Source organism: Chelatococcus sp. HY11 (assembly GCF_018398335.1).
In the GTDB taxonomy this organism is placed as follows: Bacteria; Pseudomonadota; Alphaproteobacteria; order Rhizobiales; family Beijerinckiaceae; genus Chelatococcus.
The window spans coordinates 4,469,769-4,527,439 of record NZ_JAHBRX010000001.1; the positions used below are offsets into that span (position 1 = coordinate 4,469,769).

Sequence of the window (57,671 nt, forward strand, 5' to 3'; positions counted from 1 at the left end):
GCACGCAGCAGGTTGTCCGCGACCAGCACCTCCTCGGTATCGCCCCAGGCGACGGGTTCGCGCGCCAGCAGGAGCGTCTCCGGAAAGGCGCGGCGCACGAGGTCAAGATCATGCAGAACCGCCACGACCGTACGCTCCTCCCGGTGCCAATGATGCACGAGATCGATGAGGTCGAGCGTGGTCTTCGCGTCGATGGCGGTGAAAGGCTCATCGAGCAGGATGACCTCGGCGTCCTGGAGCAGCAGGCGCGCGAACAGGGCGCGCTGCATCTGTCCGCCTGAGAGCGTGCCGATCGTGCGCCGCTCGAAGCCCGTGAGGCCGACCGCGGCGACCGCCTCCTCGATGGCCCGGCGACGGGCGCCACCGATGCCACCGAACAGCCCGGTCTGCCGCCACAGGCCCATGGCCACGAGGTCATAGACCGTGATCGGGAAGCTGCGATCAATGTCCATCGCTTGCGGGAGATAGGCGATGTTGGCGCGCTGGCAGCTGACCCGGATGCCGCCGTCGAGCGGCCGCAAGGCGCCCATTATGCCCTTGAGAAGCGTGGATTTGCCGGCTCCGTTCGGCCCCACGATCGCCGTGAGGCTGCCCGGGGCTATCCCGCCGTCGAGGTGGTGGACGGCCGGATGCCGATCATAACCCAGCGTGACATTGTCGAATCCGATGACCGAGTTGGTGATCGATCCGGCTGCCGGCCTGGCGACAGTCGACGGGGGCGACACTGAGGGCGAGGCGGTCATCCCATCACCAATAGGACAGCTGCCCATAGCGCTGCTATCAACACCGCGCTCATCGCAAGGCGCTGCCACGCGGACAGTCGCAGGAGCGAGGCCGTTGGCGCGAAAGGGACGGGATGATGGTGATGATGCGGGGCCATGACGTCAGCGAAAGAAATGTTCTAACATAACAAAACTCACCACGGCATGCGGCCGGAGTCAATCTCATCCTGTGCATGGCTGGGCATTTTCGCTCGCCTGCGCCTGCGCGCCATAGACCATCCATGCATGGGTTTCCGCCACTCCCCTTATAGGCGGGACTTTGGATGACGGGGCGCCAGCTCCACCTCTCCCCGGCGGGGAGAGGTCGGCACGCAGTGCCGGGTGAGGGGGCAAGACGCTCATTTTGGGAGGACACTGACGGTTTGCCCTCACCCTGTCCCTCTCACAGGCCAAGTCGGCTGTTGCCGGCTTGGCATTCTTGTAGAGCCCAACACGGCAACTGCCGGGCTGGGTGGAGAGGGGACGCCACTCAGCAGCGGCCTTGTTCCGGCCATCGCTTTACTGTCGATCGACCCTAGAACGGATGGTACTGGTAAAGCCAGGTTTCACTGAGAATGGTGTCGCCCGATCGCAGGAACAGGCGCATGTCGACCGGCCCCTTGCCATCGACGGCGAGATCGAACTGGGCGCGCCAGCGCGCTGGATTGTCGCCCGGCACGCGCTGGGTGAAAGCGCGGCTGAACTCTCCCCGCGATGCCCAGAGAACCGGCTCGGGCGCGACGTTCGGCGGAAGCGTGGCAAGCGGCTCGCCTGAGAATTCCACCATGAAGCGGCGGACACCATCCGGGCGCTGCTGTCCGGGCGTATTCGCACCACTCAGCCGCGTGGCGACGCAGCGCGCGAGCGGGGACGGGGTGGGCTCGTCGGCCAGCCAGTGCAGGCTATAGGCGAATTCAAGCTCGTCGCCCGCCTTGGTGGGCTTCGCCGGGTTCCAGTACGCGACAATATTGTCGTGGATCTCGTCGTCGGTCGGCAGCTCGATCAGCTGCACGGAACCCTTGCCCCACTTGCCCTTGGGTTCGACCCAGGCGGAAGGCCTGAGCTGATAGCGCACGCCGTCCTGGTAATTGTCGAAGTCGCGATCGCGCTGCATCAGGCCAAAGCCGCGCGGGGAGTCATCGAGGAAACTGGAGGTCATGATGGAGGACGGGTTGTTGAGCGGCCGCCATATGCGTTCGCCGGAGCCCGTCCAGATCGCGAGGCCATCGGAATCGTGCACCTCCGGGCGCCAGTCCACGCCTGCCGCTTTCGCCGTCTCCGAGAACCAGTACATGGAGGTCAAAGGCGCGATGCCGATCCGCGTGATGGGCTGTCGGAGGAAAAGCCGCGCGTCGATATCCATCACGACACCACGGGTACGGTGCATCACGAAGCGATAGGCACCGGTGAGGCTCGGCCCGTCGAGCAGGGCGTAGACCGTCACGGAATCGCTGTCGGCGGGCGAGGGTACGAACCAGAATGCCGTGAAATCGGGAAACTCCTCAGGCACGCCGGCGCCGGGGGTGACCGCGATGCCGCGGGCCGACAGCCCGACCTGGCCGAGTTCACCCACGCCGCGGAAATAGGAAGCGCCGAGGAATGTCGCCCAAGGTTCCTTGTCAGCCCAGTCCTTGCCGGGCTCGCGCACCCAGAAGCCGGCGAAGGCGGAGGGCTGCGCGGCGAGCTTCTGGGCGATGTGGTCCGTGCCCATGGTGAAATAATCGGGCTGGTAGAGAATCTCCCGCGCCTTGCCGCTCGCGACCGCGAACATCTGCACGGTCTTGGGGAAGAACTGTCCCACATGCATGAAGGTGATGGGGAAGGGCGACTTGCCGTCGGCAAACAGCGCGAAGTCAGTCTTGTATTTGAGCTTGCCGTGGGCGTCGTAGTCGATCTTGGAGACGATCGCGGGGTCAGGTCGCGGAGGCGACTGGTAGGGCTTGGCGGCTAGCTCGGCTGCGTGCTTGCGCAGCCAGTCGTAGGAAAAGGCGCGGGATCGGCCGAATTTCAGCCCGCCAGCCTGCTGCGCCATGGCAGCAGTGCTCAGGCCGCCTGTTCCAAGGGCCTGGGCCGCGAAACCCGCGACCATGATCTGGCCAAGCATACGTCGGTTGAGTAGGGGCACGATACTTACTCTCGGCGAATGCGCCCGAAGGAACGCGTGTCGAAATCAGACATTACCGAAGGGATTGTACTGGTAAAGCCAAGTTTCCGTCAGAACCTTGTCCCCGGCTTTCAGGAACAGGCGTATATCGACGGGATCGCTGCCTTCGACCGTGAGGTCGAACTGCGCACGCCAGTGGCCAGGCACGTCATCGGGCACGGCTTCGGTGAAGATGTAGGAGAACGTGCCCCGCGAGGCCGACAGCACGGCTTCCGGCTTGACGCCAAAGGGGAGATTGGCGAGCGGCCCGCCGATGAACTCCACCATGAATTTGCGCACACCCTTCGGGCGAGGCTGGCCAGGCTGGCCGCCGTTGCCGAGCCGCGTCGCGATGCTGCGTCCGAGCGGGGTGGGGAAAGGCTCATCGGCCAGCCAATGCAGGCGATAATTGTATTGGTAGTTGGCACCCGCCTTGGCGTCGCCGGCGGGAACCCACATGGCGACGATATTGTCGTGGATCTCATCGTCGGTAGGGATCTCGACGAGCTCGATCGCGCCCTTGCCCCACTGGCCGAGCGGCTCGACCCAGAGGCTCGGGCGGCGCTCGTAGTGAACGCCGTCCAGATAGTGTTCGAAGGCACGGTCGCGCTGGAGGAGCCCGAAGCCGCGCGGGTTGTCATCGCCGAAGGCGGAGACGCTGGTGCGGCCTGGATTGTTCAACGGGCGCCAGATGCGCTCGCCAGTGGCTGTCCAGAGCGCGAGGCCGTCCGAATCGTGCACCTCGGGACGCCAGTCGACAGCGGTTGGCTTCTTGGTTTCCGAGTACCAGAACATCGACGTCAGCGGCGCGATGCCGAGGCGCGCCACGTCCTTGCGCAGGAAGACCTGAGTATCGATGTCCATGACGACACCCGCCTTGCGGCTCATCACGAAGCGATAGGCTCCGGAGACGCTTGGACCATTGAGCAGCGCATAGACGGTGACCGTATCGCCGTTCTCGGCGGGCGTGTCGAAATAGAAATGCGTGAAGTCGGGGAATTCCTCAGGCTTGCCGGCGACCGCCACATCGATCGCGATGCCGCGGGCCGACAGGCCGTACTGGAACAGTTCGCCGATGGCACGGAAATAAGAGGCGCCGAGGAAAGCAACCCAGTCGTTGCGGCGCCAGTCGAGCTTGTCATCAAGGCGGCTTTCCTGGAACCGGAAGCCCGAGAAGCCGCTGCCGGCGGGCAGGGAATGCGCCGGGCTGTCCGGCGGCATGTTGAAATAGGAATCGTCGTAGATGATTTCCCGGGCTTCGTCCTTCGCCACGACATGCATGGCGACAGGGCTCTGGAAGAACTTGCCGAGGTGGAAGAAGGTAACGGGGTAGCGGCCTGGCCCATCCCCGAAGAGGGCGTGATCCGTGTTGAAATGGATCTTGCCATGCTCCTCGTAGGTCAGCTTGTCCAGGATTTCCGCTGGCGGACGCCTGGGGGCGACATACGGCTTCGCGGCCATGTCCTTGGCCCGCGCAATCAGCGCGTCATAGGAGAAAGGCTCGGCGGTGCCGAGTTTCAAGCCGTCCGCTGCGAGGGCGCGCGAGGAGAAACCGGTTGCTGCCAGGACGGCAGCGCCCGTGGCCGAGGCAAGGAAGGTGCGGCGGTCGAGAATCGCTTTGCTTGGGTCCATGGAGCCATTTCGACGGGGCTGGGGAACAACGTGGGGTTCTTATAGCCCTTTTGCCTGCAATCGTGGCGCGAGCATGGTCGCACGGTGCTGGAGCCGTGACAGGGGCCTATTATTAGTGGGAATCCGGCCCAAAGACCGGCTCGACCTTCAGGGCGCTGCGCGAGAAGGCAACAATCCCCCATAGGGCGAGCAGGGTAAAAATGCCCATGAAGGCGTATTCGACTGTTGTGCCGAGCTGGAACAGCCCGGCGAGCGCCCATCCGCCCGCGAGCGCGACGCACAAGAGCTCAACCGCGACGAGAACGATCGCGCTTCCCACAGTGAGGAGGCTTTTCGGGTTGAGACGGTTGTTGTTCGGCACGGATGTTCCCTCTCGGCGGACGATCGATCGACGGATTGAGCTTGACGAAAGCCGTCTCTCCACTACCGCAAAGGGACAGCAGCGGCAACATGTCCGGATGCAGGATGGTGACATCGTGATGTCGTGCTCTACCGCCAGTGCTCTGCGGGGACGGCGGGGACGGCGCGCGCCACAACACCTCACGCCTAGTCAGATTTGCGCGGCTTTGCGCGTCTTATGGTTGAGATTAATTCGAAGTATATATATTTGATTGCAGATGGGGCGAGGTTGTCGGTCTGCCTCCCACCCTAAGCCTTTCCGCACCTGATCGGTCGCGGCTTATCGCGGACGTGTCCCTTCAACCATGGCGGGATGCGGCCAGTTCTGCTTCTATCGGACGCAATCGCTCGCTGAAGAGGACAAAACGATGCCTGTTGCCGACGATACGCTGCGCGCCTTCATGCCCTATCCTGACACGCCCGTTGCCTCCGCGGCGACGGGGACATTGGCCGGGCAGCGTCTGGCGGTGAAGGACCTCTTCGATGTGGCCGGCTATCCGACCAGCATGGGAAGCCCGGTCTTCCTCGCCGCGACGGGGGTCCGCACGACGACCGCATTTCTGGTGCGGCAGCTTCTGGAGGCGGGTGCGCAATTCGTCGGCAAGACGATTTGCGATGAATTCGCCTATTCGATGATCGGCAAGAACGCCCATTTTGGCATGCCGGTGAACGCCGCCGCGCCGGATCGCGTGCCCGGCGGTTCCTCATCCGGTTCGGCATCGGCCGTGGCGGGAGGGCTCGCCGATATCGGGCTCGGCAGCGACACCGGCGGATCGACGCGCTTTCCGGGCAGTTTTTGCGGGCTTTTCTCCATTCGTCCAACCCATGGCCGGCTATCCCTCGAAGGTGCCGCGCCGATGGCGCCGAGCTTCGATACCGCGGGATGGTTTACCCGTGATGCCCTGCTCTTCGAAACTGTCGCGGATGTGCTGCTCGGAGAAGACACATCGCCGCTCGGTGACGAGCCGGAGCTGCATCTCGCGAACGATCTGTTCGCCTTCGCGGACCCTGTCGCGGCCGCCGCACTCAAGGCCGCGATCCAGCGCGCGACGCTGCGGATCGGTGATATCCGGGGACAGGACCTCGATGTTCCGGATGTCGGGGAACTGGTCACCGCCTTTCGCCGCTTGCAAGGCCGGGAGGCCTGGACCAGCTTGGGACCGCTGGTCGAACGCTACCGTCCGCCGCTTGGACCAGGTGTCGCGGAGCGCTTTGCGTTCGCGCGGGCGGTCACCGACGCGGAGGTAGAGAGCGCGGCCATCGTGCGGGACGAATTCCGTGCCCGTTTGCGGCGTATCCTGGGTTCGGACCGCGTGCTCCTTCTGCCTTCGGCTCCGGACATCGCGCCGCTCGCGAGCGACGGGGATGTCGAGCTCGATGATTTCCGCAGCCGGGCGCAGCGGCTTGCCGTGTTCGGCTCCCTGACCGGCTTCCCGCAGGTCACCATTCCGGTCGCCGAGAAGGATGGTGCGCCGATCGGCCTCTCCCTGCTCGGACCCGCCGGCTCCGACCGAGCTCTCGTGGCGCTGGGGCGCCGCTTCCACCGCGCGGCAGCGCTGCGCCTCGCCTGACAGGAACTCTCCCGACGTGACACCACCTGATCGCTATGCCGTCTATGTCGCTCCCGCGGCCGACAGCGCCCTTTGGCGCTTCGGCTCGGCCGTTCTCGGCTATGACGCCGAGAACGGAGAGGATGTGAGCCAACTCGTTCCGGCCGGAACGAACCGCGAGCGCTTCCGCGAACTGACGGCAGACCCCCGCGTCTACGGTTTCCACGCGACGATCAAGGCGCCCTTCCGTCTGGCGCCCGGTGAGTGCGAGGAGCGCTTGAAGGTGGCGTTCGATCGTTTCGCGGCGAGCCGGCGGCCATTCGCGTTGCCTCGACTCGTGCCGAGGGCCATCGGCGGCCGCTCAGGCCAGGGAGCCTTCATCGCGCTCGTCGAGCCGCAGCCGGCCGCGCCTCTGGCGGCGCTTGAACGGGCGACCGTGGAGGCCTTCGAGCCCTTTCGCGCCAGCCTCTCGCCGGCCGACTATGCCCGCCGGCAGCCCCAAAGACTGACCAGCCAGCAGCGCGGTTATCTCGATCGCTACGGCTATCCTTATGTGTTCGAGGAATTCCGCTTCCACATGACACTGACCAACCGGGTGCCGGAGGGCGAAGTGGAGGAGGTCCTGGCGGGGCTCTCGAAACTCTATGAGGAGATGGTGCCCGCGGGCCCGATGGCGATCGATCAGCTGGCGCTCTGCCGTCAGCCGCCGCGCAAGGCGGATGGGGAGGAGACGCCGCGTTTCCGCATCATTGCACGACGCGTCTTCGCGCAGCCCTGATCAGCCTCCGCTCGAGGCCCAGACACCGGAGAGCAGGGCGACGCCCGTCAACGCGACGAAAGCCGCCGCGAGCACTTCCAGCGCGGCGATGACCACCGGGCCGCGTCCGCGTCCGCCCGCGACCCGCAGGGCGAGCCCCTTCATGAATACCGCAAGCGCCGCGAGCGCGCCCGTGGTGATCGCGGTTCCGACCGCCATGGCAAGCGTCGCGGCGACGCCGGCCGCGAAGAGACCCTGGCCGAGCGCGAAGACGAGGATGATGATGGCCCCCGCGCAGGGGCGGATTCCCGCGGCGACGACGACACCGGCCCTGTCGCGCCAGTCGCCGAGGCGGTCGAGTTCGGCCGGCGGCGGGATATGCACGTGACCGCAATCCTGGGCGAAGTCCCGCGCCGGCCCGCCGAGCCCGGCGATCGCGAGGAAAGAGCCGGCCTTGCGCCAGAGGACGGCGAGGCCAAGCAGCATGACCGCACCAAAGCTCGCGAGCTCGATGGCATTGGCGGTGGCGCTCACCGTCGCCGCGGTCGCGCGGATCACCAGCGCCAGGACGGAAACGATCGCGATCGCCACGACGGCTTGCAGGAGGGCGGCCGCGCCGCTGAGCGACAGTCCACGACGGAGCGATTGGCGGCTGGCGACGATATAGCCGGCTATCACGCTTTTGCCATGGCCGGGGCCGGCGGCATGAAAGACGCCGTAAGTGAAGCCGATGGCCATCAGCGACCAGAAGGCCGAGCCATCCTCCTTCATCTCGCGCATGGCCCGGATCAGGAGCTGGTAGAACTCGCCCTGCACCGCGAGGATAAATCCGCCGATGCCGGTCGCGGCGGGAGCGGCTTCCCTGAGCCCGGTGCCGAAGGGGTTGCGTGGAGCCGGCGGAGGGGCGAGCCATGCCTCCAGCGCCATCCCCAGAGCGAGCAGAACGGCCCCCACAAGGACGAGCCCGGCGAGGGCCACACCCAGCCTCACCAGAAACCCGTAACCACCGTATGCTTTCGCTCCCGAATTCGCGCGCTGGTTCAGGGCTTCACCATCGCTCACGGGCAGGCGACCAGAATGCGATTGGAAAACTGCGCGCCAAAATTGGAATTGGCGGTCAATGCCTCAAAAAAGGCCTCCGATAGCTGTTGCTGCTGCGCCTCGTCCGGCTTTTTCGGGCGTATGATTTGCGTTGCGCAGCCCTTCGGCGCGCCGCTGGTCGTGGCCGCCTCATCGCCGTCCGCCAGGGCAAAGGCGACGAAATAGGTGTTGTCGTAGATCTCGAGCGTCAACATGCGACTGGCGGGCATCGGCGTTTTCGCTGGCAGCGTGAAATTGAGTGTCAGACGCCCGTCCTGGAAATTGAGGCTGTACTCGATCGGATTGGCGAAAGCGACGCTCTTGCCATTCGCCTTGCCTTTCGTGAAATAATTGAATTCACTTAATGAATCGACGTTGACCTTGGCGAGATCCGCGAGCTCCGCTGCCGAGAGCTTGCCGTCGCCGTCCGTATCCAGGCCTTGGGTGGCATAGCTCGAATAGGCTTCATCGAAAGTCCAGCTATGCCGGACAGCCGTGATATCGGCCTCGTCGTTGTAAACAAGCTCGCTCTTGGCGGTCACCCAAACGTGAGGATGCGCGCTCGCAGCGGTCGACCATAGCGCCGCGGCTCCCAAAAGAGGGAGCACATGTAAAAAACGGGGCATCAGCTGTCCTGTATGGCCGATTGCGAGGTGCAGAAAGGCTTTGCCTTTCAGTGCGGCAAAAGCAAGACCAGATTGCCGAAAGCCGCCATGACCTTGTTTCACCACCATTTACCCCTCATGTGTATGATTGACGGCTCGGGGATTTTATGTCAGCGTCACTGACATAATCCGACGCAAGATCGGAACCAATCCGGCACCGTCGGCGTCTCGTGAAGACGCAGGAGGGACCACATGACGCATGATTTCATGTCTCATGGTACCGGGTCGCAGAGGGGGGGTGAACAAGCCCATGATCCTGCGAATGGCCCGGCCGCGCGCCTTAAGGATGTCAATCTCGACGACAAGTATGACCTGACCAAGGACCGCGTGTTCATCACCGGGACGCAGGCCATCGTGCGCCTCATGCTGATGCAGAAGGAGCGCGACCGGCGGGCGGGGCTGAACACGGCCGGTTTCGTGTCCGGCTATCGCGGCTCGCCCCTCGGCGGGCTCGATTTGCAATTCGCGCGCGCGGGGCGGCAGCTGAAGGCCGCGGACGTTGTCTTCCAGCCGGGTCTCAATGAGGATCTCGCGGCCACCGCCTGCTGGGGAACACAGCAGGCCGAGATGCGCGGCGACGGCAAGTTCGATGGCGTGTTCACGCTCTGGTATGGCAAGGGGCCGGGTGTCGACCGCTCCGGCGACGTGTTCCGCCATGCCAATATGGCCGGTACGTCGCGGAACGGGGGCGCGATCGCGCTGATGGGCGACGACCATACGGCCGAGAGCTCGACCGTGGCGCACCAGACCGAGTTCCTCTTCGTCGATACCATGATCCCGATCCTGAATCCGGCCGGCGTGCAGGAAATTCTCGACTACGGGCTCTACGGCTTCGCCATGAGCCGCTTCGCGGGCAGCTGGGTCGCGCTGAAGGGCGTGAAGGACACGGTGGAATCGACCGCGGTGGTGGATGCCTCGCTCGAGCGGCTCGGCATCGTGATCCCGCAGGATTTCGCCATGCCGCCGGGTGGACTGAATATCCGCCCCTTCGACAAGATTCTCGAGCAGGAAGCGCGCCTGCATGAGTTCAAGCGGGACGCGGCACTCGCGTTCCTTCGGGCCAATGGCCTCAACCGTATGATCACATCCGGTGGGCGTCATCCCAAGATCGGCATCGTCACGGTCGGCAAAAGCTATCTCGACGTGCGCCAGGCATTCGATGATCTCGGCATCGACGAGGTGCGCGCCAACGACCTCGGCATCCGTCTTTACAAGATCGCCTGCCCCTGGCCGATCGGCCGCCAGGAACTCGTCGATTTCGCCCGGGGGCTCGATCTCATCATCGTCGTCGAGGAGAAGCGCTCCCTCATCGAAGTACAGGTACGGGAAGAGCTTTACGGCTCCGCCAACCAGCCAATCTGCGTCGGCAAGAAGGACGAGGAGGGCCGGTGGCTGTTCCCGGTGAAGGGCGCTCTTGATCCCAACGACATCGCCATCGCGATCGGCGAACGTGTGCTGCGTTACCACCCCAGCGAAGAACTTGCCGCGCGTGTCGCACACATCCGCGACGCCCAGCGCATTCTCGCCGAGACGGCGGATGCCGGCACACGCACGCCGCATTTTTGCTCAGGCTGCCCGCATAACTCCTCCACCGTCGTGCCGGAGGGCATGCGCGCCTATGCCGGCATCGGCTGCCATTACATGGTGCAGTGGATGGACCGTTCCACGGACGGCGTCACCCAGATGGGCGGTGAGGGCGCCAACTGGGTCGGCGAGGCGCCGTTCTCCAAGCGCAAGCACGTCTTCCAGAATCTCGGCGACGGCACCTACCAGCATTCGGGCATCCTGGCGCTGCGTTTCGCCCTCGCGACCAAGACCAACGTGACTTATAAGATTCTCTTCAACGACGCGGTCGCCATGACCGGCGGCCAGCATGTGGAAGGCGACCTGACCGTCGACAGGGTGGCGGCGGAGGTGCGCGCCGAGGGGGTGAGCCGGATCGCCCTGGTTTCGGACGAACCCGACAAGTATCCCCCCTCGATGCATTGGCCGGTCGGCATGACCCGCCACCATCGCGACGATCTCGATGCGGTACAGCGGGAATTGGCCGAGGTGCCCGGCGTCTCGGTGCTGATCTACGACCAGACCTGCGCTGCCGAGAAGCGTCGGCGCCGCAAGAAGGGCACTTATCCCGATCCCGATCGGCGCGTCATCATCAACGAACTCGTCTGCGAGGGCTGTGGAGACTGCAGCGTCACCTCGAACTGCGTCTCGGTGCAGCCGCAGATGACGGAGTTCGGGCGCAAGCGGGTGATCGACCAGTCCACCTGCAACAAGGATTTTTCCTGCGTGAAGGGCTTCTGCCCGTCCTTCGTCTCGGTGCACGGGGCGACGCTCCGCAAGGCCGATTTGCCCTCGGCTGTCGCCCGAGACGATCTGGACGACGGCTGGGAAGCGCGTCTGCCGGAGCCCAACCGCCCGGCACTTGGTCATAAGCCCTACAATATCATCGTCACGGGTGTCGGTGGCTCCGGTGTCGTCACGATCGGTGCCCTGCTCGGCATGGCGGCGCATCTCGAGGGGCGCGGCTGCGGGATGATCGACATGGCGGGCCTCGCCCAGAAGGGTGGGGCGGTCTACAGCCATGTCAGGCTCGCGGCGGCGCCGGAGGATATCCACGCCATCCGCGTCTTCGCGGGCGAGGCGGACCTTGTCCTCGGTTGCGATCTCGTCGTGACGGGTTCGAAGAAGGTGTTGGCCGCCGTCGCGAAGGGCGAGACCGCCCTGATGGTGAACACCGCCGAGGTGCATCCAGGCGATTTCACCCGCAACGCCGACTATGTCCTGCCGGTTGAGCGCATCAGGCGCGCCATCGCCGAGGCGACGGGCGGGCGCGGGGCTTATTTCGTGGACGCCAATGCCATCGCGGTCGCCGTCCTCGGCAACTCTATCGCCGCGAACATGTTCATGCTGGGCTTCGCCTATCAGCATGGCAAGATACCAGTGTCGGCCGAGGCCGTTGAGAAGGCGATCACGCTCAACGGCGAGGCGGTAGCGATGAACCTCGCCGCCTTCCGCTGGGGCCGCCGGGCCGTTTGCGAGCCAGAATTCGTCGGCGCGCTGGTCGACAAGGCCCATGAGCCGACGCCTGTCCGCCATCTGTCACACACGCTGGACGAGATCATCGACCGGAGGATCGTCTTTCTCATCGGCTACCAGAACAATGCCTATGCGGCACGCTACGGGCGGTTAGTCGAACGGGTGAGGGTGCGGGAGGCCGAGGTCACGTCCTCCAAGACCCTCACGGAGGCGGTGGCCCGCTATCTCTTCAAGCTCATGGCCTATAAGGACGAGTATGAGGTGGCGCGTCTCTATAGCGATGGCAATTTCGCCCGACAGCTTGCCTCCACCTTCTCCGGCGACAAGATCCGGCTGGAATTCCATCTTGCGCCGCCGCTGCTCGCGCCGAAGGATGCGCATGGCCGTCCGCGCAAAATGACCTTCGGGGCATGGATGCTGCCGCTGTTCAAGGCGCTCGCCGCCTGCAAGGGTCTGCGCGGCACAGCCTTCGACCCCTTTGGCCGGACGGAGGAGCGGCGTATGGAACGCCAGCTCATCACCGACTACGAGACGCTTCTCGACGAAGTGCTCGAGAAGCTTGATGCCGGCAATCATGCGCTTGCCGTGGCGCTGGCATCCATCCCGGAGAAGATCCGTGGCTTCGGGCATATCAAGCAGAGGCATCTCGAAGCGGCAAAGCGGGAGGAGGCGGAATTGCTGGAGCGATTCCGTAAAGGGTTCCCGCCACTTGCCGTGGCAGCGGAATAGCCATTGGTGTGGTTGCCGTGATGCCTGGAGAATTCGTCAGATAAGTGTATTTTACAAGCATATATATGAAATTCTACTGCGTGAAATATATCAATATTATTGCCATATGTACTTATGGAATTAACATAAACTGCATTGCTTATTTGATGTGAATTCGTGATGTTTTTGCATGAATACGCGTCGAGGTGAGTCATGCAGGGTGGATTTGGATTCGTTTCATTTGACTTCGACCTTACTGTGACGAAGCAGCACACATGGATCGCATGCGGCATCCACACGCCGTTGTCGGAGGGTGATTCTCGGCTTGGTCTGATCAGGTTTCAGGACGGTTCGCTGCTTATCCGGTTGATCAATGCGCTTTGCAGCAAGGGGGTCGCCGTCTGCATAAACTCGCGCCAGTACGGATCGACGATTTTCTTCAGCCTCAAAACGCTTCGGGGCGGGCACAAATTGATCGCCGATTTCCACGGCTCGCGCTTTTTTATCTTCGGGCGGGAGAGTTTGCAGGTCTCCAAGGCGCAAGCCCTCACCGATGCGTTCGGTGCCGATGTCGGCGGTCTGCATTTTGATGACGATTCCGGGGAGAGCGGGGGCTTTGCCGGAAACCATCACTTCTGCCAGATGGAGGAGGGCACTGGTTTCTCGCTGGAGAGCTCAAGTAGCCTTATGCGTGGGCTCTCTGAAATTCCACTTCATTTCTCGGAATTGCTGACTATCGACGTTGCGCCCAGCCACGCGTCGCTGCGTCCACCGCCGGTCAAATATCCCAGTCTGGGTTCTGGCGCGGCGCGTTGGAAGACAAACCCGGTCGCTTCGCTATCGGCCTTCGTCAACGAACTCCGCACGTCGTTGATGCTGTCAGAGGAAGATCCGGCGGCCAAGCGTCGGGACATCGTATTCTAGCGACAGTCGCGCGCTCATCGGGGGCAACTTTGAGAAAAGAAACTGATATCGCAATGGTGCTGTGGCAGTTTGTCCAGTTGTCCGGCCTGCTCATTCGTCCGACGTGATCAGTGGCCATCGGAGTGTGTTGCTCCGATGGGCGACGCTTTTTTTGACGTCCCTGATGCGATCGAGTTAGTTGCGCTGGCGCCTGTGCAACCAAATCTTTGGTCCCGGGAGAAGCTATCGTGATTGACGGAGGATCGTTTGGACAAACCGGTTGCCACGGCATCACCCCGCCCCCTGGATCATCCGGCGATCAATCCGCGTCGCATTGGTGTGCTTATCGCCAATCTCGGTACGCCGGAGGCGACCGACTACTGGTCGATGCGCCGTTACCTCAAGGAATTCCTCTCGGACCGCCGTGTCATCGAGACGCCGCGTCTTTTGTGGTGGTTCATCCTGAACGGCATCGTCCTGACGACCCGTCCGGGCCGCAAGGGCAAGGACTACGAGACGATCTGGAACAAGGCGCTTAACGAGTCCCCGCTCAAGACAATCACGCGCTCGCAGGCCACGAAGCTGCAGGCGACGCTGTCGCAGCTCGATGATCGCATCGTGGTGGAATGGGGGATGCGCTACGGGCATCCCTCGATGAAGGCCGCACTGACGTCCCTCCAGGAGCAGGGCTGTGACCGGATTCTTCTGGTGCCCCTCTACCCGCAATATGCGGCGGCGACGACGGCGACCGCATGCGACAAGGCGTTCGAGGCCCTCATGCAGATGCGTTGGCAACCGAGCCTGCGCGTCGCGCCGCCCTACTACGACGATCCGGTCTACATCGAGGCTGCCGTTGCCGGACTGAGGCAGAGCATCGCGGCGCTGGATTTCGAGCCGGAGGTCATTCTCGCCTCCTTCCATGGCATTCCGAAAGAATACATGATGAAGGGCGATCCCTATCACTGCCAGTGCGTGAAGACCTGGCGGCTGATGCGGGAAGCCATGGGCCTCTCCGCTGACGCGTTCATGATGAGTTTCCAGTCGCGCTTCGGCCGCGCCGAGTGGCTGCAGCCCTATACCGATGCAACGGTGCAGGCGCTCGCCGAGCGCGGCGTCAAGCGGCTGGCCGTCGTCATGCCTGGTTTCTCCGTCGATTGCCTCGAGACCCTCGAGGAGATCGCGGGTGAGAATGGCGAGATCTTCCACCACCATGGCGGCGAGAAATTCGCGGCCATTCCTTGTCTCAATGACTCGCCCGAGGGCATGAAGGTCATCAGCCACGTCGCGATCCGGGAGCTGCAGGGCTGGATCGGGCCCTCCGCCGGCTAGGGCCGGTTAGAAAAGGTGCGCTCGGCGTAGAGCGTCATCAGCGCCGGTGTCGGCTGGCGATGATCGTCGGGGAAACAAGGTGTTCTCCGAAACCCTTTGCTCAGCATGAGCGGTGATGACTACTTCCGCGTGCATATCATCGCTTGTGCGCGGAAAACGTTTGGCCGACACTCCTTCGGGATAGTCTCGAAGGGGATCACCATGCCGTTGCTCGGCTCCGATATTCTTGTCATTGCCTTGATTGCTTTGCTCATCCTCACCGTCGTGCTGGGCGTGAGGACGGTACCGCAGGGTTACAACTATACCGTCGTGCGTTTCGGCCGTTATTCACGGTCTCTGGGGCCGGGCCTTGGCCTCATCATCCCCTACGCCGAATCCATCGGTCACCGCGTGAACATGATGGAGCAGGTGCTGGATATTCCGAGCCAGGAAGGTATCACGCGCGACAACGCAGCCGTGACCGTCGACGCGGTCGCGTTCTATCAGGTGCTGGATGCGGCACGTGCTTCCTACGCAGTCTCCAACCTCTCGCAGGCGATCCTCACCTTGACGATGACCAACATCCGCACGGTTGTCGGTTCGTTGGACCTCGACGGGCTCCTGTCCCATCGCGACCAGATCAACGAGAGGCTGCTCAAGGTGGTCGACGCGGCTGCCTCGCCCTGGGGGGTCAAGGTCACGCGCGTCGAGATCAAGGATATCGAGCCGCCCGTTGATCTGGCCGACGCCATGGCGCGGCAGATGAAGGCGGAGCGCGAGAAGCGGGCCGCCGTGCTGGAAGCCGAAGGGCAGCGGCAGGCCGAGATCCTGCGCGCCGAGGGCCAGAAGCAGGCTCAGGTGCTGGCTGCGGAGGGCCGGCGCGACGCCGCGTTCCGGGAAGCGGAGGGCCGCGAGCGGCAGGCGGAGGCGGAGGCGCGGGCCACAACGATGATCAGCGACGCGATCAGCCGCGGGGATCTGGCCGCCGCCAATTTTCTCGTCGCCGAGAAATATATCGACGTGCTGAAGGCACTCGCGTCCGCGCCCAATCAGAAGGTGATGGTCCTGCCGATCGAGGCGGCAGGGCTGCTCGGCACTTTGGGTGGTCTCTCGGAGATCACCAAGAGCGTGTTCACCGAAGAAGCTCCCGCTCCGATGCGGCGCAGGATCGGCGAGGTGCCGATGTAGAGTGGTGGACAATGTGGAACAGGCGGGGCGACCCGACGCTATTCCGTGTTCTCCTGGAAGGAGGCCGCCGGGCCCGCCGCTCAGCGGACCGGGCCTCAGGCCTTGATGACGGTTTTGGCCGGCGGATATTGAGATGGATCAGGCGCAAGCTGCATCCCTGCCGCCCATGCCCGCTTACCAAATGTTAACCCTAACGACCTAGCCTTCCATTAACCATGCGAAGGCGGCGCAGGCATTTGTTGTCTTCGTCTTTTGTCGGCTCGCGCGCATGTCCCGTCTCATGCAGCGACGAGCGCTTGATCTTGGTGTGTGATTGGCTCCGATTTCTTCGAGTGACCACGATCGCACAGCCTCTGATCGCGACGACCATTGCTCTCGCCGGTCTGCCGACCACGGGGTGGGCGCAGGGTATTGATGCCAGCGACGCGCCTTTCCAGCTCCTGCGCGGCAGCTCCGGACCGTTCGTGCTGCCGCCACCCTCGTCGGAACAGATCGCGCCGTTCCTCGACCCTTCGCCCATGTTGATGAACAACCGCGATCTCGGCTCCGGCCCATTGCAGGCGTCGAGCTTCACCAACACGCGCCGCCCAACGACGCTAACCAACCCCTCGGTCCATGAGCGTGTCTATGCGGATCTCAACGCATCGGCCGCAGGATCCACGCCCACACCCAGACGAAGGCGCTCGCAGGCGATAGACCCTTATGAGCAACTCGGCCTGATGCTCGGCGGGCTCAAGTTGCTGCCGGCGGTCGAGGCCGATGTCGGTTATGACAGCAATCCGCGGCGTATCGCCACCGGGGTGAAGGGCTCCACCCTGGTGCGCACCATGGCGGAACTTAAGCTCCAGTCGGAATGGGTGCGCCATTCGCTGACCGGCACGCTGCGCGGTTCCTATGATGCGTTTCCCGGCATGACCGATGTGAACAGGCCGGCGGGGGAGGGGCGCGTCAACCTGCGCGTCGATGTGCTGCGCGGAACGCAGATCGAGAGTGAAGGACGCTATTCCGTCACCACGCAGCAGCCCGGCAACCCCAACCTGCCGAATGGGGTCGTCAACCAGCCGATCACATCTAGCTTCGGCGGCACGCTCGGGCTCGTGCACACCTTCAACCGCGTTACGGTCGGGCTTTATGGCGACGTGGATCGCAGCACCTATGGCAATGCGAAACTCGCCGATGGAACGTCACTGAGCCAGGATGACCGCAACTACACGCAATATGCCGTCCGTCTGCGGACGGGATATGAGCTCAGCGCCTTCTTCACGCCTTTTATCGAGGGACGGCTCGACAAGCGTCGCTATGACGAGCATTTCGACAGCTCGGGCTATGCGCGCAACTCGAACGGAATTGGCGCGCGCATCGGCACGGCCATCAATATCTCGGGTTCGCTCACCGGTGAGGTCGCCGCCGGGCTGGAACATCGAGTCTATGACGATCCGCGCCTGGCCGATCTCAACGGCCCCATTGGTGAGGCCTCGCTCGTCTGGACGGCGACCCCCCTGACCAAGCTGCGCCTCAGGGCGAGCAGCACCATCGGGGAGACGTCCGTCGTCGGATCGAGCGGCGTGATCGTGACCCAGGCCGGGGCGGAGGTGGAGCACGCGCTCAGGCGCAACCTCACGGTGACTGGCGCGCTCGCCTTCTCCAACAACAATTACCAGGATGTCTATCTGCGTGAAAACGGGATGACGGGTTCGGTCCGGCTCGACTGGAAGTTGACCCGCACTCTGGCGTTCCGTGCGAGCTTCACGCACGAGAGGCTGGACAGCACTTCGCCCGGCTCTGACTACACCGCGAATATTTTCCTCGTGGGGCTGCGTCTCCAACGCTGATGGCGCGGCGGCGGATCGCCAACAAATCGTCCGATGTCAACGGAATCGAAAGGATCTCAGGCGACCACTGGAGGTGAGTGGAACGAGAGTTGGTTCACCATCCCAGTTGGAGCATCGTAATGGCGTTTCGTGCAGGTCGGGACCGACGTTTGACGGGGCGCGTCGTTGCTTGGCCGGGCCTGCATGTCGCGGTCGTTGTTCTCGGCGGCCTCGCCCAGGTATCCTGCTCCTCGGATAGCTATTTGACGACATCATCGATTAGCCCGGCCGCCAGCGCGCCGACCACCGCGACCCGCCTTTCGCGACCGACCGTGACCACGCAGGAGGCGACCGCGGTGCCATCCGCGTCTTTCGGTTCATTCTCCAACGATGTTTGGGAGAGCGCGAAGGCACGCGGTGTTTCCCGGCGCACCTTCGATCGCGCCTTTGCGGGCCTGACGCCCGATCCCAAGGTGATCGCGCTCACGAAGAAGCAATCCGAATTCGTGAAGCCGGTGTGGGAGTATCTTGGCTCCGCCGTGTCCGAGCAGCGTCTGGAGCGTGGCGGACGCGCCGTGACTGAGTCCGCCGCCACCCTCACCAAGGTCGAAGCCGCCTATGGCGTCGATCGCCGTGTGGTCGCTGGCGTGTGGGGCATGGAAACCAACTTCGGATCCTATATGGGGTCCAACGACGTCATCCGCTCGCTGGCGACGCTGGCGCACGCGAACTATCGCGGCGATTTCTTCCGTGGCGAGCTGGTCACGGCGCTGGTTATCCTCGAGCAGGGCCATATCGATCGTGACGGAATGGTTGGCTCCTGGGCCGGGGCCATGGGCCAGACCCAGTTCATGCCGTCGAGCTTCATGACCTACGCCGTGGACTTCACGGGCGATGGTCGGCGCGATATCTGGACGTCGACCCCGGACGCGCTCGCGTCAACCGCCAACTATCTCAAGAAGCACGGCTGGGAAACCGGCTTGCCCTGGGGCTTCGAGGTCAAGGTGCCGAAGGGTTTGACCTATGGCGCAGGCAACCAGAGTTTCGCGGCCTGGTCGCAGGCGGGCGTGCGGCGCATGGACGGGCGGGCGATGCCCGCCCAAGGCGAGGCGCGCATCCTCATGCCGGCGGGCGCACGCGGGCCTGCCTTCCTCGTCACGAAGAATTTCAACGTCATCAAGCGTTACAACAATTCCGACTCGTACGCGCTCGGTGTGGCCCATCTCGGCGATCGCCTTTATGGCGGCGCGCCGATCCAGGCACCCTGGCCGACTGACGACCTTCCGCTCGATCGGATGCAGAGCGTCGAGCTGCAAAAGCACTTGGCGGCGCATGGCTATGATGTCGGTGAGCCCGACGGCAAGCTCGGCTCGCAGACACGGGCCGCCATCGCCTCCTATCAGGAGCGGATGGGCCTGCCCGCCGATGGTTATCCCAGCGTCACGCTTCTCGAGCGCCTGCGTCGGGGTGGCAACGGCCGCGCGACTTGAACCAGGCAACCGAGGCCTTGCGCAAAATGTGATCGTGCGATGCGCGGGTATCGAGCGTAAGCTCTGTCTGTCAGGTATGTGTCCCAGCATCGGCGAGCCGTTGCGGTATCGGGCGGTGTCATCTTCATCACCCGCCCGCTGCGGATTGCTTGCTACTGATCAACCAGAAGGATCCTGAGAGTACCTTCGCTAAGGGAAGAGCTGCGCGATGCATCTCAAGCTGCGACGTCGAGTGATCCTGGGGGCCTCTTTCGTCCTCGTCGCTGTGTTCGGGGTCTCGCTGCTGGCATCCGCGCTGGCTGTGCTGTCGACACCGGCTGTGGCGCAGGCCGACCCGCTGACGCGCTTCCTCGATGGTATCTTCAAGCAGCAGCGTCCGCAGCCTCAGCAGGTTGCACCGCGCCGGCAGCCACAACGGGCGCCGGCCCGGGCAGCCCGGCCACGCCGCGCTCCCGCGCCCGCGCCCGTCGTCGTGCGTGACCAACCGCAGGAGGCGAAGCCGGCTGCCGACACCTTCATCCTCGTAATGGGTGATTTCTTCGCCGAATCCCTGGCGGATGGCTTGAAGGATGCCTTTGCGGAGATGCCGACGATCGAAGTCTCGCGCAACGTCCGTCCCAACTCCGGTCTGGTCCGCGATGATCATTTCGATTGGCCAAAAGCCGCGCGTGAGCGTCTCGCGGATGGAGCGCCCCTGACGATCGGGGTGATCATGATCGGTGCGAATGACAGGCAGGATATCCGTGACGGTGGCGCCTCAGTGGAATTCGGGACGGATCGCTGGCGGGAGCTTTACGGCACGCGCATCGATGCTGTGGAAGCCGCCTTCGCCGCGAAGCAGATCCCCTTGATCTGGGTTGGCATGCCGCCGATGCAGGCCGCGCGCTACGCGGCGGATGTCTTGAGCCTCAACGCACTGATACGCGAGCGTGCCATCAAGGCCGACAGCCACTATGTTGATCTGTGGGAAGGCTTTTCCAACGATGACAACCGTTTTACGGCCTCCGGCCCCGATATCAACGGGCAGCAGGTTCGGTTGCGCAACGCGAATGGCATCAATTTCACCGATGCCGGCGCCCGCAAGGCAGCGCATTTCGTGGAACTCGAGATCCGCCGGCTTCTGACTGAACGCAACAGCGCGACGGTTCTGGCCCTGCCGCCCAGCGGCGCGCCGACCGACGCAGCGCCCGACCAGCCGCCCGTGAAGAGCGGCGATGCGCTGGCATCTGCCTTCCCGGCGCTGCCCGAGCAGCCGGGGGGGCTCGTCCTGCAGCCGCCACGCCCCATCGCCGGTCCCATCCTGCCGTTGACCCGGCGGGAAATGGCGGCGGGTGGCCAGCTCGCGCGGGCACGTCCGGCCCTATCGGGCTATTCGGGACAACTGATTGAACGCGTCTATGGTATGGGCCGCGTGCCGGAACCGCGCGTCGGGCGCGCGGACGATTTTCACTGGCCTGAGGCTGAGGCCGACAGCCCGTAGGCCAAGGCACTCCATTCCACCAGCAGGGAAGGCCGCCTCGCAGAGAAGCGGCTCATCCAAGGCGGATGGGCTCCAAGGCGGATGAGCTTCATGCCGCTCAGCGCGGCAGGATGCTCGTGCCCATCAGGAACTCGTCGATCGCCCGCGCGGCCTGGCGGCCTTCGCGAATGGCCCAGACCACCAGGGACTGGCCGCGGCGCATGTCGCCGGCCGCGAAGACCTTGTCCCGTGATGTGCGATAGGCTTCCGTATCGGCCTGCACATTGCCGCGCCTGTCCACCGACACGCCGGACTGCTCCACGAGGCCGGCCGAGAGTGGACCGGCAAAGCCGATGGCGATGAAGACGAGATCCGCCTTCAGGATGAATTCTGCCCCGGCGATGGGCTGCCGGCGTTCATCAACGCGCACGCAAGCAACACCCGTGAGCTTGCCCTTCTTGCCGACGAGCCCAAGGGTCGCGGCCTGGAACTCCCGCTCGGCGCCCTCCGCCTGGCTCGACGACGTGCGAAGCTTGGTGGGCCAGTAGGGCCAGATGGCGAGCTTGTCCTCGATCAGCGGAGGCTTCGGGCGGATGTCGAGCTGGGTGACCGACAAGGCGCCCTGACGGAAGGCCGTGCCCACACAGTCGGAAGCGGTGTCGCCGCCGCCGATGACGACGACATGCTTGCCCGCCGCCAGGATCGGCTCGTCATGGACGATCTCCTGTCCGTTGCGACGGTTCTGCTGCACGAGATAAGGCATGGCGTAGTGCACGCCCTCGAGCTCCTGGCCCGGCAGCTTCGGATCACGCGGCGCTTCCGCGCCTCCGGACATCAACACGGCGTCGAACTCCTGTTCGAGTTCGGCGAAACCCTTGTCGACGCCGATGTTGACGCCGTAGTGGAAGACGACACCCTCGGCTTCCATCTGCACCACGCGGCGGTCGATATGGTGCTTCTCCATCTTGAAGTCGGGGATGCCGTAGCGCAGCAGGCCGCCCGCCTTGGGCTCGCGCTCGAAGACATGGACGGCATGGCCGACACGGGCGAGTTGTTGGGCCGCCGCGAGACCGGCCGGACCCGAGCCGATGACGGCTATACGGCGACCTGTGGCGATGCCCGCGATCTCCGGCTTTATCCAGCCGTTTTCCCAGGCCTTGTCGGCGATGGTTTGCTCGACGTTCTTGATGGTGACCGGCACGTTTTCCAGGTTCAGCGTGCAGGCTTCCTCGCAGGGCGCGGGGCAGATCCTGCCGGTGAATTCCGGAAAATTGTTGGTCGAATGCAGGTTGCGCGCGGCTTCTTCCCAGTCCCCGGCGAAGACCAGATCGTTCCAGTCGGGGATCTGGTTGTGCACCGGGCAGCCTGTCGGCCCGTGGCAGAAGGGGATGCCGCAGTCCATGCAGCGCGCCGCCTGCCGCGTGACATCCTTGTCGTCGAGCGGCAGCGTGAACTCTCTGAAGTGGCGAATGCGATCGCCGGCAAGCTGATACTTCGGCTCCTGCCGGTCGAATTCTAGGAAACCCGTGACCTTACCCATCGTCCTGTCCAGCTTCTGCCCCGTCATGGCCGGGCTTGACCCGGCCATCTCGATCGGAAGGCGCAATTCTCGTGTCGGGATCCCCGGGACAAGCCCGGGGATGACGTCGTGGAGAAGAAAACGACTACTCCGCAGCCTGCAGAGTGCGAGCCCGCTCCATCTCGCGGATGGCGCGCCGGTATTCGACCGGCATCACCTTCACGAAGCGGGTGCGGTAGTCAGCCCAGTTGTCGAGGATCGTCTGCGCCCGTGTGGAGCCGGTGTAGTCACGGTGGTTGACGATGAGCTGCATCAGCCGCTCTTCATCATGCCGCGACAGATCGCCCAGATCGATCCGTCCCTTGGTCTCGAGATCGCCACCATGATGATGGAGGCGCTCAAGCAGGTCTTCCTCTTCCTCAACCGGTTCGAGATCGACCATCGAGAGATTGCAGCGCTTGGCGAAGGACCCGTCCTCGTCGAGCACATAGGCGATGCCGCCGGACATGCCGGCCGCGAAGTTGCGGCCGGTCTGGCCGATGACCGCGACCACGCCGCCGGTCATGTATTCGCAGCCGTGGTCGCCGGTGCCCTCGACGACGGCGACCGCGCCGGAGTTGCGGACGGCGAAACGCTCGCCGGCCACGCCGCGGAAGTAGCACTCGCCGGCGGTCGCGCCATACAGCACCGTGTTGCCGACGATGATCGAACGCTCCGCGACGATCTTTGTTTCCGCCGGCGGGTGGATGATCAGCTTGCCGCCGGACAGGCCCTTGCCGACGTAGTCGTTGGCTTCGCCTTCGAGCTTCAGCGTCACGCCCGGCGCCAGGAAGGCGCCGAAGCTCTGGCCGGCCGTGCCCTTTAGATTGACCGTGATGGTGTCGTCAGGGAGGCCGTCATGGCCGTGGCGCTTGGCGATCTCACCAGAAAGCATGGCACCGGTCGTCCGGTCCACGTTTCTTATGGTATGCGACAGCGTCACTGTCTCTCCGGAGGCAAGCGCGGGCTCCGCTTCTCGGATCAGCTTGAGATCGAGGATATCGTCGATCGGGTGCTTCTGGCGCTCGGCATGCCGGGTCGCGATCTCAGGCCCGACCGCGGGCTGGTGGAACAGCCTGCTGAAGTCGAGGCCCTTCGACTTCCAGTGGCTCAACGCCTCCGTCTTGTCGAGGATTTCGGTGCGGCCCACGAGCTCTTCGATCCGGCGCACGCCGATCTCGGCCATGCGCTCGCGCACGTCCTCCGCGACGAAGAAGAAGTAGTTGATCACGTGCTCCGGCAGGCCCTTGAAACGCTTGCGCAGCACCGGGTCCTGCGTCGCCACCCCGACGGGGCAGGTGTTGAGATGGCATTTGCGCATCATGATGCAGCCTGCCGCGATCAGCGGGGCTGTCGAGAAGCCGAACTCGTCGGCGCCGAGGAGGGCGCCGACGACGACGTCCCGACCGGTACGGAGACCGCCGTCGACCTGCAGCACCACGCGCCCACGCAGATTTGAAAGCACGAGGGTCTGCTGGGTCTCGGCGAGGCCGATTTCCCAGGGCGAGCCAGCGTGCTTCAGCGAGGTGAGGGGGCTCGCGCCCGTCCCGCCGTCGTAGCCGGAGATCGTGATATGGTCGGCGCGCGCCTTGGCGACGCCGGCGGCGACGGTGCCGACGCCGACTTCTGACACGAGCTTGACCGAGACATCCGCGGCCGGATTGACGTTCTTCAGGTCGAAGATCAGCTGGGCGAGATCCTCGATCGAATAGATGTCATGGTGCGGGGGCGGGGAGATCAGGCCGACGCCCGGCGTGGAGTGGCGCACCTTGGCGATGATCGCGTCGACCTTGTGGCCGGGCAGCTGTCCGCCCTCGCCGGGCTTGGCACCCTGCGCCACCTTGATCTGCATCACGTCCGAATTGACGAGATAATGCGCGGTGACGCCGAAACGCCCCGATGCAACCTGCTTGATGGCGGATCGCCGCGAGCGGCCGTCCGGCATCGGCAGGAAGCGCTCCGGTTCCTCGCCGCCTTCGCCGGTGTTCGACTTGCCGCCGAAGGAGTTCATGGCGATTGCCAGCGTCTCGTGTGCCTCGCGCGAGATCGATCCGAAGGACATCGCCCCGGTCGTAAAGCGCTTGACGATCTCGGACGCGGGTTCGACCTCGTCGAGCGGAACCGGCTCATTCCCCAGTTCACGCGCGGTCTTTATGCGAAAGAGGCCGCGAATGCTGGTGGCGTGATTGCCCTGTTCGTCGATGAGCTTGGCGAATTCCTGGTAGCGCTCGCGGGCATTGTGGCGCACGGCATGCTGCAGCGTCGCCACCGTGTCTGGCGTCCAGACATGCGCCTCGCCGCGCAGGCGATAGGCATATTCGCCGCCCACGTCGAGGGCCGTGCGGTAGATCGGAGCATCGCCGAAGGCATCGCGATGCCGCAGCACTGTTTCCTCGGCGATTTCGCTGAGCCCGACGCCCTCGATGCTGGTCGCGGTACCGAAGAAATACTGCTCGATGAAGTCGCTCTTCAATCCAACGGCGTCGAAGATCTGCGCACCGCAATAGGATTGATAGGTCGATATTCCCATCTTCGACATAACCTTGAGAAGGCCCTTGTCGATCGACTTGATGTAGCGCTTGACGATTTCGTAGGCATCGACCTCTTCGGGGAAGTCGAGGGCTTCGTGCATCGACAAGAGCGTCTCGAAGGCGAGATAGGGATTGATCGCTTCCGCGCCATAGCCTGCAAGGCAGGCGAAGTGGTGCACCTCGCGCGGCTCACCGGTTTCCAGCACAAGACCGACCGAGGTCCTGAGCCCCTTGCGGATGAGGTGGTGATGCACCGCCGCTGTCGCGAGGAGAACCGGAATGGCGATCCGGTCCGGCCCGATCATGCGGTCGGACAGGATGATGATGTTGTAGCCGCCGTGAACAGCCGCCTCGGCGCGCTCGCACAGCCGCCCGAGCGCACCTTCGAGGCCGGCCGCGCCCTGCAGGGCCGGGAAAGTGATGTCCAGCGTCTTGGTGTCGAACCTGTCCTCGTAGTGGCCGATGCAGCGGATCTTCTCGAGGTCTTCATTCGTGAGGATCGGCTGGCGCACTTCGAGCCGCTTGCGGCGCGAGGTGCCCTCCAGGTCGAGAATGTTCGGCCGTGGCCCGATGAAGGACACGAGCGACATCACGAGCTCCTCGCGGATCGGATCGATCGGCGGGTTCGTCACCTGGGCGAAATTCTGCTTGAAATAAGTGTACAGCAGCTTGGACTTCGCCGACAGCGCCGAGATCGGCGTGTCGGTGCCCATGGAGCCCACCGCTTCCTGGCCGGTGACGGCCATGGGCGGCAGCAGAAGCTTGATGTCTTCCTGCGTGTAGCCGAAGGCCTGCTGGCGATCGATCAGGCTGACATCCGTGCGGGATTCGCGCGCCTGCACGGGCGGCAGCTCCTCGAGCACGATCTGTGTGCGCTCCAGCCACTCGCCGTAGGGATGGCGGGTGCTCAGCTCCTGCTTGATCTCCTCGTCGGAGATGATGCGGCCCTTTTCGAGGTCGATGAGCAGCATGCGGCCCGGCTGCAGGCGCCACTTCTCGACGATCTTCTCTTCCGGGATGGGAAGAACGCCCATTTCGGACGCGCCGACCACCAGATCTTCGTCGGTCACGAAATAGCGGGCCGGCCTCAGGCCGTTGCGGTCGAGGGTTGCGCCGAGCTGACGACCGTCGGTGAAGCAGATGGCGGCAGGGCCATCCCACGGCTCCATCAGGGCCGCGTGATACTCATAGAAATGCCGCCGCTCCTCGCTCATGAGCGGGTTGCCGGCCCAGGCCTCGGGCACGAGCATCATCATGGCGTGGGTGAGCGAATAGCCGCCCTGCACCAGGAACTCGAGCGCGTTGTCGAAACAGGCGGTGTCGGACTGGCCCTCGTAGGAGATTGGCCAGAGCTTGGCGATGTCGTTGCCGAACAGCTCCGAGTCGACCGAAGCCTGCCGCGCCGCCATCCAATTGACGTTGCCGCGCACCGTGTTGATCTCGCCGTTATGCGCCACCATGCGGTAGGGGTGGGCGAGCGACCAGGTCGGGAAGGTGTTCGTCGCGAAGCGCTGGTGCACCAGGGCGATCGCCGACTGGAAGCGCGGGTCATTCAGGTCGGCGTAGTAGTCACCGAGCTGGGTAGCGAGCAGCATGCCCTTATAGACGAGGGTGCGCGACGACAGGCTGACCACGTAGTAGCCGGCCGTGCTCGCGTCCTTCATGTCGTAAATGGCGTTGGAAATCACCTTGCGGGCGATGAACAGCCGCCGCTCGAACTCGTCCTGGTCCGCGATGTCGGCGCCGTGGCCGACGATGATCTGGCGATGCAGCGGCTCGGTCGGCTTGACGGTCTCGCCAAGGCCGGAGTTGTCAACGGGCACGTTGCGCCAGCCGAGGAACGAGAGGCCTTCCTCGGTGATCAGACGCTCGACGATTTCCGTGACAAGGCGGAAGCCTTCCGTGTCACGCGGCATGAAGAGATGGCCGACGGCGTATTCGCCGGGCTCCGGCAACGTGATGCCGAGCCGCGCACATTCTTCCTGAAAGAACAGATGGGGGATCTGAACCAGCATGCCGCAGCCGTCGCCGGCCTTCGGGTCAGCGCCGACGGCGCCGCGGTGGTCAAGATTCCTGAGGATCGACAGGCCGTGCTGTACGATCGCGTGGCTCTTGCGGTTCTTCATGTCCACTGCGAACCCGACGCCGCACGCATCGTGTTCGTTGCGCGGATCATAAAGGCCCTGCGCTGCCGGCATGCCGTGATCGGCGGCCGACCGCGCTTGGTTCAGTGGCCACTTGGGAGTATCGCCCCCACGAAGTCTGTATTCGTTTACCATCGAGACTTCCTCCCTCGACACTGCGTTCACGCGCAGGACGACTTGAAACCCACTATAAGCCACATCTGGCCCAGGGGGACTCAAGCCATCGACTTTCGGGAGGTCCGGTCGCGCTGCGCGCCGCGTCCGCACCTCGGCGGGCGGCGACGAAACGTCGAGAGCCCGCTAGCCGCGCGCGATGCGCGTAGCCGCTTTCTGGTCTCGTTTCGTTTTTACCGACCGTGCCATCGTCAAACCATCAACCGTTGCGTTTCGCCCCCAGAGATAGGGCGCAATGGGACAGTATCGCTGTCCTAACTCAGCGGAACATGCCAGATTTTTTTTCGCCGCACAAGCGCCCAATTGCGCCCGCTCGCATACAAAGTTCTCCTATCGGCCCCAGGAACGAAATTTTGTGACCCTTGGCGTGCGTGTCGCGGAATGATCATTCGTTGGCGTTCATTCCAAACTAGGTTTGCTGCGACCGCCTTCGGGGTGCTTTTGGCCATCGGCTCCGCGTTGCTATGGTGCGAAGGCAGGGCGTTCAGGAGAGAAGAATCGTGAATTTTGGCAGTGACAACGTAGCGGGGGCGAGCCGCCGTGTTCTTGAAGCGCTGGTCGAAGCCAACCAAGGCGCAGCAAGCGGTTATGGCACGGATGCCTTGACCGCCCGGGTCACCGCCCGGCTGTCCGCGATCTTTGAACGGGATGTTGAGGTCTTTCTGGTGACCACTGGAACAGCCGCCAACGCGCTCAGTCTTGCCGCGATGACTGACCCGTGGGGCGCGGTGCTGTGCCATGCCGAGGCCCATGTCGCGACGGATGAATGCGGAGCGCCCGAGTTCTTCACCGGCGGGGCGAAGCTCATCGGTCTTCCGGGTCTCTGCGGCAAGATGACGCCGACGACCGTCGAGGCCGCCCTGAACGGCGGGCATGCCCCACCGCCTCACGCCGTCGTGCCCCAGGCGCTGTCGCTGACGCAGGCGACCGAGGTGGGGACCGCGTACACGGCCGGAGAGATCGCCGAGATCGCCGGGATCGCCCATGCCCATGGCCTTGGCGTGCATATGGACGGTGCGCGCTTCGCCAATGCCTTGCTGCGTCTCGACGGGACTGCGGCTGAGATCACCTGGAAGGCCGGTATCGACATTATGTCCTTTGGCGCCACAAAGAATGGCTGCATTGGTGTCGAGGCCATCATCGTCTTCGACCGCGCCAGGGCAAGCCATCTCGCGGAGCGTCGCAAGCGCTCCGGCCATCTCCTGTCCAAAGGGCGCTTCCTGGCCGCGCAGCTCGATGCCTATCTCTCCGATGACCATTGGCTCGATCTCGCACGTCAGGCCAACGCGATGGCGGACCGGCTGGCGGATGGTCTTGCGGCGCGCGGTGCGCGAATCGCCTTGCCTGTGCAGGGCAACGAGGTTTTTGCGGTTCTTCCGCGACCGATGCACGACGCGCTGCGGGCCAAGGGAGCGATCTACTATCGCTGGGCGGGAACAAGCGTACCGCCGGATCAGGCGCCGCAAGGCGATGAAGTGCTCGTGCGGCTGGTGACGTCTTTCGCCACCACCGCCGACGAAGTCGACCTGTTCCTCGCGGCGGCCGATCATCGTGAATAAACTATAAAGGCGCCGTACAGGTGCCTTAATCAATTCTAGAATCTGGGCGGATTGTCAGTATCGAGCGAGGCTAAATATGCCGGGCCAGAGCACTGCCCAGCCGACCCTCCCTTCCGCGCAGCCCGCGGCCTTTTCTGTGTGGCCATTGCGCGCGCACCCAATTTGCATCAAGCAATTTGGCAAGCGGCGATTAGACAAGATGATCGCCTTTCTGGCCCCGACGGCCATTGTGACCGGTCTGTCGCTGGCAGCCGGCATCCTGCCTGCCTCCGCCCAGTATTACTACGACAGGCCACCCGGCTATGACGTGCCCATTCCTCCCGCGCCGGTGCCTGAAGCGCCCTGGGCGCGCCGCCCGTGGGCTCCCCCGCCTGGCGCCTATGCGGACGACGGCATACCCCGCCGCGCCGTCGAGGCCATGATTGCGCGGCAGGGATATTCCCTTGAATCGCCTCTGCGACGCCGTGGTGACGTCTATGTCGCCGATGTCATGGACCGTCGGGGCACTATTTTGCGCCTCACGGTCGACGCCTATGACGGAGGCATCGTCAGCCGTCGGGTCATCGCCGAGGTCGTGCCGGACTGGGATGAGCGACCGAGGCCACAGACGCGCTGGAGTGAGCCGGGGTGGGATGATGGAGACGGAGGACGCGGCTACGACAGCCGGGACAGCGGCGATCGTTACGCGACGCGCGAACCGGAGCCGCGGGTCATCCCGGCGCCTCCGATGCCGAAGGGAATAGCGCCCAGGGCCGCCGCGCCGAAGATCCCTGTTCCGCCGGCGCGGCCCTCGGAACTGCAGTCGGACGCCCGGGGGGGTAGGGGTGAAGAACCGGCCGCCGTGCCGCCCGTTGCTCAGGCCAACCCCACGCCGACAGCCTCCGCTCCCGTGACGAGGTCCGAGCCGGCTCCGCCGGAGCCTGTCGATATTGATCCGCCCGATCTGCCGGACGTAGGGCCGCCGTCATTCTGATCGGCCGTTCTGATTCGCATGGCGCGGCTGCCCGGCCACGGGCTGTTGGGCCAAGCAAAAAAGGCGCCTCTGTGAGGCGCCTTGCAGTTTGGAGGTCCATGTAGTTGGAGGTCCCAACAGGCGGAAGGAGAAAAGCCATCTGCCTGTCTGGCGTCGGACGCGCGGTCCGACGCCGATAAGAATTACGCGGCCCCCAAAATTACGCGGCGACTTTAGGCTGCTCGATCACCTTGGGCTCGACGGATTTGGCCGTCTGCGAGGAGATCGGGATGAAGCGCGGCTTCTTGGCTTCCGGAATCTCGCGTACGAGATCGACGTGAAGGAGTCCGTGCTCAAGGATCGCGCCCTTGACGAGGACATGGTCGGCGAGCTGGAAGCGGCGCTCGAAGGAGCGAGCGGCAATGCCCTGATAGAGGACATCTGGCTTCTGTTCACCGTCCGCAACCTTCTTCTCGCCACGGATGGAGAGGGTGTTCTCCTTCACCTCGATGCTGAGGTCTTCATCCGTGAAGCCCGCGACAGCGACCGAGACGCGATAGTCGTTCTCGCCGGTCCGCTCGATGTTATAGGGCGGATAGGTCGACGCGCTGTCGACGCCCGACGCCTGGTCGAGCAACGAGAAAAGCCGGTCAAAGCCGACGGTGGAACGATAGAGGGGGGCAAAATCAAACTGACGCATAGCATATCCTCCTAAGAAGCGACATGCGGAGCACCCGCCGATATGGCCGGGTGTCGCTGGTAATGCAGCCGTTATCGGCCTGCATGACAAGGATTTGGGAAGGACGTTCTGGCATTTCAAGGGCTCTTTCGAGCTCTATCGTGGCCAGGTTCGCAAGCGCGCGGTAAAATAGCGATATCAGTAGGATACGGCTTGGTCTTGGTTGTTGAGAGGGTCGCCGTGGAGCTTTTTGCTACACCCGATAATGCTGTTCCGACCGGCGCTGTCGTCACGACCGTGCCGACGATGGACGGCGTGAACTTGCGCGTGGCGCGCTGGGCGCCGCGCGGACGCAAGCGGCCACGCGGCACCGTCCTCATTCTGCAGGGGCGGGCTGAATTTATCGAGAAATACTTCGAGACGGTCGCGGATCTGACACGGCGCGGCTTTGTCGTCGTGGCGTTCGACTGGCGCGGGCAGGGGGGATCCGACCATCAACTCGCGAACCATCGCAAGGGCCATATCTCCTCGTTCAAGCGATACCGGCGCGATCTGGACGCCGTGATCCACGAGATGCTCCTCGTCCACTGCCCGGCGCCCTATTTCGCCCTCGCACATTCGATGGGGGCCGCGATCCTCTTCGAGGCGCTGAGTTCCGGCGAGAATCGTTTTGAACGGACAGTGGCGCTTGCGCCCATGCTGGCGATTGCGCGCATCAAGCATCCGGGCGTGGTGCGCACCCTCGCGGAGTGGCTTGGGGGCTTAGGGCTTTCCCGCTGGTTCATCCCCGGTGGCGGCGCGACACCGCTTGGAACGAAACCCTTTCTCGACAATCGCCTGACGTCCGATCCCGTCCGCTACGCGCGGAACGCGGGTGTGGTCGCGGCCGTGCCTGAACTCGGGCTCGGTGATCCCACGATCGGCTGGGTACGCGCCGCATTCCGCTTCATGGCGGGCCTGAATACGCGCAAGAAGGCCGAGGCGATCACCGCCCAGGTGCTCGTGATCGCCGGCGGCGCCGACCCCGTGGTTTCAACGGCGGCGATCGAACGGTTCAGCCTTTATCTCAAATCAGGCCATGCGATCGTGCTGCCCGGGGCCCGCCATGAGCTTCTCATGGAACGGGACGATATTCGCGAGACCGTTTGGGCCGCGTTTGATGCTTTCGTCCCCGGCTCCGAGGGAACCGGGCCATTGAGCTCTCAGGCCGACAATAGCGACAGCGCCGCCGCGTGAACGCGCGCGTCGCCGGCGACGACGACACTGCCGCCGGCGGTGACGGGACCGCCCTGCCAGTCCGTGACGATGCCGCCGGCACCCGTGATGATGGGAATGAGGGGGATGATATCGCAGGGTTTCAGGCCGGCCTCGATGACCAGATCGATATGGCCGGCGGCGACCATGCAATAGGCATAGCAGTCGTAGCCATAGCGGTTCAGCCGGCAGGCCTCTTCCACACGCTTGTAGGCCGCCAGCGTCTCGCCCTTGAACATATGGGGCGAGGTGGTGGAGATCGTCGCCTCGGCGAGGCTTGCACAGGCGCGCGTCTTGAGCGCGCGGTCGCCCGCCGGTCCGTGATAGCGGGCGCCTTGCCCGTCGCCGACGAAGCGCTCTCCCGTGAAAGGCTGGTGCATGAGCCCATAAACCGGTTGGCCCTTGTGCTTCAGCCCGATCAGCGTTCCCCATAGCGGCAGGCCTGAGATGAAGGCTTTGGTTCCGTCTATTGGGTCGAGCACCCAGACATAGTGGGCATCGGCCGCTTCCTCGCCGAATTCCTCGCCGGAAATGCCGTGGGCGGGAAAGGTGGACTTGATCATCTGCCGCATGACAGCCTCCGCGGCACGGTCTGCTTCCGTCACGGGGTCGAAGTCGCGCCCGTCGGACTTGTCGTCCGCGCGAATCGCGGAGCGGAAGAACGGCATGATCACTTGGCCCGAGCGGCTGGCGAGATCATCGGTAAAGCGGGCTATGTCGACGACGGTCATTCCTGCGCCTCTGTCGGCTGGATCTTGAGGGCTCACTATCGCCGGTGCGAGACCGGGATGTTAGTCAGACGTTGAATTTCTAGCCGTTTTTGGGGGGAGAAAGCTCGCAACAGACGGATACGACCCGGCGTTTAACAAGCTAAGCCTAAGTCAGTGAATTCTTTTTTTAAGGATGTGCGCAAAAGTTTCAACAAGGCACTTGTTTTTTGTGCGGTGCGGTGGCATGTTGTTGCAGTGCGGTACGGCAGCTGAGGTTGCTGTCCCGCTGCCCTCCTTGGGCGTTTCCTCCCTAGACTTGGGCCGCGCACGCAAGTGGGCGGCCTTTTTTCTTGCCCACCAGTATCTCGCGCAAAGTGTCTTGCGCATATCTCTCGTTCGCAAGTGCCGTGCGTGAAGCGGCAGGAGCTTCGGAAGCGGGCTTCTATTCGGCCGCGATGGCGCGGGGCGCGAGATCGTCCGGCAGCGCCGCCAACACCTTGATCAAGACCTGCTTCAAGTCCGTGGCGACCCTCTCGAAATCGCTGGAGCGCTCCAAGGTCCGCTCGTTCATGTAGAGCGCCCGGTTCGTCTCGATCTGGAGGGCATGGCGCCCGGCATTGGGCTCGCCGTAGTGCTCGGTGATGAACCCGCCCGCATAGGGCTTGTTGCGCACGACGCGATAGCCGCGTGTGCGCAGTTCCTGCTCGACACGTTGCGTGACGCCGCTCGCGCAGCTCGTGCCGTAACGGTCTCCGAGGACGAAATCAGCCCGCAACGGCTCCTCGCGCGAGGCGCCAACCGAAGGCATGGAGTGGCAATCCACGAGGAGCACGCTGCCAAACTGCCGCATGGTCCGCGCCATCAGCTGCCGCAGGGTGCGATGGTAGGGCTTGTAGAGCCACTCGATGCGCCGCAGGGCCTCACTGACGGCAAGTTTCTCCCGATAGATCTCCTGGCCGTCGCCCACGATGCGGGGCACAGTGCCGAGGCCGCCGGCGACGCGCAGCGAACGCGTGTTGGCGAACGGGGGCAGCCGTCCCTCGAACATGCGCGGGTCGAGTTCGTAGGGCTCGCGATTCACATCCAGATAGGCTCGCGGAAAGCTGGCGGTCAGCAGCGGCGCGCCGAGGTCGACCGCGGCGCCGAAGAGAGCATCGACGTGCGTGTCCTCGGAGCGGCGCAGGCTGAACGGATCAAGGCGCGCCGTCGCAAGAAAGGCTTTGGGATAGACGCGGCCGGAATGAGGGGCGTTGAAGACCGCAGACACGGTCTGCGCCTTCGGCTCCATGACCTGAAAGGGCGATTCGAATTCCGGCTCGACAGGGTAAGACATGCCAACAATCAATTGTTAGGTCAGAAGAGCATCGCGACGTCACCAATTTGGCTTTTTTGGGCCTGCATGTCCATTGAAGCCCATGTCCTTCACCGCCTGTTTACGTCAGCGCGGCTTTATGGGGGAAACGTGGTTCGAGGTAATGCGTATTGAACGCCATGAACAAAATTCTTCTCGCTGAAGATGACAACGATATGCGGCGCTTTCTGGTGAAGGCCCTCCAGAACGCCGGATATGACGTCGCTTCCTTCGACAACGGCCTTTCAGCCTATCACAGGTTGAGAGAGGAGCCTTTCGAGCTTCTCCTGACCGATATCGTCATGCCGGAGATGGATGGCATCGAGCTGGCGCGCCGTGCGACGGAACTCGATCCGGATATCAAGGTGATGTTCATCACCGGTTTCGCGGCGGTCGCCCTCAATGCCGACTCGCAGGCTCCGAAGGAAGCCAAGGTGCTTTCGAAGCCCTTCCACCTGCGCGAACTCGTCAATGAGGTGGAGAAGCTCCTGGCCGCCTGAAGGGATGTTCCACAGGCCCGCCATAAAAGCTTCATCAGGAGCGTTTGGGTGGCTTGCGCTTCCGATCATGTCGAGCTATATCGGCGGCCTCGGATGTGACCCGTACACATCTTCCGGCAAGCGGGCCGGGCCTCCCAGCCCAACCGTTTCCGGTTTTGCCGATGTTTCCCCTCTTGCGCGCCTCTCAGGCGCCGCATAAAAGGGGCCAACAGATGGCGAACCAGTCACTTGTCTGCTTAGGTCGGCCAATCGGCTGATTTTTTGCTGGCATAGGGCGCGTAGCTCAGCGGGAGAGCACTACGTTGACATCGTAGGGGTCACAGGTTCGATCCCTGTCGCGCCCACCATCACCTTTATTGGCCATGTCGCGGAAGCTTCGCTTCCAAAGATGGCTTGTCGGAGACCACGGACATGAAGATCCGCAACTCGCTCAAATCGGTCCGCGGCCGTCATCGCGACAACCAGCTCGTGCGCCGCAAGGGCCGCATCTACGTCATCAACAAGACCCAGAAGCGGTACAAGGCTCGTCAGGGCTAATCGTTTTCAGCTTGTCGCCATGCTTGAGGTGCCCGACCATCTGGTCGGGCTTTTTGCGTTTGCGGCTCGTTCACACATTCGTGCGGGATGGGGGACGGACGTGGTTTTGACCCGGCCAGCCTTCAGGCCTACATTGAAGCCATGCGCAACGCGTCCTTTCATCTCGCGACGGCTTTTGGTGCGTCCCTTTTTCTCGCGGCCTTGGCGCCGGTGGGCGGCTTCGCCCAATCGAGCCCCGGCCAACCTGCGAACCCTGGCCAGCCTGGTGGCGCCGCGACGGTGCCGCGGCCCCCGGAGGCCTCCACGGATGCTCCTCCGACCGATTCCCGGCGGGCGATGCTCGACGAGCTTTTCGCGCGTCTCGCGGCCTCGCAGGATGAGGATGAGACCAAGGGAATTACACGCCTGATCGAACGGCGGTGGTTGCAATCCGGCAGTGATACGGCTGACCTGCTCATGAGCCGCGCCATCGCGGCCGCCAGCGCAGACAAGGATGAGCTGGCGATCGAGCTGCTCGACCGTGTGGTCGTTCTCCAGCCGAACTGGGCAGAAGCTTGGAACAAGCGGGCGGTGGTCTTCACGTCCCTGGGCGATGACGATCGGGCGATCCTGGATCTGCGCCGGGCTGTCGCGCAGGAGCCAAGGCATTTCACCGCCTGGACAGGCCTAGGCGTCCTGTTCCGAAAGACCGGTGACAAGAAGAGCGCTCTGGCGGCCTTCAAGCAGGCTCTGGCGATCGCGCCGCACCTGCCTGATGTCGAGAAGGTGGCCGCGCAACTCGAGATCGAGGTCAACGGCCGCGATATCTGAGTATCCTTGGTCGCCGCCTGTCTCTCAAAGCTATCGTACATTCATGGCCGGGCGTAATGGCACGTCGCACGCGTTTTCGTGTCACGTGTTGCCGGCTGGCGGAGACAGACCCAGCCCGCCGAGCGGTCTCGACGCTCCCAATGGGATCGGGGCGTTCTCAGGCGCTGCCGTCAGGGCCGATGAAGGCGATGCGGAGCGTGTTTGTCGCGCCCGGGTGGCCGAAGGGAATGCCCGCCGTGACGATCACGCGCTGACCGTTCTCCGCGAAGCCCTCCTCGCGGGCGAGGTGGCAGGCCCTGTCCGTCATGTCGTCAAGGTTGCGCGCATCCTCGGTCACGAGCGCATGCACGCCCCAGGCGATGGACAGCCTGCGGGCGGCGTTGATGTTGGGTGTCAGCGCGAGCACGCTGGTCGCGGGCCGCTCACGCGAAATGCGCAGGCCCGTGGCTCCGGACGACGTCCAGGCAATGATGGCCTTGAGCCCGAGGGTTTCGGCGATGCTGCGCGTCGCATTGGCGATGGCGTCGGCCGCGGTCGCCTCCGGCTCCGTGCGCTGGTTGTGGATGATGGTGCTGTAGTTCGGGTCGGATTCAACCTCTTCCGCGATGCGGTCCATGGTGGCGACGGCCTCTAAGGGATAGTCGCCCGAGGCGCTCTCGGCGGACAGCATGACAGCGTCAGCGCCCTCGAAGACAGCCGTCGCGACATCGGAGACCTCCGCGCGGGTGGGCACGGGCGTGGTGATCATCGATTCCAGCATCTGCGTGGCGACGACGACCGGCTTGCCCTGGGCGCGTGCCGAGCGCGTGATCAGCTTCTGGATGCCGGGCACTTTCTCGAGCGGCATCTCGACGCCCAGGTCGCCGCGCGCGACCATGAGGCCGTCCGAGGCCTCGATGATCTCGGCGAGACGGGCGACGGCTTGCGGCTTTTCGATCTTGGCCATCACCAGGGCGCGGCCGCGCGTCACCTTGCGGACCTCCGCGATGTCCTCCGGCCGCTGGACGAAGGACAGGGCGATCCAGTCGACCCCCACATTGACGGCCGCCTCGAGATCCGACTGATCCTTCGGCGTCATCGCTGACACCGGGATCGTCGTGTCGGGAAGGCTGACCCCCTTGCGGTTGGAAATCTTGCCGGCGACGACGACGCGCGTGGTCGCCTTGCCCTTCGTGACACCCTCGACGACCAGTCTGATCTTGCCATCGTCGATCAGCAGCGTGTGACCGGGTTCCAGCGCCGCCAGGATTTCCGGATGGGGCAGGTGGACGCGCTTGGCGTTGCCGGGCTTCTCGTTGCCATCCAGCACGAAGGTGTCACCCTGCTTCAGGATCTCCGAGCCCTTCTCGAAGGTGCCGATGCGGAGCTTCGGGCCCTGGAGATCGACGAGAACGCCGACCGGCCGACCGAATTTCTGCTCCACGGAGCGTATGTCGGCTACGCGCTTCGGCAGGTCCTCCCGGGCGGTGTGGCTCATGTTGATACGGAAGATATCGGCGCCTGCCTCGAAGAGGCGGGCGATCATCGCCGGATCGTTGGACGCAGGCCCGAGTGTCGCGAGGATCTTTACGCGGCGCATGCGTCTCATTGCGGTCTGCTCCCAGGTCTGTTCGCGTCGGTGAGTTGTACTGTCCAGCTCTTCTGTTGGCCGGTGTCGACTTCAAAGAAGCCGTTGCGATCGAAGCCGCGCGCCAGACAATCTTCCGTGCCGCGCACGCTGAATTCCCGTTCGCGTGTGCACAGAAAAGACTGGCCGGTCCATTCGCCACCCCGGTCATAGTCGACGGCGTAAACGTAGTAGAAGCGCGCCGCGAGCGGGCCGCGCAGGAGAGTCTGGCAACTGCGCACGCCGAGATTCCACCATCCCTCGCTCACCCAGCCCTGGCTGTCGCGATAGCCGAGCGCCACTCCGACCCGGCTCGACGTCATGTTGCACAGGCGCAGATCCGCCTTCGCTGGGCTCGCCAGCGCGATCGCTGCCGTGCCCAGGCACAGCGGCACCAGGAGGCCCCGAACAATGGACAGATAGGGAAGTTTCATGGCGAAGCAGTGACTTTCTGATACCGTCCCATGTGCCTGCTTTCGCGCGGCTATGTCAACGCAGGTGCAGCATGGTTGCGAGGGCTGTGTGGAGCCGGGTTGAGCGCTTCTGCGGCATAGAAAAGCATTCCGGCGGCGTTATGGCACTCGATGCCTCCGGGCGCCTGTGGCACTGTGTCGGTCACGCTGCCAACCTTTCAGTGACATTGATCGTGAATTTACCTTTCATGCCGGACGCGGATGTCGCCGGCGAACATCCCATCGAACGCATCGCGGGTGTTGTCGAGAGCGGCGTCCTGATCCTCTGCGATCACGCCACCAACGCCATCCCGCCCGAGTATGACAATCTCGGGATGCCGTCTCAGGAACTCGCGCGGCATATCGGCTATGACATCGGCGCGGCCATGGTGGCGCGCAGGCTGGCTGCCCGTCTTGACGCACCGGCGCTGCTCACGGATTTCTCGCGGCTTCTGATCGATCCCAATCGCGGTCTCGATGATCCGACCCTGGTGATGCGGCTGTCGGACGGGGCCATCGTGCCGGGAAACGCCCGTATCGACGCGGATGAGATCGCGCGACGCATCGCGCGTTTCTATCGTCCCTATGACGTTGCTATCGCGGCGGCGATCGATGCTTCGCTGGCGCGCGGCATCGCGCCCGTCATCGTGTCTATCCACAGCTTCACGCCGGTCTGGCGTGGACGGCCTCGTCCGTGGGAGGTCGCCGTGCTCTGGGATGCCGATCCGCGGCTGCCGTTGCCCTTGATCGCGGCCCTGCGGGCGGCTGGGGACCTGACAGTCGGCGACAACGAGCCCTATGACGGTGCGCTGGCGGGCGATGTGATTGCCCGGCATGCGACGGCCCGCGGCCTTGCCAATGCGCTGATCGAGGTGCGGCAGGATCTCATCGCCGACGAGGCAGGCGCCGATCTCTGGGGCGACAGGCTCGCGGACGTGATCGCGCCGCTCGTTCCGGCCCTGTCGGCGGCAGGCATCGCGCATCACCCGAGCCGGGCCCTGACGCGCGATCTGCCGCTGCGGCAGGGCTGACTCTGTTCCAGCGGCCGATCACGGTTGGGAAATCGTCAACCATTATTCGCCCATGGTTCTGGTGTTTTCCAACTGCCGGTAAACCGGGTAATCGTTCCAGCCACAGCGTGGCGTGCCTAGCGGCGAGCTGCGCCCCTCTCTTATTGACCAAGGATATGGTGACACGAACATGGTGACAGATGTTGCGGACTCAGGCGTTGCCGCTGAGGAACTGAAGCAGTTCATCGAGCGGATCGAGCGCCTCGAGGAAGAAAAGGCGGCGATCGCGGGCGACATCAAGGAAGTCTATGGTGAGCTGAAGGGCAGGGGCTTCGACGCCAAGGCCGTGCGCAAACTGGTGATGCTGCGCAAGAAGCCGCCGGAGGAGCGTGCCGAGGAGGACGCTATCCTCGAACTTTATATGCAGGCTCTGGGCATGCAGGGCTAGGCTGAAGCGACAGCCGGACTTTTAGATGGCCGGGCTCAGTCCCGGCCATTCCGCGTTATCGTCGGACAGATGGGCTGTTCAGCGCGTCGAGAACTGAACGGTGTTGAGCGGCTTGACTGCCGGTCCGCTGAAACGCGTGATGCTGAGGTCGTCGCCGGATTTCTGCGCGAAGGAATTAGCAACAACCTGCGCCGGCTTCTGCGCGACGGGCCTGTCGGCCACCGCGACGAGCTTTGGCTGCGCAACGACGACCGTCGGCTTGCTGGCCAGGCGCGTGTGCGTGATTTCAGCCCGGAACAGTGGCTGCAGCGGATTCGCGGGCTCGGCCGGCTGGCGTGCCTGGCTGGTCGCGGCCGTAACCTGCGGGCTGGATGTCTCGCTTTCGATCTGCGCTGTCCGTACCGGCTGAGGCGCGGCGGGACGCGTGGGCGGGGCGGGATGCGAGACCGGGGCGAAGGACATGACCATGGGGGCCGCCGCGGTGGGCGCCGCCTCCGCCGTGGCTGGCGCGATGGCGGCAAGGGCGATCTGCGCTTCGGAAGGCTTCTGTGGCGCTGATGAATTGGCGTCGGCTGCCGCGTTCATGATCGGGCGTACCGGCGGCAACGGCAAGTCCACCAAGGTCGGCGCGGCCGCAACCGGGGCGGCCGCCTGGGCGACCGTTTGAACAGCCGCATTCGCCTCGTTCGGCCGCTGCGGCGGCAGTGGAATATTGGCGAAGGACGGCGTGGGTGGAGGCGCCAGAGACGCGACGGCCTGGCCTGACGTGGGCGGTGTCAGATCATCGGGCCGCGCGACAGGAAGCTGGGTCGGAATGGTCGGCGCGGCGGTTCTCGGGTTGGAGAGCGCGTTGAGCTCAAGCGGCTGCTGCAACATCGCCGGCTGTGTCACGCGCGGCGGCGTTGGCACCGCCGCCGCGACCTGTACAGGAGCCGGTTGTGGGGCGGGAGCAGGCTGTGGTGCCGGCGCGGACTGCGGACGCGGAGCCGCCGCCGTGGCCTGCGGACGATTGGCCGATTGCAGGAAGAAACTCGTCGTGTTGGCATTGTCGCTGCTGGCGTAGGCCACCTGCTGCTGGGCGGCGGGCTGCGGCGCCGGCACTGGCTGGCGTGCGGCCACAACGGTGCGGCGCGGGGCACGCGACGGTGCCACGACCTCCTCGTCTTCCTCCTCATCGCCGCCGAACAAGGCGGCCCACAGGCTGCGACGGCGTCCCGGAGAAGCGCTCGCGTCGGCATAGGCGACGCCGGCGACGCGGTCGCCACGCGCCGCGATATCGGCCACAGCCAGATCATAGCCGGCCATGGGCTTGCCATCGGCGGGAATGTGGACGGTGCGCCCGTCCGGGAAGAGCTGGGCGAGCTGGACGCGCGGCATGCGCGGCCAGGAGCGTACGCTGCCGGTGTCGAGATGCACGAACGGGGTGTTCGGGTAATAGCCGACACCGCCGCGCTGCAGACGCATGCCGATCGCCCGAACCTTGGCCATGCTCACGTCCGTCAGGTTGAAGTCGATCGCCTTGCCTTCCATGTGCTGGCTGTTCTTGGCGACGGCGCTGGAGCGGCGGCGCAGCATGGCGTTCGTATCCGGCGACCGATAGGCCGAGAAAACCTGGATCGCGCTGCCGGAGCCTACCTCGCGGTGGACGGACCACAGGATGTCGAAGAGCTTCGGATCCATGGACGTGGAGTCCTGGTTACGCCAGTCGCGCAGCAGATGGTTGAGCTGCCGCAGCGCGTCACGATCGTAGGAGCCGTTACGACGGAAGGTGACGGTCAATGATTCGCCGGAATGGGCGTGAACCAGGGAGATGGTGCGTGTGTCGCCGTTGGCCACGGCGTTTTGCAGACCAGACGTGCCGGCAATCAGAGCGCTGCCCGCGACGACCAAGCCGCAGATAAGACGAGACAGTCGGCGCCACCGGGGGGCCTGTTCTGCGTGAGTAAGTCGCAAAAGTGAACTCGTCTGTTGCGAAGCCACGATCTCCGCGCCGCTGGCGGCGCAGATGAGAACTGTGGCGGCTGAACAATAGGCGGAGACTCTTGCCGAGAAGACTTAACGGCAGGTTAACTGCAGCTTGCCGATTGGGCAAGCTGCCACTTCGCCGGGCAACAAACGTTGGAAAAAAGCCTTTTTCAGGGCCGGCGTTTCTCGTCACCGCTGGATGGACGAATCACTGCGCAGGAGGCGCAGGGTGATTCGCCCCTTTTCAAAAGCAGGCGGCAGTCTGCAACCGTTGGGTCACGAGGAACGCATGCCCTTTTCCACAAGGCTGAGGGCCGGTGCCTCGACTTAACCGTCTAGGCTGCGTGGATAGTTGGTCGCGTCAGCCTTGCCGAAGGTCGTCGCGGTCATTCCGGGGCTTCGCGTCAGCGAAGAGCCCGGAAACCATGAACACGGCGTCGGGCCAGAAGACATGTCGGATGCGGCACTCTATCTGTCTGGCGTTGTGTTCATGGGTTCCGGCTCGAGCCTGCGGCCCGCCCCGGAATGACGACGGGGTTCCGGTGGCTTCACCGTGGCAACTGTCCACGCGTCCACGCCAGCATGCGTCAATCCTCGCCAGCGATTTGTTCTGGCTCTCTCGATGAGCATCGGCTTCATTCAACAGGCTACGGACATGTTTCTCGGGTCCGGGGCATCTGATCTTGGCCCTCGGCCCAAAGTCGTGACCGAGCGCGGCGCTAAGGGAGGAACGATGAAAATCCGCTTTGGCCGCTACACCGCATTTGTCCTCTGCGTGTTGGGTTTTCTCGCGGCCCTGTTGCTTGGGCCAGGCGGCCTTTGGGGGCTGATCCTTCTCGCCGTGTTCGCCGGACTGTCGCTTCTGGGCGTTTGGGATCTTGTCCAGACGCAGCATTCGGTGCTGCGCAACTATCCCGTCATCGGCCATGTGCGTTGGCTGGTCGAGATGATACGGCCGGAGATCCGTCAGTATCTTTTGGAAAACGAGACCGAGGCGGCCCCCTTTTCGCGCGCGCAGCGCTCGCTCGTTTATCGCCGCGCGAAGGAGGCGCCGTCCGACCATCCCTTCGGCACGCTCATGGACGTCTATGCCAACGATTATGAGTTCATCCAGCAATCTTTGACGCCGGTTGAAACGCCCGATCCCAACAAGTTTCGCATCACCATCGGCAATGACCAGTGCGGTCAGCCCTATTCGGCGAGCATCTTCAACATCTCGGCCATGAGTTTCGGCGCCCTGTCCGCCAATGCCATCCGCGCGCTGAACAGGGGCGCGGCACTCGGTGGCTTCTATCATGACACCGGTGAAGGCAGCATCAGCCCCTACCATCGCGAAAACGGTGGCGACATAGTCTGGCAGGTCGCCAGCGGCTATTTCGGTTGCCGCGACAGCGATGGCCGGTTCGATCCGGAGCGTTTCGCCGCGCAGGCCAGGTCGCAGCAGGTCAAGATGATCGAGCTGAAGCTCAGCCAGGGCGCGAAGCCGGGCCATGGCGGGGTTCTGCCCGGCGCCAAGGTCACCCCCGAAATCGCCGCCACGCGCGGCGTGCCGATCGGCGTCGATTGCGTTTCGCCCGCGCGGCACTCGGCCTTCAACACGCCGCTGGAGATGATGGCCTTCCTGCAGACGCTGCGTGAACTCTCCGGCGGCAAGCCGGTGGGCTTCAAGCTTTGCATCGGCTTGCCCTGGGAATTCATGGCCATCGTGAAGGCCATGCGGGCGTCGGGGATCGTTCCCGACTTCATCGTCATCGACGGCGGCGAAGGCGGCACTGGCGCGGCGCCTGTCGAATTCAGCGACCACATCGGCGTGCCCATGCGCGAAGGCCTGCTCTTCGTGCACAACACCCTGGTTGGCGCCGGGCTGCGCGATAAAGTGCGGATTGGCGTTGCCGGAAAGCTGGTCAGCGCCTTCGACGTCGCCGCGGTCCTCGCAATTGGCGCCGACTGGGTCAATTCGGCCCGGGGCTTCATGTTCGCCCTGGGCTGCATCCAGTCCCTGAGCTGCCATACCAATCGCTGCCCGGTGGGAGTCGCAACCCAGGATCTGAAGCGCAGCCGCGCACTTGTCGTGCCGGATAAGGCCGAGCGGGTCAGGAGCTATCACCAGCGGACGGTGCAGGCGCTGGCTGACATGCTGGGCGCCGCCGGGCTGAGCCATCCCGATGACCTGCGCCCGCATCATCTGGTGCACCGGATCAGTTCCACCGAGCTCCGGCAGTTCGATCGCATGCACTATTTCGCGGAACCGAACGACCTCATCGAACGGCGGGCAGCGGCGACCTTCTACCAGGACAACTGGGACTTGGCGCAGGCGGGGAGCTTCGCGCGGGCCTGACGGAGCGGGCTATAGAAACGGCTGTTTTTGGATGCAATCCCGCCGTCATTCCGGGGCGCCGCCTCAGCGAGGAGCCCGGAATCCATAAACACGAGGTCTGACAAGAAGACGCGTCGAACTGTGCCCGCTACCGATTGACGGTCGCGTTCATGGGTTCCGGGCTCGGACCTTTCGGCCCGCCCCGGAATGACGCGGTGGTTGTGGACGCGGACACGCCCGCATCTCGGAGTTTAAGGCCGGGAGCCTTATCCGGCGATATCGAGGGCCTGCTTCATGCGGCGATCGAAGCCGTAGATGTCATTGCGCGTGGTCACGCGGCCGCCGTTGTCCACCGAGAGGGTGAAATAAACGAGGTGGATCGGCAGAGGCTCCTGCAGCTTGATCAGGCGCTCGCCCTTGCCGATGAGCTTGCGCATCCGCTCTTCCGTCCAGTCCTTGCCCAGCACGAGCTCCGCCAGCCGAAACGGCTGCTCCACGCGCACGCAGCCATGGCTGTAGGCGCGACGCTCGGTATTGAAGAGGCTGCGGTTCGGCGTGTCATGCAGATAGACCGCGTGGTCGTTCGGGAACATGAACTTGATAAAGCCGAGCGCGTTGCGCTCACCCGGCGGCTGCCGGACCGAGATGGAGTTGCCGCGTCGGATGACTTCGTAGCCCCGGCGGCGTGCATAGTCCGGGTCCTTTGCCAGCGCCGGCAGGAATTCCTTGCGCAGGATCGATGGCGGCACGTTCCAATACGGATTGACGATGACGTGCTGCATCACGTGGGAGAAGACCGGCGTCGGCGATTCCGGCTTGCCGACGATCACACGGGTCGTTTGCTCCACTTCGCCTCCTTTCATGAGATCCATGCTGTAGGCAGGGATATTCACGATCAGGTAGCGATCGGAAAACGTCGGGGGCAACCACCGCCACCGTTCCATGTTGACGAGAATGTCGGCCTCGTTGAGCCGCTGCGTCGAAGGCGGGGACATCGCCGCGACCGTCTGGCGGTTCAGCACGCCGTTCGCGGGCAGGCCATTTTCCTTTTGGAAGGTGGCGACCGCCGCCGCGACCCGCTCGTCATAGGTGATCGCGTCGTTGCTTTCCAGGCCGAAACGCGCGCGGACCAGCGCCACGCGCGGGTCACGCATGCCGACTTTCAGCGCGGGCCCCTGGGGAACGCGGACCATCGGTGTCGTGGGATGCGCCGCGCGGACCTCCGCGAGCTTGGCCTTGAGGGCCTGATAGCCCGGTTGCGGCGGGTTGTAGTCAGCAAGCACCTCGCCCGTGTCGCCTGCATCCGCCAGGCGCCGCAACACCTCATCCGCCGCGGGCAGATCGAGCGTCGGTGTCATCAGGGCTGAAATGCGGCGCGGATTGAGACGCCCGCCGCGCGCGTCGCGGGCATAGGTCACCGCAAGCGCGGACAGCTTCAGGTCCGCTTCCGCGAGTGCTTCCGCGCGATCGGTCTTCGGCAGGACATTGATGATCGGGATCGGATAGTCGGCCGCGTCCAGCCCTTCCTCGCCAGCCTTTTCGAGCGTCGCGATCAAGGCGCGGGCGCCGGCTGTCCATGTGTCGCCGTTCAGCCAGAGCGGCATGAAGGCGCGCTCGGCATAATAGGCACCGATGGCCTCACGTTCCGCCTTGCCGAGCCGCGCCGGACCCGGGACTGGCTGCGTGTCGAGATAGCTGGCGATCGGGCCCTTGCTCTCCGCAGGAATGGAGACGACCACGTCTGGAACGGCGATCTCCGGGAAGACCACGGTGGCGTTATCCGTGGGCGTGGCGAGGGAACCGGTGGAAATTCCGTCGCTCTGGCTCGCGGGCGCACTTCCCGGCTTATCCCGCGATACCTCGGGCTCAACCATCGCCGCGGTCGAGGCAGATTGCGGGGCGGAACCCTCATTGCCGATCGCGGCGGGCTGTTCGTTTGCCGGCTTCAGTTCGATCACGGATGAAGCCGAAGGCGGCGCGAGCGTCGCGGCATTGTCGGTGATTGCCGGCGGCGCATCCTGGGCGAAGGCCATGGGTGTCATGGCGGGGGCTATGGACAGACCGAGGCCGAGGCTTCCGAGACCGAGTATCAAAGTCCCGGTGCAAACAATCCGCATCGCAATATCCCTATCAGCGCGACCATCACGATCGACGCGACTGAGAAAAGTTTCATGGCGGTATCCAGAGGATGTGACAACCCGCTGGAGCCCGGTGGGCGAGGTTTGGTGCAAACTGCCGACGCGCCGTGTCCCGGGGGACACATCCCCTAGCCGGGGTCAGCGGCTGGCTCGCCCCCGTCCACGTTGTCCAATAACCCCATATCCTTGAGTTTTCGGTAAAGCGTGGACCGACCAATCCCGAGTTTCCGCGAAACTTCGGACATGTGGCCGCGGTAGTGGCGGAGGGCGAAGCGGATAGCTTCTGCTTCGACCTCCTCGAGCGGCCTGAGCTCGCCCTGTCCATCGAGCAGCGTAATCGCGCTGGGGTCGCGGACCTCCACGCGCACCACTTCCTGCGGCGGGGGCGCGGCTGGCACCGCCTCGGCGGGCGGGGCGGGAGGCACGCGCACCTCGAAGCCTTCCATCTGGGCGGCGATCTGGGGGAACTCCGCCATCGTCAGTTCATCCCCATCGGCGAGGACGACGGCGCGGAACAGGACGTTCTCCAACTGGCGCACATTGCCGGGCCAGGTGTAGCGGGCGAGCATGTCCAGCGCGTCCTGGGACAGGCCACGTACGCGCTTGCCTTCCTCCGCCGCGAAACGCGCGAGGAACGTCATGGCGAGGCCGGGGATGTCCTCCGGTCGCGACCGGAGCGGCGGCAGCGTCATGGGAAAGACGTTGAGGCGATAGTAGAGATCCTCGCGGAACTGACCGCGCTTCACGAGATCGAGCAGGCTCTTGTTGGTTGCCGAGATGAGGCGGATATCGACCTTGATCGACTTGCGCCCACCGACGGGATCGACCTCGCCTTCCTGAATGGCGCGCAGCAGTTTTACCTGCGCATCCAAGGGCAACTCGCCGATTTCATCAAGGAAGAGCGTGCCGCCGCTCGCCTCGACGAATTTGCCGACGTGCTTGTCGGTGGCGCCGGTGAAGGCTCCCTTTTCGTGGCCGAAGAGGATGGACTCGACGAGATTCTCAGGGATGGCGCCGCAGTTCACAGTGACGAACGGCTTGCCACGACGCTCTCCCGATCCCTGGATGGCACGCGCCATGACTTCCTTGCCGACGCCCGATTCTCCCTCGATCAGGACCGGAATCATCGAGCGCGCGGCACGCTCGGCGAGCCTGAGCGCACGCCCCATGTCCGCGCTGCGGGTCGTGATGTCCTTGATCGACAGCGCGCCGGCGGCGCGCCGCGACATGCGCCGGATTTCGCTTTCGAGCGCTCCGGTGCGCAGTGCATTCTTGATGGAGAACTGGAGACGCTCGGCGCCGACTGGCTTCACGACGAAGTCGGCTGCACCGGCGCGCATGGCCGAGACCACCGTTTCGATGGAGCCATGGGCCGTCTGTACGATGACCGGCACGTCGATCCCGCGTTCGCGCATCGCGCTCAGAACGCCCATGCCGTCGAGATCCGGCATCACGAGGTCGAGCACGACGAGATCGAAGGGAGACGCCGTTTGTTCGCTCAGTCTATCGAGCGCGGCCTGTCCCGTTTCGGCGATCGCCGCCTCATAGCCGAAGCGGCGGACCATCGCTTCGAGAAGGCGGCGCTGTACAGGGTCGTCATCGACGATGAGGATGCTCGTCATGCAGGCCGTTGTTGGTTAGAGGGAAGGGCGAGATAGACGCGTCGCCCATGGCGATACCCATGGGCGAAGCAATCCCTGCTGTGAAGTTGGCTGTCGAGGACAGAGTCTTGCGCGCAAGCCCGCCCACGCAAGCATCTTTCCCCGGGCCGACATTGCTGCCGAATCGTGCTGTGTCGTTTCGGGCCAATGCTCCACATCAAATGTAAAGCTCTTGTTAATGACGCGTACGAAAACCTTGGCTGATCAATCGCAGCATCGCGGGCATTGATCAAAAGGCTCTTGCGACCCAATTAATAGGACGTGTTCTGGCCCCTTGCACGCCGATGGCACGAATGGCGGCCCGACCCCGAATACCTCTAGGAAAGAGAGACGATGTCGACTGTGAATGCCGCGGACCAGCTGCCGGAATGGGATCTGACGCAACTTTATCCGGGTATGGATTCGCAGGCGTTCGCTGCGGATCTCGCCAGGGCGGAAGCCGAGAGCAAGTCATTCGCCGAGACGTATCGCGGCAAGCTTGAGGCGCTGGCCCGCGGCGCCGACGCGAGCGCGGCGCTCGCCGAGCCGCTGAAGGCCTATGAAGCGCTGGAGGATCTCCTCGGGCGCATCATGGCCTATGCCTCGCTCGTTTATGCCGGCGATACCACCGATCCGGTCCGCGCCAAATTCTATGGGGACACCCAGGACCGGTTGACGACGGCGAGTTCCGATCTCCTGTTCTTCACGCTGGAGCTCAACCGCATCGACGAGGCGCTGTTGAGCCTGGCCACGAAGGATGGTCCGCTCGCTCATTGGCGCCCATGGATCGAGGACATCGCCAAGGACAAGCCTTACCAGCTCGACGACAAGCTGGAGCAGTTGTTCCATGAGAAGTCTGTGACCGGGCGCGGCGCATGGAACCGACTGTTCGATGAGACCATGTCGTCGCTGCGCTTCAAGCTCGATGGGCAGGAGCTGACCCTTGAGCCGACATTGAACCGCCTGCAGGATCCGGACGGCGCGGTGCGCAAGCGCGCCGCGGATGCGCTGGCCGAGGTGTTCAAGGCGAATCTGCGGACCTTCGCGCTGATCACCAACACCCTTGCCAAGGACAAGGAGATTTCGGATCGCTGGCGTGGCTTTTCCGGCGTGGCCGACTCGCGCCATCTTGCCAATCGCGTGGAGCCCGAGGTCGTCGAGGCGCTAGTGACCGCGGTGCGCGAAGCCTATCCGCGCCTCTCCCACCGCTACTACGCGCTGAAGGCGCGCTGGTTCGGCATGGACGCGCTGAACCACTGGGATCGCAACGCGCCGCTGCCGAAGCTCGACCTGCCCGCTATCCCATGGTCGCAGGCGCGCGATACCGTCCTCGGCGCTTACGGCGATTTCTCGCCGCGCATGGCCAATATCGCCAAGCGCTTCTTCGATGAACGCTGGATCGATGCCCCTGTGCGGCCGGGCAAGGCGCCAGGCGCCTTCGCGCATCCCACCGTCCCCTCGGCGCATCCCTATGTGCTGCTCAACTATCAGGGCAAGCCGCGTGATGTGATGACGCTCGCCCATGAACTCGGCCATGGCGTCCACCAGGTGCTTGCCGCACCGAACGGCGCGCTGATGGCGCCGACGCCATTGACGCTCGCGGAGACGGCTTCCGTCTTCGGTGAGATGCTGACGTTCCGGAAGCTTCTCGCCGAGACCACCGCGCCGAGCCAGCGCAAGGCGATGCTGGCGGCGAAGGTCGAGGACATGATCAATACGGTCGTGCGCCAGATCGCCTTCTACAGCTTCGAGTTCAAGGTTCATACGGAGCGCCGGCAAGGCGAACTGACCTCGGCTCGCCTTGGCGAAATGTGGCTCGAGGTGCAGCGCGAGAGCCTGGGGCCGGCTATCCGTCTCGGTGAAGGCTACGAGACGTTCTGGACCTATATCCCGCATTTCATCCACTCGCCGTTCTATGTCTACGCCTATGCATTCGGCGATTGTCTCGTGAACTCGCTCTATGGGGTCTATCAGCGCACGCCCGATGGCTTCGTCGAGCGGTATTTCGACATGCTCTCGGCGGGCGGCACCAAGCATCATACGGAGCTCCTGGCGCCGTTCGGGCTCGATGCGCGCGATCCAGCCTTCTGGCAGATAGGCCTGTCGATGATCGCGGGTCTCATCGATGAGCTGGAGGCGATGGACGACTGACGGTGAGGGGCCCTGTTTGTTTCAAGGGCGATAAACGCCGCCGCCGTGGGCGCCGGAGCATCGTTTCCGGCCTCATACCGGCGTCGCACCCCACCCGACCTCGCTGACGCGAGGCCACCCTCCCCTGAAGGGGAGGGATCGGCGCGGGTCCTTACGGGGGACATGCTAGTCAATCACCGCGGTTCCTGACCCCGATTGACCTGCATAGGCGGAGATCTTGAACGCTCCGCGCCAGCCACCGCGATCCCTCCCCTCAAGGGGAGGGTGGCCTCGCGTCAGCGAGGTCGGGTGGGGTTTCCACCGACGGCCGCGGCACTTCCAGAATCTCACCATTGCCTGAGCGATCGGCATGTTCGAGTGATTGCCTAATTTTTAGGCTTCGGCTGGCTCTGCCCAATTTACGGGATCCTTGCGCCTCAAAGCGATGCCTGCGATGCGACTGTTGGCACGCGCATTGCAAAACCCTATCGTGGGGGCAAGCCAATCGGCTGCCATAAAACGGAGGGCGATCCCAAATGACGGCCTTCGACGAGATGCATGGTTTCACCACGCACACCGGGGAAACGAATGTTCGCGTCGCCTATGAGCGATTGAGGACCTGGCTCGAGGATACCCCGGCCGATCTCCTCGCGACTCGCCGCAGTCAGGCGGAGCTGTTTTTTCGGCGCATAGGTATAACTTTCGCCGTCTATGGCGAGGCGGAAATGAGCGAGCGGCTCATTCCATTCGACATCATCCCGCGTGTTCTCATGAAAAAGGAGTGGGAGGGGGTCGAGAAAGGCCTTCGCCAGCGCGTCAACGCTCTCAACGCCTTTCTGGGCGATGTCTACGGCCCGCGTGAGAGCATCAAGGCGGGTGTGGTACCTGCCGATCTCGTCTACCGCAATCCCTACTACCGGCTGGAGATGGTGGGCCGGCCAGTGCCGCATGGCATCTATGTCCATATGGCGGGCATTGACCTCGTGCGTGTCGATGAAGGCACGTTCTACGTGCTCGAGGACAATGTGCGCACGCCGTCCGGTGTCTCCTACATGCTGGAGAACCGGGAAGTGATGATGCGGCTGTTTCCGAATCTCTTCACCGCGCATCGGGTCGCGCCGGTCGAGACCTATCCCGACGCGCTTTTGGCCAGCATGCGCTCGGTCGCGCCGAGCAGCGCGGGGCGGGACCCGACGGTGGTGTTGCTCACGCCGGGCCAGTTCAATTCGGCCTTCTATGAGCATTCCTTCCTCGCGGACAAGCTGGGGGTGGAACTCGTCGAGGGATCCGACCTCTTCGTCACCGACGATATCGTCTACATGCGCACGACCGATGGGCCGAAGCGCGTCGATGTCATCTATCGCCGCATCGATGATGATTTTCTCGATCCGCTCGTGTTCCGGCCGGATTCGATCCTCGGCGTCCCGGGGCTCATGAGCGCTTACGAGGCCGGCAATGTCACGCTCGCCAATGCGGTCGGCACCGGCGTCGCGGACGACAAGGCGATCTACAGCTACATGCCGGAGATCATCCGCTTTTTCCTCGGCGAGGAACCCATCCTGGGCAACGTGCCCACTTGGCGCTGCCGGGAGAAGGACGCCTTGTCCTACGTGCTCGACCATCTCGGCGAGCTCGTGGTGAAGGAGGTCAACGGCTCGGGTGGCTACGGCATGCTCGTCGGCCCGCATGCGTCGGTGAAGGAGCTCGACCTCTTCCGCCGCAAGCTGAAACATGCGCCCGACAACTTCATCGCGCAGCCGACGCTCGCCCTGTCCACCTGCCCGACCTTCGTGGCCTCCGGCGTCGCCCCGCGCCACATCGATCTCCGGCCCTTCGTGCTCACCGGCACGGACGGGGTCCGCATCGTGCCGGGGGGATTGACCCGCGTCGCGCTGAAGGAAGGATCGCTCGTCGTCAATTCCAGCCAGGGCGGCGGAACCAAAGACACATGGGTGCTCGATGCATGATTCCGATACCTCCTCGGTGAGGCAGCTCGCGAGCGACCCTGCCGTCGCCAGGCCGATGGCCTACCTGCGGGCCCAGCGCAACAAGGTTCCGCCCATGTTGTCTCGGACCGCCGACAACCTGTTCTGGACGGCTCGCTATATCGAGCGCGCCGATTTCCTCGCCCGGATCCTCGACGCCACGATGCGGCTGACCTCCGTGCCGGTCAGCTATGGCGCGACCGGTACGGAGTGGGACAGCGCGCTGGCGACGGCGGGCGCGGCGCAGGCCTTCCGCATGCGCTACGACGTCGCCAACGAATACACGGTGCGGGAGTTCCTCGCATTCAGTCCCGATAACCCATCCTCCATCCGCTCCTGTCTTGCGGTGGCACGCGCCAACGCGCGCGCCGTGCGCACCGCGCTGACCGTGGAGATGTGGGAGGCCATCAACGACGCCTGGCACGAGCTGCAGAAGTTCGACAGCAAATCCATGGCGCCGGATGACTTTGCCCGCTTCCTCGACTGGGTGAAGGGGGTCGCCCTCGCGTTCGACGGCTCGGCCTATCGCACCATGCTGCGCAGTGATGCCTATTGGTTCCTGCGCGTCGGTTCGGCGCTGGAGCGCGCCGACAATACGGCACGTATCCTCGACGTGAAGTACCATGTGCTTCTGCCGGAAAGCGAACAGGTCGGCGGCAGCCTCGACTATTTTCAATGGACGACCATCCTGCGCGAGGTGTCCGCGCTCACCTCCTATCGCTGGGTCTATCGGGAGAGCGTGAAGCCGTGGCTCGTCGCGGATCTCCTCATCCTCAACCGTCAGATGCCGCGCTCGCTCATCTACTGCTACGACGCGGTTTCACGCCACGTTGACCTGATGGCGGATTCCTACGGCCGGCGCGGCGCCAGCCAGCGCTTGGCGGGAAGCATGCTGACCAAGCTCAGCAATATGCGGATCGAGGATATCTTCCAGTCCGGCCTGCACGAGTTCATCACGAACTTCCTGGCTGAAAACAACAAGCTCGGCGCGGCGATCGCCGACCAGTACCTGTCGTAACAGATATCTCTGTCGCGACAGAATGGCCTTGGGACGCGGGAGTGTTCCGGAAGGAACGACAGGGGCGGGAGAGTGAGCCGGCAGGTCCTCGACGGCGCGTCGTCCTGTCGTGCCCGCCGGCCTTCACAATGAGGCGCTTCCCATTCTACACTAACGGTGTACGTCTCTCCGCCGCCCGTGACGAAGATCGGCCGAACCGATGCGCATCTCCATCGCTCACGATACGACCTATGCCTATGCCATTCCCGCGCGCGCGGTGGTCCAGATCCTGCGACTGACGCCTCGATCCCATGAAGGCATGCGTGTCATGCGCTGGCGGGTGGAGGTCGATGTCGACGGCCGGCTGCGCCTGGGCGAGGATTCGCTCGGCAATATCACGCATACGCTGTCGCTTGCGGGGCCACTCGCGGGCGTGACGGTGTCCGTGAGCGGCGAGGTCGAGACAGTCGATACCCAGGGCGTCATTCGCGGCACGGTCGAACGGTTCCCGGATGCCGTCTATCTCAGGACAACACCGTTGACGGAGGCCGACGGCGCTATCCGCGACTTTGCCGATGGGCTCCTGGCGGACCACGGACCTGATAGTCTGGCGCTGCTGCACGGGCTGCTGAACGGCATTCATCGCGATATCGCTTTTGACCCGCATCCGACAGAGGTTACCACCACGGCGGCCGAGGCTTTCGCGCTCCGGCGCGGCGTTTGCCAGGACCTGAGCCATGTCTTCATCGCGGCGGCGCGCCATCTCGGTATTCCAGCCCGCTATGTCTCCGGACATTTCATGCGGAATGATGGGGTGACGGTGCAGGACGCCGCCCATGCCTGGGTGGAAGCCAAGATCCCGGATTTGGGCTGGGTCGGCTTCGATCCCGCCAACGGTATCAGCCCGACCGATGCTCATGTGCGCGTCGCGATCGGTCTCGACTATCTTGGCGCCGCCCCCGTGCGTGGCAGCCGCTATGGCGGCGGCGAGGAACGCATGGATGTCAAACTCACTGTGCAGAAGGCCGCCCAATGGCAGGTTCAGGCTTGAAGTGCCTGTCTGATCCAACAAATAAAAAAAGACGGCCTTTGCGGAGTGGATACGCCTGATGACCTATTGCGCTGGTATCCTGGTCCAGGATGGTCTCGTTTTAATCGCCGACACCCGGACGAATGCCGGGTTCGACAACATATCGACATTTCGCAAGCTGCATGTGATCGAGGTTCCTGGCGAGCGGGTGCTTGGCATCGCGACCGCCGGCAATCTCTCCATCTCGCAATCCGTGCTCGGCCTTTTGCGAGAGGGCGTCAACGTCCCCGGCGCCGAGGTCCGCGAGAAGCTGGTCGATGCGCCGACCATGTTCCATGCCGCCCAACTTGTCGGCCATGCCGTTCGGCAGGTGCGTCACGAGATCGGCGAGGCGTTGGGGGAGGCCCAGCTTTCATTCGACGCCGCCTTCCTCTTCGGGGGGCAGATCAAGGATGGGCCTATGACGCTCTACATGGTCTATTCCGCCGGCAATTTTATCGAATGCGGCGTTGATGCACCCTTCCTGCAGATCGGTGAGCACAAATACGGCAAGCCGATCCTTGATCGAGCCATCACTTTCGAAACCGATATCTATGACGCCCTCAAGATCGGACTGATCTCGATGGATTCCACCATGCGCTCGAATCTCGCGGTGGGGCTGCCGATCGATCTTCTGATGATACGCCGGGATGCCCATGTCATTGGCCTGTCGCACCGGATCGAGGCTGGAGAGCCTTATTTCACCGACCTGAGCCAACGCTGGTCCGATGCCCTGAAGGCCGCGCATATGGCGATCCCGCGACCGCCTTATTGAAAAGCCGCCGAGGCTCACATCTGCGCGGAAACCGTACGCCGCAGCGTGAAGTGAGCGAGGACTGCCGCGCCTACGCCGCATATGGCGAAGGCGATGACCAGCGGTCGCGCGGTTCCGTCGAAGAATAGAGAGACGGCTCCGCCTGCGATGGTCGCGAGACCGAACTGAATGCCGCCAAGCATCGACGAGGCGGCACCCGCGCGAGCACCATGGGGTTCCAGCGCGAACACGGCTGACGTCGGATTGAGGCAGCCAAGCCCTCCGAACAGGACCATGGTGATGCCCCAGAACACCGGCAGCGGGGCATTGCCCAACAAGACAAGGGCCGCCAACGCCACGGTGCAGATACACACGGCCAAGGTCGCGGCGCGGATCAGTCGCGGCAACCCGATGCGGCCTACGAGTGTCGCGTTCATCTGGGCGCTGCCCACGAGAGCGCACGCGTTCACAGCAAAGACCACGCTGTAGCCAACCGGCGAAACGCCGTAAACTTCGATGAATGCGAAGGAGGAGCCGGTGAGGTAGGACACCATGATGCCCTGTCCGCAGCCGCAGATCAGGGCTGTGCCGAGAAAGCGCCGGTCCCGCAGCAGGATCCGGTAGGAACCAAGTGCCGCCCGCAGACCCCCGTGTGTGCGGCGCTCTGGGGGGCGCGTCTCGGGAAGCTGCCACCACATGAGCCACAGGCAGATGACACCGCTGGCGGCGATGACGAGGAAAATTCCACGCCAGGATACGAATTGAGTGAGCAAGCTTCCGCCGAGCGGCGCGAGCATCGGCGACACGGATAGCACGAGCATGGTCAGCGAGATCAGCCTGACCGCCTCACGCCCTGTATGGATGTCACGGATGATGGCACGGGCGAGGACCATGCCGGCGCAAGCGCCGATACCCTGGATGAAGCGCAGCGCGATCAGCATCTCGACGGTCTGGGCGAGGGCGCAACCGATCGAAGCGATCACGAACAGCACAAGCCCGGCGTAGATCGGCCTTTTGCGGCCGATCGCGTCCGAGACGGGGCCATAGATCAACTGTCCGAAAACCAGCGCTCCGAAGAAGCTCACCATGCTGAGCTGCACCATCCCGACGTTGGTCGCCAGGGCGTTTGCAATGGCGGGAAAGGCCGGCAGGTACATGTCGATGGCCATCGGACCGATGGTCGACAGGGCTCCGATGATGAAAACGGCGTTCTTGACGGCTGGCGGCGGGGCAGCGCCCTGCGGGCCTGATGACGACGACGGTATGCCAGCGGGGGATAGCTTTCCGGACGCCATGGGAGATTGCTCGCCCCTCGGGGAGGGATCGTTATCATTGCGAAGCAATGGCATGCTCATCGCGCAAACTCACACGGGACGCCGGGACCTTACGTCGCGTAGGCGGGTCTGAGAAAAGGGAATGGTTGAGTGTGCGGCGCGCAGGCGGCCAGCATTGCCCACAGGTTAGCGAAGTTGAATCGACGGAGGAAGGTGGCGGGACGCATGGGAGGAATGCCGTCCAAGCAAGCTCGCCTTGGTAATCGAGCGTTGCCTTGGCAATCAACCATCCAAACATGAAGACGCCCGCCCGCGGGGGAGGCGGGCGGGCTAACTTGCCTCAGGACGAGGGGGCTCGTCCGAAGAGGAAGAGTGCTCGTTGGGGGGATTCAAGCACCGATGACCTAACGGCCCGTGGCCGATTGGGTTCCGTCATTTATTAAAAAAAATGCATTTTCTGAGAATTGGCGGGATCTGGGCTCGCAGGCGTTGCCCGCCATACGTCAGCCTCCGCCTGACCGCGATAAACGAACTCGTTGATTTGACTGCGCTTTTGAAAGCAGCGGACCGCCCCGCCAGCGCCATTCCCCCGCATATCGGGGATCTGTCGCGTTTGCGTCGGATCCAATCCCTTGCCCGCAACTGCGTGAACCCGCGTCTATGGCTCGAGCTCGGTATCCCAGTAGAGGTAGTCCATCCAGCTGTGGTGCAGATAGTTCGGCGGGAAGTGCCGGCCATTGTGGTGAAGGTCATGCACCGTCGGCTGGTAGGGTTGCTGGGCTGGCCACATCTCCGCGTGCCGGGGCAAGAGGTCGCCCTTGCGCAGGTTACACGGCGCGCAGGCTGTAACGACGTTCTCCCAGGTGGTTTGGCCGCCCTTGGAGCGTGGGATCACGTGATCGAAGGTGAGGTCGTCGCGGGATTGGCAATATTGGCAGGTGAACCTATCACGCAGAAAAACGTTGAACCGCGTGAAAGCCGGCTGCCGTGAAGCCTGGATGTAGGTTTTCAGCGAAACGACGGATGGCAGCCTTATTTCGAAAGTGGGGCTGCGAACCGTGGTTTCATATTCAGACACGATGTTTACGCGGTCGAGGAAGACCGCCTTTATCGCATCCTGCCAGTTCCATAGGGACAAGGGATAGTAGCTCAATGGCCGATAGTCGGCATTGAGGACAAGGGCCGGACAACCTTCCGGCGACATTGGATGGGGGACGTGTATCGTCACCGCACCGCCTCCGAGGCGAATCGCTCATTGCGAGAACTAAGCCTGCGGACGTTAGTTTAAGAGCTGTGTCGCTAATGTGAAAGATGCCAAACGCAAACGAGCCGCGAGGAGGACTCACGGCTGCGTTCGCAGGCTTCAGAATGAGGTGTGTGGGTAAGGCGCCTCAGCGCGTCGGTGTCGGCTTTTCGCCCCTGTAGTCATAGAAGCCGCGGCGGGTTTTGCGCCCAAGCCAGCCCGCCTCGACATATTTCACCAGGAGCGGGCAGGGCCGGTATTTGGAATCGGCGAGTCCATCGTGCAGCACCTGCATGATGGCGAGGCAGGTGTCGAGGCCGATGAAATCGGCGAGCTGCAATGGTCCCATGGGGTGGTTGGCGCCGAGACGCATGGCCGTGTCGATCGATTCCACGGACCCGACGCCCTCATAGAGGGTGTAGATCGCCTCATTGATCATCGGCAGGAGGATACGGTTGACGATGAAGGCGGGGAAGTCTTCCGCCAGCGTTGCCGTCTTGCCCAGCCGCGCGACGAAGGCCTGCGTGGCTTTGAAGGTCGGATCCTCGGTCGCGATACCGCGGATGATCTCCACGAGCTGCATCACGGGCACGGGATTCATGAAGTGGATGCCGATGAAGCGCTCGGGACGATCTGTCGCAGCGGCGAGGCGCGTCACCGAGATCGATGACGTGTTCGTGCCGATGATCGCATCGGATTTGAGCGCCGGGCACAGGTCCACGAAGATCTTGCGCTTTACCGTTTCGTTCTCGGTAGCAGCCTCGATGACCAGGTCGCAGTCGCCCAAGGCATCGAATGTGAGCGCGGGCTTGATGCGAGCCTCCGCGGCCTGTCGGTCGTCTTCGCTCAGATGGCTCTTGCTCACCTGGCGCTGCAAGCCGCCGCTGATGGTGGCGAGGCCGGCGTTCACGCGCTCTTCGCTGAGGTCGTTGAGGGCAACGTCGTATCCCGCGATGGCGCACACCTGCGCGATGCCGCTGCCCATCTGGCC

The 57,671-nt window shown here is 63.9% G+C and carries 42 protein-coding genes and 1 tRNA gene (2 of these 43 cut by a window edge); 24 read left to right on the plus strand and 19 right to left on the minus strand.

Annotation, left to right across the window (positions count from 1 at the left end; all coding sequences use genetic code 11):
- The 4 genes from aztA to KIO74_RS20465 form a co-directional block, all read right to left on the minus strand.
- Positions 1–743, minus strand: the 5' portion of a protein-coding gene (aztA, locus tag KIO74_RS20450; protein WP_213333666.1) for a zinc ABC transporter ATP-binding protein AztA. Its footprint begins 61 nt before the window's first position; only the first 743 of its 804 coding nucleotides appear in the window; the start codon lies at positions 741–743; its stop codon lies off the left edge, out of view.
- 553 nt (positions 744–1,296) lie between these two features.
- Complete coding sequence (locus tag KIO74_RS20455; RefSeq protein ID WP_213335986.1) at positions 1,297–2,865, minus strand: OpgD/OpgG family glucan biosynthesis protein; 1,569 nt, start codon at positions 2,863–2,865, stop codon at positions 1,297–1,299.
- A gap of 66 nt (positions 2,866–2,931) precedes the next feature.
- Positions 2,932–4,536: an OpgD/OpgG family glucan biosynthesis protein gene (locus KIO74_RS20460; RefSeq protein WP_213333667.1), complete on the minus strand. Its 1,605-nt coding sequence runs from the start codon at positions 4,534–4,536 to the stop codon at positions 2,932–2,934.
- 112 nt (positions 4,537–4,648) lie between these two features.
- A complete protein-coding gene (locus KIO74_RS20465; protein WP_213333668.1) occupies positions 4,649–4,897 on the minus strand; it encodes a hypothetical protein in 249 nt (82 codons plus the stop codon).
- Positions 4,898–5,303: 406 nt separating this feature from the next.
- Between KIO74_RS20465 and KIO74_RS20470 the strand changes: the two genes are divergently transcribed.
- Positions 5,304–6,506, plus strand: a complete 1,203-nt coding sequence (locus KIO74_RS20470; RefSeq protein WP_213333669.1) for an amidase — start codon at positions 5,304–5,306, stop codon at positions 6,504–6,506.
- Positions 6,507–6,522: 16 nt separating this feature from the next.
- Positions 6,523–7,263, plus strand: coding sequence for a DUF1045 domain-containing protein (locus tag KIO74_RS20475; RefSeq protein WP_213333670.1), 741 nt, complete (start codon positions 6,523–6,525; stop codon positions 7,261–7,263).
- Here KIO74_RS20475 and KIO74_RS20480 read toward each other — a convergent pair whose 3' ends face one another.
- Together KIO74_RS20480 and KIO74_RS20485 are read right to left on the minus strand one after the other, a co-directional pair.
- Entirely contained in the window at positions 7,264–8,286 is a 1,023-nt protein-coding gene (locus KIO74_RS20480; RefSeq protein WP_249731409.1) for a nickel/cobalt transporter, read from the minus strand. It abuts the gene before it with no gap.
- A 14-nt stretch (positions 8,287–8,300) separates the two neighbouring features.
- Positions 8,301–8,948: a DUF1007 family protein gene (locus KIO74_RS20485; protein WP_213333671.1), complete on the minus strand. Its 648-nt coding sequence runs from the start codon at positions 8,946–8,948 to the stop codon at positions 8,301–8,303.
- Positions 8,949–9,179: 231 nt separating this feature from the next.
- On the opposite strand from KIO74_RS20485, the gene KIO74_RS20490 reads away from it, so the two are divergent.
- The 7 genes from KIO74_RS20490 to KIO74_RS20520 all read left to right on the plus strand — a co-directional run bounded on the left by KIO74_RS20490 (position 9,180) and on the right by KIO74_RS20520 (position 20,914).
- Positions 9,180–12,755: an indolepyruvate ferredoxin oxidoreductase family protein gene (locus KIO74_RS20490; RefSeq protein WP_249731089.1), complete on the plus strand. Its 3,576-nt coding sequence runs from the start codon at positions 9,180–9,182 to the stop codon at positions 12,753–12,755.
- A gap of 192 nt (positions 12,756–12,947) precedes the next feature.
- On the plus strand, positions 12,948–13,658 hold the full coding sequence (locus KIO74_RS20495) for a hypothetical protein (RefSeq protein WP_213333672.1): 711 nt from the start codon (positions 12,948–12,950) through the stop codon (positions 13,656–13,658).
- 246 nt (positions 13,659–13,904) lie between these two features.
- Positions 13,905–14,966, plus strand: a complete 1,062-nt coding sequence (gene hemH / locus KIO74_RS20500; RefSeq protein WP_249731090.1) for a ferrochelatase — start codon at positions 13,905–13,907, stop codon at positions 14,964–14,966.
- A 201-nt stretch (positions 14,967–15,167) separates the two neighbouring features.
- The gene (locus KIO74_RS20505) at positions 15,168–16,133 is read left to right on the plus strand and encodes an SPFH domain-containing protein (RefSeq protein ID WP_213333674.1); all 966 of its coding nucleotides are present in this window, start codon (positions 15,168–15,170) and stop codon (positions 16,131–16,133) included.
- Between the two features lie 332 nt (positions 16,134–16,465).
- Positions 16,466–17,965 carry an outer membrane beta-barrel protein gene (locus KIO74_RS20510; protein ID WP_213333675.1) on the plus strand — a complete coding sequence of 500 codons (1,500 nt, stop codon included), beginning with the start codon at positions 16,466–16,468 and terminating at the stop codon, positions 17,963–17,965.
- Between the two features lie 119 nt (positions 17,966–18,084).
- Complete coding sequence (locus KIO74_RS20515) at positions 18,085–19,434, plus strand: lytic murein transglycosylase (RefSeq protein WP_213333676.1); 1,350 nt, start codon at positions 18,085–18,087, stop codon at positions 19,432–19,434.
- A 208-nt stretch (positions 19,435–19,642) separates the two neighbouring features.
- Positions 19,643–20,914 (plus strand): SGNH/GDSL hydrolase family protein, encoded by a 1,272-nt coding sequence (locus tag KIO74_RS20520; RefSeq protein WP_213333677.1) that lies wholly within the window; start codon positions 19,643–19,645, stop codon positions 20,912–20,914.
- 97 nt (positions 20,915–21,011) lie between these two features.
- Here the strand turns inward: KIO74_RS20520 and KIO74_RS20525 are convergent, their stop codons facing one another.
- A complete protein-coding gene (locus KIO74_RS20525) occupies positions 21,012–22,433 on the minus strand; it encodes a glutamate synthase subunit beta (RefSeq protein WP_213333678.1) in 1,422 nt (473 codons plus the stop codon).
- 124 nt (positions 22,434–22,557) lie between these two features.
- Positions 22,558–27,180, minus strand: a complete 4,623-nt coding sequence (gltB, locus tag KIO74_RS20530; protein ID WP_249731091.1) for a glutamate synthase large subunit — start codon at positions 27,178–27,180, stop codon at positions 22,558–22,560.
- Positions 27,181–27,800: 620 nt separating this feature from the next.
- On the opposite strand from gltB, the gene KIO74_RS20535 reads away from it, so the two are divergent.
- Together KIO74_RS20535 and KIO74_RS20540 are read left to right on the plus strand one after the other, a co-directional pair.
- Positions 27,801–28,859, plus strand: a complete 1,059-nt coding sequence (locus tag KIO74_RS20535; protein ID WP_213333680.1) for a threonine aldolase family protein — start codon at positions 27,801–27,803, stop codon at positions 28,857–28,859.
- 199 nt (positions 28,860–29,058) lie between these two features.
- Positions 29,059–29,832 carry a hypothetical protein gene (locus KIO74_RS20540; RefSeq protein WP_213333681.1) on the plus strand — a complete coding sequence of 258 codons (774 nt, stop codon included), beginning with the start codon at positions 29,059–29,061 and terminating at the stop codon, positions 29,830–29,832.
- A gap of 199 nt (positions 29,833–30,031) precedes the next feature.
- On the opposite strand, the gene KIO74_RS20545 is transcribed toward KIO74_RS20540, so the two are convergent.
- Positions 30,032–30,511 carry an Hsp20 family protein gene (locus KIO74_RS20545; RefSeq protein ID WP_213333682.1) on the minus strand — a complete coding sequence of 160 codons (480 nt, stop codon included), beginning with the start codon at positions 30,509–30,511 and terminating at the stop codon, positions 30,032–30,034.
- Between the two features lie 192 nt (positions 30,512–30,703).
- On the opposite strand from KIO74_RS20545, the gene KIO74_RS20550 reads away from it, so the two are divergent.
- A complete protein-coding gene (locus tag KIO74_RS20550; RefSeq protein ID WP_249731093.1) occupies positions 30,704–31,726 on the plus strand; it encodes an alpha/beta fold hydrolase in 1,023 nt (340 codons plus the stop codon).
- Here the strand turns inward: KIO74_RS20550 and hisN are convergent.
- Positions 31,693–32,475 carry a histidinol-phosphatase gene (hisN, locus tag KIO74_RS20555; RefSeq protein WP_213333683.1) on the minus strand — a complete coding sequence of 261 codons (783 nt, stop codon included), beginning with the start codon at positions 32,473–32,475 and terminating at the stop codon, positions 31,693–31,695. The genes KIO74_RS20550 and hisN overlap by 34 nt on opposite strands.
- A gap of 421 nt (positions 32,476–32,896) precedes the next feature.
- Positions 32,897–33,787 (minus strand): N-formylglutamate amidohydrolase, encoded by an 891-nt coding sequence (locus KIO74_RS20560; protein WP_213333684.1) that lies wholly within the window; start codon positions 33,785–33,787, stop codon positions 32,897–32,899.
- Positions 33,788–33,945: 158 nt separating this feature from the next.
- Here KIO74_RS20560 and cpdR point away from each other — a divergent pair, with 158 nt between their 5' ends.
- The 4 genes from cpdR to KIO74_RS20580 all read left to right on the plus strand — a co-directional run bounded on the left by cpdR (position 33,946) and on the right by KIO74_RS20580 (position 35,652).
- Complete coding sequence (cpdR, locus tag KIO74_RS20565) at positions 33,946–34,305, plus strand: cell cycle two-component system response regulator CpdR (RefSeq protein ID WP_110376955.1); 360 nt, start codon at positions 33,946–33,948, stop codon at positions 34,303–34,305.
- Between the two features lie 272 nt (positions 34,306–34,577).
- Positions 34,578–34,652, plus strand: a tRNA-Val gene (locus KIO74_RS20570).
- A gap of 64 nt (positions 34,653–34,716) precedes the next feature.
- Positions 34,717–34,842, plus strand: a complete 126-nt coding sequence (ykgO, locus tag KIO74_RS20575) for a type B 50S ribosomal protein L36 (protein WP_110376954.1) — start codon at positions 34,717–34,719, stop codon at positions 34,840–34,842.
- 141 nt (positions 34,843–34,983) lie between these two features.
- Complete coding sequence (locus tag KIO74_RS20580) at positions 34,984–35,652, plus strand: tetratricopeptide repeat protein (RefSeq protein ID WP_213333685.1); 669 nt, start codon at positions 34,984–34,986, stop codon at positions 35,650–35,652.
- A gap of 157 nt (positions 35,653–35,809) precedes the next feature.
- On the opposite strand, the gene pyk is transcribed toward KIO74_RS20580, so the two are convergent.
- Complete coding sequence (gene pyk / locus KIO74_RS20585; protein ID WP_213333686.1) at positions 35,810–37,240, minus strand: pyruvate kinase; 1,431 nt, start codon at positions 37,238–37,240, stop codon at positions 35,810–35,812.
- Positions 37,237–37,692 carry a DUF1036 domain-containing protein gene (locus KIO74_RS20590; protein ID WP_213333687.1) on the minus strand — a complete coding sequence of 152 codons (456 nt, stop codon included), beginning with the start codon at positions 37,690–37,692 and terminating at the stop codon, positions 37,237–37,239. The genes pyk and KIO74_RS20590 overlap by 4 nt, the downstream gene beginning before the upstream one ends.
- A gap of 227 nt (positions 37,693–37,919) precedes the next feature.
- Between KIO74_RS20590 and KIO74_RS20595 the strand changes: the two genes are divergently transcribed.
- Together KIO74_RS20595 and KIO74_RS20600 are read left to right on the plus strand one after the other, a co-directional pair.
- Positions 37,920–38,741 (plus strand): N-formylglutamate amidohydrolase, encoded by an 822-nt coding sequence (locus KIO74_RS20595; protein WP_213336047.1) that lies wholly within the window; start codon positions 37,920–37,922, stop codon positions 38,739–38,741.
- 169 nt (positions 38,742–38,910) lie between these two features.
- Positions 38,911–39,168, plus strand: coding sequence for a DUF2312 domain-containing protein (locus KIO74_RS20600; RefSeq protein ID WP_213333688.1), 258 nt, complete (start codon positions 38,911–38,913; stop codon positions 39,166–39,168).
- A 78-nt stretch (positions 39,169–39,246) separates the two neighbouring features.
- Here the strand turns inward: KIO74_RS20600 and mepK are convergent, their stop codons facing one another.
- Positions 39,247–41,148, minus strand: coding sequence for a peptidoglycan L,D-endopeptidase MepK (mepK, locus tag KIO74_RS20605; protein ID WP_502762095.1), 1,902 nt, complete (start codon positions 41,146–41,148; stop codon positions 39,247–39,249).
- Between the two features lie 718 nt (positions 41,149–41,866).
- Between mepK and KIO74_RS20610 the strand changes: the two genes are divergently transcribed.
- Positions 41,867–43,471: an FMN-binding glutamate synthase family protein gene (locus KIO74_RS20610; protein ID WP_213333690.1), complete on the plus strand. Its 1,605-nt coding sequence runs from the start codon at positions 41,867–41,869 to the stop codon at positions 43,469–43,471.
- Between the two features lie 245 nt (positions 43,472–43,716).
- Here KIO74_RS20610 and KIO74_RS20615 read toward each other — a convergent pair whose 3' ends face one another.
- Both KIO74_RS20615 and KIO74_RS20620 read right to left on the minus strand, forming a co-directional pair.
- Positions 43,717–45,567 (minus strand): L,D-transpeptidase scaffold domain-containing protein, encoded by a 1,851-nt coding sequence (locus KIO74_RS20615; RefSeq protein ID WP_213333691.1) that lies wholly within the window; start codon positions 45,565–45,567, stop codon positions 43,717–43,719.
- Between the two features lie 149 nt (positions 45,568–45,716).
- On the minus strand, positions 45,717–47,210 hold the full coding sequence (locus KIO74_RS20620) for a sigma-54-dependent transcriptional regulator (RefSeq protein ID WP_213333692.1): 1,494 nt from the start codon (positions 47,208–47,210) through the stop codon (positions 45,717–45,719).
- A gap of 372 nt (positions 47,211–47,582) precedes the next feature.
- On the opposite strand from KIO74_RS20620, the gene KIO74_RS20625 reads away from it, so the two are divergent.
- From KIO74_RS20625 to KIO74_RS20645, 5 genes are all read left to right on the plus strand, one after another.
- On the plus strand, positions 47,583–49,379 hold the full coding sequence (locus KIO74_RS20625; RefSeq protein ID WP_213333693.1) for a M3 family oligoendopeptidase: 1,797 nt from the start codon (positions 47,583–47,585) through the stop codon (positions 49,377–49,379).
- 515 nt (positions 49,380–49,894) lie between these two features.
- Positions 49,895–51,325, plus strand: a complete 1,431-nt coding sequence (locus tag KIO74_RS20630) for a circularly permuted type 2 ATP-grasp protein (protein ID WP_213333694.1) — start codon at positions 49,895–49,897, stop codon at positions 51,323–51,325.
- Positions 51,326–51,419: 94 nt separating this feature from the next.
- Positions 51,420–52,361, plus strand: a complete 942-nt coding sequence (locus tag KIO74_RS20635) for an alpha-E domain-containing protein (protein ID WP_213336051.1) — start codon at positions 51,420–51,422, stop codon at positions 52,359–52,361.
- A gap of 199 nt (positions 52,362–52,560) precedes the next feature.
- Positions 52,561–53,391 (plus strand): transglutaminase family protein, encoded by an 831-nt coding sequence (locus tag KIO74_RS20640; RefSeq protein ID WP_213333695.1) that lies wholly within the window; start codon positions 52,561–52,563, stop codon positions 53,389–53,391.
- Positions 53,392–53,449: 58 nt separating this feature from the next.
- Positions 53,450–54,184: a proteasome-type protease gene (locus tag KIO74_RS20645; protein WP_213333696.1), complete on the plus strand. Its 735-nt coding sequence runs from the start codon at positions 53,450–53,452 to the stop codon at positions 54,182–54,184.
- A 14-nt stretch (positions 54,185–54,198) separates the two neighbouring features.
- Here the strand turns inward: KIO74_RS20645 and KIO74_RS20650 are convergent, their stop codons facing one another.
- From KIO74_RS20650 to KIO74_RS20660, 3 genes are all read right to left on the minus strand, one after another.
- Positions 54,199–55,458 carry a multidrug effflux MFS transporter gene (locus KIO74_RS20650; protein ID WP_213333697.1) on the minus strand — a complete coding sequence of 420 codons (1,260 nt, stop codon included), beginning with the start codon at positions 55,456–55,458 and terminating at the stop codon, positions 54,199–54,201.
- Positions 55,459–56,095: 637 nt separating this feature from the next.
- Positions 56,096–56,641 (minus strand): HNH endonuclease, encoded by a 546-nt coding sequence (locus KIO74_RS20655; protein ID WP_213336065.1) that lies wholly within the window; start codon positions 56,639–56,641, stop codon positions 56,096–56,098.
- Between the two features lie 187 nt (positions 56,642–56,828).
- A protein-coding gene (locus KIO74_RS20660; protein WP_213333698.1) for a 3-hydroxybutyryl-CoA dehydrogenase crosses the window boundary here: on the minus strand, positions 56,829–57,671 show its 3' portion. It continues 39 nt past the right edge of the window; 843 of the gene's 882 nt are visible here — the last part of the coding sequence; its start codon lies beyond the right edge, outside the window; the stop codon is at positions 56,829–56,831.

What these genes read in the sequence shown, in the direction of transcription:
- KIO74_RS20520 (WP_213333677.1), top strand. Translation starts at nt 19,643, where the DNA reads ATGCATCTCAAGCTGCGACGTCGAGTGATCCTGGGGGCCTCTTTCGTC.
- pyk (WP_213333686.1), bottom strand. Translation starts at nt 37,240, where the DNA reads ATGAGACGCATGCGCCGCGTAAAGATCCTCGCGACACTCGGGCCTGCG.
- KIO74_RS20495 (WP_213333672.1), top strand. Translation starts at nt 12,948, where the DNA reads ATGCAGGGTGGATTTGGATTCGTTTCATTTGACTTCGACCTTACTGTG.
- KIO74_RS20515 (WP_213333676.1), top strand. Translation starts at nt 18,085, where the DNA reads ATGGCGTTTCGTGCAGGTCGGGACCGACGTTTGACGGGGCGCGTCGTT.
- KIO74_RS20650 (WP_213333697.1), bottom strand. Translation starts at nt 55,458, where the DNA reads ATGGCGTCCGGAAAGCTATCCCCCGCTGGCATACCGTCGTCGTCATCA.
- hisN (WP_213333683.1), bottom strand. Translation starts at nt 32,475, where the DNA reads ATGACCGTCGTCGACATAGCCCGCTTTACCGATGATCTCGCCAGCCGC.
- KIO74_RS20455 (WP_213335986.1), bottom strand. Translation starts at nt 2,865, where the DNA reads ATGCTTGGCCAGATCATGGTCGCGGGTTTCGCGGCCCAGGCCCTTGGA.
- KIO74_RS20600 (WP_213333688.1), top strand. Translation starts at nt 38,911, where the DNA reads ATGGTGACAGATGTTGCGGACTCAGGCGTTGCCGCTGAGGAACTGAAG.
- KIO74_RS20620 (WP_213333692.1), bottom strand. Translation starts at nt 47,210, where the DNA reads ATGACGAGCATCCTCATCGTCGATGACGACCCTGTACAGCGCCGCCTT.
- KIO74_RS20610 (WP_213333690.1), top strand. Translation starts at nt 41,867, where the DNA reads ATGAAAATCCGCTTTGGCCGCTACACCGCATTTGTCCTCTGCGTGTTG.
- KIO74_RS20615 (WP_213333691.1), bottom strand. Translation starts at nt 45,567, where the DNA reads ATGCGGATTGTTTGCACCGGGACTTTGATACTCGGTCTCGGAAGCCTC.
- KIO74_RS20505 (WP_213333674.1), top strand. Translation starts at nt 15,168, where the DNA reads ATGCCGTTGCTCGGCTCCGATATTCTTGTCATTGCCTTGATTGCTTTG.
- cpdR (WP_110376955.1), top strand. Translation starts at nt 33,946, where the DNA reads ATGAACAAAATTCTTCTCGCTGAAGATGACAACGATATGCGGCGCTTT.
- KIO74_RS20595 (WP_213336047.1), top strand. Translation starts at nt 37,920, where the DNA reads ATGCCGGACGCGGATGTCGCCGGCGAACATCCCATCGAACGCATCGCG.
- KIO74_RS20485 (WP_213333671.1), bottom strand. Translation starts at nt 8,948, where the DNA reads ATGCCCCGTTTTTTACATGTGCTCCCTCTTTTGGGAGCCGCGGCGCTA.
- KIO74_RS20460 (WP_213333667.1), bottom strand. Translation starts at nt 4,536, where the DNA reads ATGGACCCAAGCAAAGCGATTCTCGACCGCCGCACCTTCCTTGCCTCG.
- KIO74_RS20540 (WP_213333681.1), top strand. Translation starts at nt 29,059, where the DNA reads ATGATCGCCTTTCTGGCCCCGACGGCCATTGTGACCGGTCTGTCGCTG.
- KIO74_RS20560 (WP_213333684.1), bottom strand. Translation starts at nt 33,787, where the DNA reads ATGTCTTACCCTGTCGAGCCGGAATTCGAATCGCCCTTTCAGGTCATG.
- KIO74_RS20545 (WP_213333682.1), bottom strand. Translation starts at nt 30,511, where the DNA reads ATGCGTCAGTTTGATTTTGCCCCCCTCTATCGTTCCACCGTCGGCTTT.
- KIO74_RS20490 (WP_249731089.1), top strand. Translation starts at nt 9,180, where the DNA reads ATGACGCATGATTTCATGTCTCATGGTACCGGGTCGCAGAGGGGGGGT.
- KIO74_RS20655 (WP_213336065.1), bottom strand. Translation starts at nt 56,641, where the DNA reads ATGTCGCCGGAAGGTTGTCCGGCCCTTGTCCTCAATGCCGACTATCGG.
- KIO74_RS20580 (WP_213333685.1), top strand. Translation starts at nt 34,984, where the DNA reads ATGCGCAACGCGTCCTTTCATCTCGCGACGGCTTTTGGTGCGTCCCTT.
- ykgO (WP_110376954.1), top strand. Translation starts at nt 34,717, where the DNA reads ATGAAGATCCGCAACTCGCTCAAATCGGTCCGCGGCCGTCATCGCGAC.
- KIO74_RS20625 (WP_213333693.1), top strand. Translation starts at nt 47,583, where the DNA reads ATGTCGACTGTGAATGCCGCGGACCAGCTGCCGGAATGGGATCTGACG.
- KIO74_RS20645 (WP_213333696.1), top strand. Translation starts at nt 53,450, where the DNA reads ATGACCTATTGCGCTGGTATCCTGGTCCAGGATGGTCTCGTTTTAATC.
- KIO74_RS20640 (WP_213333695.1), top strand. Translation starts at nt 52,561, where the DNA reads ATGCGCATCTCCATCGCTCACGATACGACCTATGCCTATGCCATTCCC.
- KIO74_RS20470 (WP_213333669.1), top strand. Translation starts at nt 5,304, where the DNA reads ATGCCTGTTGCCGACGATACGCTGCGCGCCTTCATGCCCTATCCTGAC.
- KIO74_RS20635 (WP_213336051.1), top strand. Translation starts at nt 51,420, where the DNA reads ATGTTGTCTCGGACCGCCGACAACCTGTTCTGGACGGCTCGCTATATC.
- KIO74_RS20630 (WP_213333694.1), top strand. Translation starts at nt 49,895, where the DNA reads ATGACGGCCTTCGACGAGATGCATGGTTTCACCACGCACACCGGGGAA.
- KIO74_RS20590 (WP_213333687.1), bottom strand. Translation starts at nt 37,692, where the DNA reads ATGAAACTTCCCTATCTGTCCATTGTTCGGGGCCTCCTGGTGCCGCTG.
- gltB (WP_249731091.1), bottom strand. Translation starts at nt 27,180, where the DNA reads ATGCCGGCAGCGCAGGGCCTTTATGATCCGCGCAACGAACACGATGCG.
- KIO74_RS20525 (WP_213333678.1), bottom strand. Translation starts at nt 22,433, where the DNA reads ATGGGTAAGGTCACGGGTTTCCTAGAATTCGACCGGCAGGAGCCGAAG.